The sequence below is a fragment of the Zymomonas mobilis genome, from assembly GCF_006715975.1.
GTDB lineage: Bacteria > Pseudomonadota > Alphaproteobacteria > Sphingomonadales > Sphingomonadaceae > Zymomonas > Zymomonas mobilis_B.
Window position 1 is genome coordinate 10,001 of sequence record NZ_VFOF01000001.1, and the last position, 57,671, is coordinate 67,671.

Genomic DNA, 57,671 nt, shown 5'->3' on the forward strand with positions numbered 1-57,671 from the left:
CTTCAAAAACGCAATCTGGCTGAACAGATTTTAACGCCTCGGTTATCTCTCCGTTAAAAACATGTGCGAAAAAGTTTTTCACAGGATTACCCATCGTTTTTCCTTTTTTATTGCGTGAAGATTTCTCGAGCTGTTTTGCTACGCGCGTTAATTTTGACTGAAACAACCGAGGCTACGGCCAATATATCCTGATGCAGGTTCAAATTATAATTTTAGAACAAGCAAAAAAAAATCCTGCCAGAAAAATATCCAGCAGGATCTTATCATTAAGCAAGAAATAGGCGCTATCAGACTATAACGCTATATTCCCTGATATTAGACGTGAACGGCCACAACATCGACGATAGGTTTCTTCCCTGTCCAATGATGGGCACGCCGCCGGACAGCAAGCCGGACAGCTTCCCGCATCCGTTCTTCGCTTTTATGGCCATCATTAACTGCTTTAATCGCAGCCCGAGAGGCATCTTCGATAAATTCGATACGATCGGCTTCGATCGGCACACCATGCAGGCTGATCGTCGGGTGGCCTTTAAGGTGATTATGCTTATCAACCGCCAAGCTGACCGAGATCAGGCCATTAATCGCCATTTTCCGGCGTTCACCGATCGTTGGGCCATTGGCTGATAAAATAACATCACCATCCAAGAGCAAGCGGCCTGTATTTTCATGGCTAACAAAGACAGGCCCTTTAGGTGCAAGACGAATAAGATCACCATTGCCCTGAACTAGACTACGGGGAATGCCCGTTGCCAAACCAAGGCGCGCTTGTTCTGCCATATGGCGCAATTCACCATGAACAGGGATAAGCATTTCTGGTCGAATCCAGCGATACATTGCCTGCAAATCAGGCCGTCCTGGGTGACCCGAAACATGAATCATTGCCTGACGATCGGTTACCATGCGGATGCCTTTGGCGGCCAAAGCATTCTGAATACGTCCAACAGCGATCTCATTGCCGGGAATCTGACGAGATGAGAAAATAACACTGTCGCCCGCTGATAATTTCAGATGATGGCTATCAAAGGCAATACGAGAAAGCGCTGCGCGGGATTCACCCTGCCCTCCGGTAGCCACGATCATTACCTTTTCAGGCGGTAGCCGCATCGCTTCGTCATAAGAAAGCGTTTTAGGGAAATCCATCAAATATCCCGTACTTTGGGCGATTTTGATAATCTTTTCGATAGATCTACCGGCGACAACCAAATGCCGTCCAACATCTTGAGCAACCTGCCCCAATGTCTGGATGCGCGCGGCATTGGAAGCAAAGGTCGTTACAAGAACGCGACCAGGTGCCTTGCGGATAACTTCATCCAGTCCTTTTCGAACATCGCCTTCGGAACCGGATGTTTTTTCATTAAAAGAATTAGTTGAATCGCACACCAAAGCCAGAACGCCGTTATCACCGACTTTTCTGAGCATTTTCGCATTGGTCGTATTGCCAACCAACGGGTCATCATCCAGTTTCCAATCGCCCGTATGGAAAACATTTCCGTAAGGCGTTTCGATAAGAAGCGCATTTCCTTCAGGAATCGAATGGGCAAGTGGAATGTAATTAAAATGAAATGAACCTAAATTAAACTGGCCATTGTTATCGATAACATGGAGCTTAACCTTATCGGCGATGCGTTCTTCTTGTAACTTGCTGCGGATAAGCCCCGCAGTGAAAGGGGTTGCATAAATAGGCACGCCCAAATCAGCAGCAAGATAAGGAATGGCACCAATATGATCTTCGTGACCATGGGTAATGACAATGCCAAGGAGGTCTTTTGCCCGATCTTCTATAAATTCAATATCCGGTAAAATAACTTCTACGCCCGGATAATTGGCATCACCAAAAGTGATACCAAGATCAACCATTACCCATTTGCCATCACAACCATAGAGGTTGGCATTCATTCCGATTTCGCCTGACCCACCAAGGGCCAGAAAAAGTAGTTCTTTACCTGGTCTTTTCACAGACTATCATTCGCTTTCATCTTAACAGAGTAGTAAAAATCCCCGATTACAGGGGGCTAAAATCTGCAGCAAACCCACCGGAATGCGCAGTGAATTTCGTAGGAGCTCCGCGCTCGTAAAGCAGCGCCATGCCCCGAATAGTTAAATCAGGCTCGATCACGTCAAAAACAGAAGTGTGCACGGCAAAAAGAGAAGCCAAACCGCCGGTGGCTATAACCGTCACAGGATGGCCGATTTCCTGTTTCATTCTCTCTGTTAAGCCTTCTATCATAGCGATATATCCCCAATAGATACCGCTATGCATGCTTTCTTCTGTACTACGCCCGATGACTTTCCCTGTTTTCGGAATCTCGATTGCAATCCGTGGCAAGCGCGCTGCCGTTGCAACCAAAGCATCCAGTGACAGGTTAATACCCGGGGCAATGATCCCTCCTCGATATGCCCCTTTTTCATCTATCCAGTCAAAAGTCGTCGCCGTTCCGAAATCAATCGCTATCTTGTGGCCGGAATGAAGATGATGAGCCCCGATAGCATTCACCAATCGATCTGCGCCGACGGTTTCAGGGCTAACTACATCAATATCCATGCCCCATTCCAGAGGGGGTGTTCCAGCGATTAAAGCTTTTACGCCAAAATATTTCGCCGATAGCACCTCAAGATTATGTAGCGTACGCGGAACAACTGTACAAATAACGACGCTATCAATTTCTTCGCGTGTAAATCCCCCGATAGCCATTAACTGCACCAGCCAAACAGCATATTCGTCTGCTGTTCGCCGACCTTCTGTTGCAATCCGCCATCGCGCTCGAATTTCCCGCCCATCGACCAACGCAAAAACTATATTTGTATTGCCGGCATCAATAGCGAGCAGCATGTATTAATTCCTGAACAAAGAAAACATTTTATGACCTTGCTAACAAAACATCACCGCTATGAAACAGACATATTTGATTAGTATGCAAACGTAACTTTAGAGCCCCGCTAGAATCAAGGCCTGCAAAATATCCGCAAACCAATTCGCCATTTTCCTTATGGATAGTAAGCGGAGTATGAATATTATGTGCTTTTTTCAACCAGTTATCGTGAATAATTTCAATACCTTGTTTACGCCAGATATCTAACCAATCTGAAAAAGAAGCGGCTAATGCTTCGGAAAAAGCCGTTTTTTCTGGTGCTTTATCCGTAAAATCAGCGAGAGCTGCCGTTGGGCGATCTAATTTTGCAGCCTGTTTAAGATTAACACCGAAGCCAAAGATCATAGCATCTTCATGACCTTCAAGCAAAATACCCGCGCATTTCGCCCCTTTCAGCATAAGATCGTTAGGCCATTTTAACGAAAGCAGCTCTGGTTTCACGAAAAGGCTAGCCGCCTGATACAAGGCCAGCGCCGCCACAAAAGCAAGGCCTGACAGGTTGGAATCTGTTTTTTTTAGACGAACCAATGTGCTGATTGCGAGATTACCTTCTGGCAACTGCCATTGCCGCCCTTGCCGTCCACGTCCTTTTGTCTGTGTATCCGCTTTTAACCAGAAGCCTTCGGGAAGACCTTGATCTGCGAGAAGACGCATGTCGTTATTCGTGGATTCTGTTTCTTTTACTGTCCTGATACGGCTATTTTCAGCCCATAAAGCAGTGATGTCGTTTTTTTCTGCAAAGGCCATTTTGTCAGCCTTTATTTTGAAATAAAATTAGAAAGATTGTCTCTATCATCCAAACACTGGCCGTAATTGGAAACCGGGTTTAATTTTTATCTTCATCTCGGCAGGTAATGCCGAAGAATCCACGGCACAATCCTGAAACTTGAAGTCAGAATTATAACATATTCTTATTCCGGTGAGCCAGTTTTTGCGATTAACGGCTATTTTTATAGCATTCGCATTTAAATGATGGTTCGCTTCAAGAAAGGCGTCCTTGACCCGAGCAATAGTTAAATCGGGATCACTGGACAATTTATTCATATCAGGCAGGTGTATTTTCCGAAAAAGTGTCGTTGTTCGCGAAAAATACTCTTCCGGTTTAGGGGCAACACAGACACCATATTTTGCCCATTGCTGCTGTAACAATTGAGCTGATGGCGTAATATCAGCCATTTTATCAACCATTGCCGGTGATAAAGGCGTTGCGTCCTTGCAAGATTGCAGCCGTTTTTGCTGGGCATCTTCTGGCCATAAACCTTCGGAAATAAAACCAAAGAAGCGGCCACTGCCACATTGATAGGCATCGGCGGCCTTGGTCGTTTTTCCGCGGCAATATTCGGGTGACCATTGAAGCGCCAAGACATAGCCAGAAATCGAAATAGTATGATTATTAGATTGTTCGGTAGAGCTGTCAGAATGAGCAGGCAAGGCGCTTTTTTGTGGAGCGCCCCAAACACTGCCGCTGACACAGATGCCTAATAAACAGCCTGTTAAAGCTATTTTTTTGATAAGCCTGTAGGTATTTTTCACTGATTTTTCCTGTAATAGCCGGTCATTGAAACCGGCTATAAAAACTGAAAACCAAAGTGACTAGATACCCAATCATTGGCTGGTGACAATAAAAAATGAGTTATTAAACGGACGGCAATAAGGAAAAATCCAGTCCGATATCAACGGCCGGTGCAGATTGGGTCAATCGACCTACAGAAATATAGGTCACGCCGCTTTCTGCTCTCGCTCGGATATTATCAAGCTGCACACCACCAGATGCCTCGGTCGGCACTTTACCCTTTACTATAGACACCGCTTTTTTGAGGGTGTCCGGCGTCATATTGTCCAACAACAAATGTGTTGCACCTTCATCCAAAGCGGGCTTGATCTGATCAAGATTGTCGATTTCGACAATAATATAAGGAATATGTGCTTCGGTGGCTCTTCTAACCGCCAGTCCGACACTACCAGCAACGGCAATATGATTATCTTTAATCATGGCGCCATCATCAAGCCCCATGCGGTGATTTTGCGCGCCACCCATACGGGTCGCGTATTTTTCAAGCAACCTTAAACCCGGAATGGTTTTGCGCGTATCAAGCAAAATAGTGCCGGTGCCCTCAATTGCATCGACATATTGGCGGGTCATAGTCGCTATGCCAGAAAGATGCTGGCAAAGATTGAGCGCAGAGCGTTCGCATTCTAATAACGCACGCGCTTTGCCTTTGATTTTTAGAAGAATTTGCCCTGCAGGTAAGAAGTCGCCTTCTTTTGCCAAAATTTCAATTTCAGCTTGTGGATCAAGGGCTTTAAAAAATGCCGCAGCCAAAGGTAATCCGACGACAACGATAGGTTCACGTGTCGCCATGACACCCGAAAAAACAGATTCTTCAGGAATAACGGCATTAGCTGTTATATCGCCTGCCTGTCCGAGGTCTTCCGCCAAGGTAGAACGGATAAAGGCTTCCGCATCAAAACCCTCAATATCGAGCACCATTCCTGTCGGAAGGTTGATATTTTTTGCCCATGAAGGTGCTTCGGCATGTTTGTCATTCTGCCAAGGCGTAGAATGATGAAAAGCCGAACGCGGCGGATGGCCAGTGGTAAGCCCCGAATTATCCTGCATTAATTAAAGCCCTTCACATCCGATTATTTGGCAGTAGCTATAGCGCCAAGATCGCCAGTGCCTACCGTTGAAGAGGCCATTTCAAGCATTTTATCCAATGGCTTTTTAGCCGCCAGCCGCGTTTTTTCGTCGAGGGTGACTTCTGGTGCCATATTTTTCAATGCCAGATAGAGCTTTTCCATCGTATTAAGCGCCATATAGGGGCACATATTGCAATTACAGTTGCCGTCCATACCGGGCGCACCGATAAATTTCTTATTCGGAGCCGCCTTTTCCATCTGGTGGATAATATGGGGTTCCGTTGCAACGATAATGGTATCGGACTTTGAACTTAACGCAAATTCCAAAATAGCGCGGGTCGAACCGACTACATCGGCATGATCCAAAATAGCCGCCGGACATTCTGGATGAGCGGCAATCGGGGCATCAGGATAATGCTGCTTTAATTTCAGTAATTCGGTTTCTGAAAAATTTTCGTGAACGATACAAGAACCCGGCCAAAGTAGCATATCGCGCCCTGTTTTCCGGTTCAGCCATGCGCCCAGATTACGATCAGGCGCAAAAATAATCGGCTGATCTTCAGGTATTTGGGATAAAATCTTTTCAGCCGAAGAGGATGTCACGATGACATCAGATAAGGCTTTTACCTCGGCAGAGCAGTTAATATAGGTCAAAGCGATATGATCAGGATGCGCTTTTCGGAAGGCGGCCAGTTCTTCTGGCGGGCAACTGTCTTCAAGCGAGCATCCGGCTTCCATATCGGGAACCAGAACTGTTTTTTCCGGTGACAGGATTTTTGCGACCTCAGCCATAAAGCGGACACCGCAAAAAACGATAACATCAGCATCGGTTGCGGCGGCTTTGCGGGAAAGATCGAGACTGTCACCGATGAAATCGGCAATATCCTGAATTTCAGGCGTTTGGTAGTAATGCGCCAAGATAACAGCATTGCGCTCTTTTTTCAGACGCTTGATTTCTTGTACCCAATCGGTCTGAACCAAATTATTTAACGGCGCATTCATTCCCGATATACTCCTTAACTCCTAAAGCGGACTTCAACATTTGCGGTAAGGCCGGCAGATTTAAGAGGCATCAAAAACGCCCGTTCTACCGCCCGACATGCCGCTTCATTTGCCAGCTTCATTGACAGATTATTCCGAGCCTGTCGTGATAAATCTTCTATAGCAGCTTTTCGGTTGGCTGAATCAAGTTGTTGTTCAGCATCCGTCAACGCCATAAGCATGCCGCCGGAATCATATTCCCGGAGAGAGGCCATATCAACTTCCGGTTGGCTTATTTCTATAGGAGGGAGAGATACGGTCAAAAGATGACGGTCGTTATCCCATTTCAAATCATGCGGTGAAAGCGCAGCCAAATTGACTTCGTACCGCACATTCCCCGGCATAATTAGGGTTTTTCTGGCAGAGAAACCAAAATGCTGTTCGCTTGACGTCGAGACCGCGACATAACGCGCCATAAAAACCGTCAGCCGGTTTTCTTCCCGAATGGATTGCAAACTGCTGCTCGTCACAGTTTCCAGCGAAGGACGGGAATAGAAATCAAGAAAATTTCTGGTTCCCAACCTAATCGCAAAAAGGATAATCAACAGAAAAAGTAGTATGGTTGCAAAAAACCAAAGCCACTTTTTCGATGTCGTTGTCATAGAAATTATATTATCCCCAATTTGTCATTGCCCGTCTTATTTTCGGGCAATATTTTCTTTTTGAGCCAATTCAGCCAGCTCACCATTTTCGAACATTTCCGTAATGATATCGCAGCCGCCGACCAGTTCGCCTTTAATGTAAAGCTGCGGGAAGGTTGGCCAATCGGAATAAACCTTGATCCCCTGTCTGATTTCTGGATCTTGTAAAACATCGACAGAGTCATATTCGATGCCAATATTGTTCAAAATGGCGACGACCTGATTAGAAAATCCGCATTGCGGAAAAAGAGGCGTGCCTTTCATAAATAACACTACCGGACTTTTTTCCAGAATTTCCTTGATCCGGTCGTTGATCGTATCAGCCATAAACAACATTCCCTTTAATAAATTTCAAAAATAAAATGCGCTTTTTCAAGCAGGTTATTCCGCAATCCGGGTCGTCAGCTTTAACGCGTGAAGCTCTTCCCCCATACGTCCGCCAAAGGCATCATAGACAAGGCGATGCTGTGCCAAACGGGATAAGCCTTTAAAAGAAGCCGCCGTCACAACCGCGCTATAATGCTCCCCATCGCCCCCCATATCGGTGACTTCTATTTTCGCATCAGGGACAGCCGTAATAATAAACTGTTCAATCTCTTCGATGGTCATGGCCATACGCTACACAACTCCCAATAATTGGCGCTTGGCTTCAATCGATTTACGATCAAGCATAGCTCGAATCTGGCTTTCTTCTATTTCAACATGCGCTGACAGAATGTCCCCCAACAAACGGGACACAATGCTTTCTTCGTCCATTTCTTCAAAGCCAGCCCCAACAAATCCTTTGGTATAAGGATCGGCCTCTTCAGGGGTCAGATGCATCATCTCGGCTGCCCATGTGGCTAACAGGCGGTTACGTCTTGCTAGGAAACGTAACAACATCGCCTGATCCCGAGAAAAGAGCTCGTCTGCTGTTTTTTGATGGAAAGAAGCTTCATGCGAATCAGAAACATCAGAACTTCTATGACCGGAAGCGTGGATGCCCATATAATCTCCTGCTCTTTTACAAGAATGTAGGAAGCCCGATAAAGCCACACAACAGGCTATTGATAGAAGCCAGACAGAATGGGTAAAATAATCATATAAAAATCGATTTTCTCATGGAAAATATGAATATTTCTGATTGATTATAAATAAAAAACGGCAAATCCTGTTGAAAAAGCAGGCTTTTACGGTTTATCTTGTCTTCAGAATTCGGCTAATTTAATCCGTTTCCATGACATAAGGGTTAAAAACCCTTTCTGTATAAGGCTATTTCCGGCTAAAATATCACAGTGATATTGCCGTTAATATAATTATACAAAACTACTCGTGACAAAAAAAACAGAAACAGGCACATTGTGAGCATGATGGATATGCGACCTGACCCTTCGATGGAAGACATCTTGGCTTCTATCAAACGCATTATTGCGGATGGTGACCGAAAACCCAATGGCCGTTCCTTATCACCAGAAACGGATCATTCCGATGATCTGCGTAAACATGATTCGGATAGTAGTGTCTTGGAATTGACGGATCCCGTTACCTCTAGCCTATCGAAGGATCAGCCGATGAATAACGAGCATCGCGATTATACTGAAAATAATACCCCGTTAAATGGTCACTCTTCAAAATCGCAGGATTCTCTCATGTCAGAAAAAGCAGAACAGGCAAGTCGCCAAGCCTTAAAAAACCTGTCTGCGATGATGGTCAGCCAGACTTCCCATCAGGATTTAACCCTGGAAGACCTCGTTAAAGAAATGCTGCGCCCCATGCTGAAAGACTGGTTAGATTCCAACTTGCCAGCAATCGTCGAAGCTATGGTTTCCCGCGAAATATCCAGAATTACCGGACAGCATCTCTAATATTTCTATTAAGGCGTTGCCGCATTTCAAAGACGGTTGGCTATTTCCTGAAAAATAGACATTTTAGGAAATAGCAAAAAACGCCTTTATTTTGAATGAATGCCCTAAAATCCTTTTTCAAAACCGCCCAATATCATCCCAAGGCTATTTTATTTATGTCTGCTGACATGGGGGATGAGGGTGATTTCAAATATCTTCGGCCATAATTTACCGGTGACAAATAAGCGGTGGTTATCTTTATCCCATGCGATGCCGTTCAAGACATCTATCGGTGAAGGCAAAGGCCCCGCTTGATCCAAAAGACCAGTCAGATCAATAATGCCGGTGACTTTACCGCTTTCGGGATCGATGCGAACAATCTTGTTCGTTTGCCAGACATTGGCGAATATTTCGCCATCGACCCATTCCAGTTCATTTAATTCCGGTAATTCTTCCCCATGCGCTGTCACAGTAATCATACGAAGGGTTGTCAGGCTTTCCGGATCAAGGAAGCGCAGAACAGGTGTGCCGTCACTCATAATCAGATATTGATCGTTATGGGTCAGCCCCCAGCCCTCACCTTCATAGTGAAAGCTTCTGACCTGCCGTAAATTTTTAATATTCCAGACAAAACCCAGCTGGCTTTGCCAAGTCAGCCCAATGATTTTATCTTTCCAGTCGCTGATACCTTCACCGAAATAACTTTTTCCGATGTCTATTTTTTGCAGCGTTTGGCCCGTTTCAATATCGACTTTCCGAATAGACGAATGGCCGTTCAGGCCGGTGCTTTCGTAGAAATAACCGTTCCGGTAAAATAAACCTTCGGTAAAGGCCTTAGTATCATGGGGATAACTATGGACGATTTGATAATCATAGACAGGGATAGCCGGAGTCGCAGCATGTGACGCCACGGAACAGACAAGAATTATCGTGCTGAAAAGCAGAAAAAAACTGATAACTTCGGATATCAACAATATGATGGTAGGCGAAATTGAAAAATCTTTCGATTTTTTTCTAAGCATTATTTCTTCCTGAAATCAGGCTGTCCATTTTCTTTTCAATCAGGCTATACGCCTTCAATCTCAAGAATCCTTCATAAAAAGCGCCTTTAACGTAATATTGCGGCTGGCATCCCCCGAAAGGAGGCGATAGAAACAGCCCTTATGACCATAGATAAGACGTTTGATCCTGCCACGATAGAATCCCGTTGGTATACCCATTGGGAAGAAAAAGGCTTATTCCATCCGGAACGACCGGGAGCTGATCCTTTCACTCTGGTCATTCCCCCGCCCAACGTTACCGGCTCTTTACATATCGGCCATGCGCTGGATGATACCTTGCAAGATATTTTGGTGCGTCATGCCCGATTAAAAGGCAAAGATGCCTTATGGGTTGTCGGAACCGATCATGCTGGTATTGCCACCCAAATGGTTGTGGAACGCAATCTGGCCAAGATCGACCAGAAGCGTACCGATATGAGCCGTGAAGCTTTTGTCGATAAAGTTTGGGAATGGAAAGCTGAATCCGGCGGCACGATTACCCGCCAGCTTCGCCGTTTGGGCGCATCTTGCGACTGGGCGCATGAACGCTTTACTATGGATGAAGGCTTCTCCGAAGCCGTTATCAAAGTCTTCGTCTCTCTTTATAATGAAGGTTTAATCTACCGCGACAAACGGCTGGTTAACTGGGACCCTCATCTGGGAACGGCAATTTCCGATCTCGAAGTCGAAAGCCGTGAAGTTCAAGGCCATTTCTGGCATTTCCGTTATCCATTAGAGGATGGTTCCGGTGAAATCGTGGTGGCTACCACCCGTCCGGAAACCATGTTGGCCGATATGGCGGTTGCGGTTAATCCCGATGATGAACGCTATAAAGCCCTCATCGGCAAAAATATCTGTTTACCGATCACCAACCGTCTAATTCCAATTATTGCCGATATTCATGCTGATCCTGAATTGGGATCAGGCGCCGTGAAAATTACCCCGGGTCACGATTTTAACGATTTCGAAGTCGGAAAACGGGCAGGCATCAAACCGGCTGACATGTTAAACATGCTGGATAGTAGCGCCCGCGTTATCCAGACTGCCGAAAATGATGTTCCAGCAGAACTGGTTGGCCTCGATCGTTTCGAAGCCCGCAAGATCATTGTCGAAAAAATCGAAGCACTCGGTTTCCTTGATAAAATCGAAGACCGTGTCATTCAGACGCCTTATGGTGATCGCTCTGGTGTGCCGATCGAACCTTGGTTGACCGACCAATGGTATGTTGATGCTGAAAAGCTGGCACAGCCGGCTTTGGAAGCGGTACGTTCTGGCAAAATCAAGATCATTCCGGAAAGCTGGACAAAAACCTATTATAACTGGCTGGAAAATATTCAGCCTTGGTGTATTTCACGCCAGCTTTGGTGGGGTCATCAGATACCGGTATGGTATACCGATGATGGTCAGGCTATCGTTGCCGAAAATGAAGATGCCGCCCAAGAAAAAGCAGGTAAAGGCGTCAATCTTCGTCGTGATCCTGATGTGCTGGATACGTGGTTTTCTTCAGCATTATGGCCTTTTGCTACCTTGGGATGGCCGGAAAAAGATCCGAGAGCCTCGGGTCGCTATCCGAATGATGTCCTGATTTCTGGTTTTGACATTCTATTCTTCTGGGATGCCCGCATGATTATGCAGGGTTTGCATTTCATGAAGGATGTGCCTTTTCCGAAGCTTTATTTGCATGGACTTGTTCGGGCGGCTGATGGCTCGAAAATGTCTAAATCAAAAGGCAATACGGTCGACCCCCTTGGGCTGATTGATAAATACGGTGCAGATGCCTTGCGCTTCACGCTTTGCGCGATGGAAAGTCAGGGACGCGATATCAAGCTCGATGAAAAGCGGGTTGAAGGCTATCGCAATTTTGCTACCAAATTGTGGAATGCGGTTCGTTTTGCTCAGAATAATAACTGCGCCGTCAACAAATCGAAACAGCCGCCAGAAGCAAGCTTAACCACCAACCGCTGGATCATTGCCGAAACTGCTCGCGTTGCCCGCTCACTGGATCAGCATATTACCGATATGCGTTACGATGAGTTGGCCAACAGTCTGTATCATTTCGTCTGGAATGATTTCTGCGATTGGTATCTTGAGCTGATTAAGCCGATTCTGATGTCTTCAGAAAATCAGGATCAGGGTGAGCTGCAAGAAACTTTGTCGGTTCTGGGCTGGGTCATTGATCAGATTTTGATCATGCTGCACCCGATCATGCCGTTTATCACAGAAGAATTATGGCATGCCTTGGGTGACCGCGATCATGATCTGATTATCGCTTCATGGCCGGATTATCAGAATTGGACGGTCGATGAGACAGCCCAAAATGATATTGATTGGTTGATCCGCCTTATCACAGCGATCAGAGCAACCCGATCAGAATTGAATGTGCCGCCGGCTCTTAAGGTACCGCTGCATAGCCATGGCATTCCAGAAAAGACCGTAAAAAGTCTGGAACGCTTTGATCCCTTTATTAAAAGATTGGCACGAATCGAGTCGATCCACGAAGAGGCCGCCCCTAAAGGCGCGGCGGCGCAGATCGTTGTTGATGAAGCCACCTTTGTATTGCCTTTGGAAGGCGTCATTGATCTTGATGCTGAAAGAGGTCGCCTGAAAAAAGCGATCGAAGCGGTCGAGAAAGAAAAGACGGCGACAGAGAAACGTCTTGGCAATCCCAATTTTGTCGCACGGGCAAAGCCCGAAGTTGTCGCTGAAAATCGGGAAAGACTTGAAAGTTTTGTGGGCGAAATTTCTAAGTTGAAAGCCGCCCTTGATCGCCTGATGTAAAAGCTTTGCAAGAATTTCGCTTAAAACCCCTGTCGTTCTGTTCATAACGGCAGGGGTTTTTTGTAGATATCTGTAATTCGATAGGATTCTGTCTGGTCATTATAAAAGAGCTGTTTTAATAAATTACTATGTCTTTAGTCCCTACCCAATATCCGGCAACGCGCCTTCGTCGCGTTCGTGCTTCCGCGTGGAGCCGGAGTATGCATTCCGAAAATGTCCTGACCCCTGCCGATTTCATCTGGCCGTTATTTGTAACGGGTGGAAAATCGGTGAAAGAGGCCGTCCAATCTATGCCCGGCGTGTTCCGTTGGTCTGTCGATTTGATTGTCGAACAGGCCAAATTGGCACATAGTCTGGGTATCCCCTGTTTGGCATTGTTCCCGAATACGGACATATCCAAACGGAGCGAAAACGGGAAAGAAGCGTGGAACGCTGACAATCTGATGTGTCAGGCTATCCGCGCCATCAAAGATGCGGTGCCTGATATCGGTTTATTAACCGATGTTGCACTCGACCCATATACCAGCCACGGTCATGATGGCGTTATTGATGATCAGGGTTACGTCTTGAATGACGAAACCAAAGAATTGCTGATCAAGCAGGCGCGCGTTCAAGCCGAAGCCGGTGCAGATATTATTGCGCCGTCCGATATGATGGACGGTCGTGTGGCCGCTATTCGCGAAATGTTGGAAAGTGAAGGACATCGCAACGTCCAGATCATGTCCTATGCCGCAAAATATGCGAGCGTCTTTTATAATCCCTTCCGCGATGCCGTAGGGTCAGCCGGTATTTTTAAAGCCGACAAGAAAACTTACCAGATGGATCCGGCCAATAGCGATGAAGCCTTGCGTGAAGTCGCTATGGATATCGCAGAAGGGGCTGATAGCGTCATGGTCAAGCCCGGCTTACCTTATCTTGACGTTTTATACCGCGTCAAAGAAAGCTTTAAATTGCCGGTCTTCGCCTATCAGGTATCTGGCGAATATGCGATGTTGGAAGCCGCTTTTGCTGCTGGCATGCTCGATAAAGACAAAGCCGTTTTGGAAACGCTCACCTGTTTCAAACGGGCGGGTGCTGCAGGCGTTCTGACCTATCATGCGGTTCATGCTGCAAAGCTTTTGAATGGTTAATCCGCTTCTTTCAAAAAATGTTATCCAGTCAGGCAACTCTTCTAGCAGGCCATTTTATGGCCTGTTAGGAATCGGTTGCTGTTGTCTGGGTTTTGCTTTGTCCGGCTGTAAGGCGGATAAAAGATTCCCGTCTTTGGAACCCCGCCCTTTGGAGCGGCAAGCAATACAAACGCATATTATCGAGGATGTGCAGCCCCAGACGGTTAATTTACCGGATGATCCGGAATTTAATGCCCAACTCGAAAAAATTCTGAACACAGCCGAAAACGGCCATGCTCTTTTTGGGAAACAGGCCAATCAGCTTTCAACACAGATTGCGAAATTGCATTTTTCTTGTAAGGCCTCAGATACGCAATGCCTGATTGCAAAATCCCAAAATGAAAACTGGATTGCGGCACAGCAAAGTCTAACAAGTTTGGCCTCCACTGGAAGAGACCCGATGTTAAATGCGTTGATGCAGCTAGAAGAAAAGCGCGTGACATTGCTCCAGCATAACCCGCCAATCAGCGGCAAAAAGCTGGATGAGATTTCTGATAAGCTGCAAAATATGGATAAAGAAGAAAAAGAAAAAGTGACGCAGCTTGGCGAGCGTTTGCAGAATTAACGCCATGATCTTTATTCGAAGTGGCAGTGTGCAACCTTTTGGATAGAAACCAACGCCTTAATTCTATTTTTGAAATTTTGTTTGTGGGGGGTAGAAAAAAACTGCCCCTTTTTTTTCGAACTTTTTTATGCACGAAAATAAGAACAGGCTTCAAAACTAGGAAAGTCTTATTCAATTTCTCGGAAAGCCTCTTCATAGATAAACTGTCGAAGAAAGACGTTACCGTTTTGACACTCAATTTATGGGATTAGATCTCTCTTGAAATAAAGTCGGTAAGTGTTTTTCAAAAAAAATATTGCTGTCCTTCTGAACTTCATTGAAGCCCTGTCTTATCCTGAAAGTTTCTTTTTTTACAAAAAGATAAAAAACTAAAAATAGCTATCAAGGATATCAAAGCGATCATCTCTTTTTTTAAATTGAGTTAAGCTATTGTTTTTATTTTATTTTTTATGATTTAGGCAATGGGGGCCAGAAAAAGAAATCAACATCCAGAAAAGCTATTCCTATTTTTTTAAAAAAAACAAAGAATCTTAAAAATAAGGCTTGCATAAAGAAAAGAGTTTCTCTAATTGTGCGCTACGGACAGAGACAAAGACGTTAAGTTTTTGATTTGTCATTATAATTGCTTTAAGCATACAGAATGCGCCCGTAGCTCAGCTGGATAGAGCATCAGACTACGAATCTGAGGGTCGGACGTTCGAATCGTTCCGGGCGCACCATTACACAGTTTTTATTTTGTTATTCTCCCCCATAAAATTAATTAAAAAAAAGCTTCGTTTTTAAAGTTGCTTTTGTAAAAATAATGTCACTATTCAAATATTAGTGAACAGTATACTTCCCAGCCTATCATTTTACAAAAAATAAACTTTGTTTTTATTGTTTGATTATAAACAATAAAGCTTATTATATTTTAATCCTATATCAGACTATAGGTGGCTTTCTTCAAACTATTTCCCGATTCGGATGTCTATTGGGGCTTTATTGCCTGTAAGCGGCCTGATATCCGGACTATCATTATAAAACTATAATGATGACGTTTTCCATGTGGCTTTCAGTATTTTAAGCCGCAAATGATGACTAGCATATTGAGATTTGAATGGTGAAATTTCTATGCCCGCCGTCCCGCTGGACATTAAAAAACTGGCCGGTGCTGTGGCAGTGGACGGGACTGATTCTGGCGTCCCTTTTTTTCACCTTACTTTGGAATAGCCTACATATGCCAGCAGCCTTGCTGTTAGGCCCCATGTCAGCGGCGATCATCTTTTCTGTTTTGAATGGCCGTGTCCGGTTATCTAAAAAACCCTTCTCTTTTGCGCAGGGCGTTATCGGTTGCATGGTAGCGCATAACCTATCCTTCCGAATATTGGGCGAAATAATCAAAGATTGGCCTATTTTCTTAGGCGGCGTTTTTTCGGTTATTATTATCAGCAACCTAATCGGATGGCTGATGACTCGATGGAAAATTTTTCCCGGAACGACGGCTTTATGGGGTGCCGCCCCTGGTGCCGCAACGGTTATGACCCTGCTGTCCGAATCCTATGATGCCGATATCCGCCTTGTCGCCTTCATGCAGTATTTCAGAGTTATCTGCGTCGCGGTTATCGCTTCCTTTATTTCTCAAATATGGATGGCATCTGGTAATAGCGGCTATCAGCTGCCTTCGATTGTCTGGTTTCCACTGATCGACTGGATGAGCCTTGCAAAGACGCTCGCACTCATTTTGGTAGCGATGCCGATATCTCGCCTTTTCCATATTCCCAATGGTCGCTTGCTGCTGCCTTTATTCTCAGGGCTGATCTTACAATATTTAGGCTATCTGAATTTAACCCTGCCGCCTTTGTTATTGGCTTTTAGCTATACGATGCTCGGCTGGAATATCGGGATGCGTTTTTCTAGACCCGTTGTAAGCTATGTTGCCCATTCTTTCTTTAAAGTTTTTGTAGCTATTATTGTTTTGATCGTACTCTGTGGGTGCATGGGCGCGTTGTTAGTGCATTTCACACATATTGATCCGCTAACAGCCTATCTCGCAACGAGCCCCGGAGGTTCTGATTCTATTGCCATTATTGCAGCATCTTCCCCAGACAGGGTCGATATGGCTTTTATCATGGCGATGCAAACAGTGCGTTTAATTGCGGTGCTGCTGTCAGTCCCGCTGATAACCTGTCTTTCTCATTATCATACCCAAAATAACAAAAAATCGGCTCAGCAGCGATAGATCAGTATCCCAAAGAACGGTTACAGCCGACGGGTATCATGCCATTTTGGCGGTATAATCTTATATTCTTAGCGATCACCGACGAAGCTGAGACGGGGTTAGTAGTAGCCGCGATATGGGGCAGTACCGTAACACGCGGATGTTCCCAAAAAACATGATCTTCTGGCAACGGTTCGATGCTGAAAACATCGAGCACGGCGTGGCGCATGCGACTTTTATCAAGATATTCAAGAAGATCCGCCTCAATAAGATGCGCTCCCCGTCCCAAATTAACAAGACAAGCATCAGGAGCCAGATACTGGTAAAGATTCCGGCTAAGAATACCCTTGGTCTGATCGGTTAAGGGAAGCAAATTAACCAGAATATCAGCCCGATCAACAGCCTCTCTTAGACCATCTGCCCCTTGATAGGTTTCGATATTTTTCAGTGTTTTCTTTGAGCGACTCCAGCCCTTTACGACAAAGCCTAAAGAAACCAATGAGGCCGCCGATACACGTCCCATTTCGCCTAACCCCAGAACCGTCACCTGACAGTCTCGCGTGGAACGAGAGGGAAGCTGCGCCCATATTTTCTTTTGCTGCTGTGCTTTAAAAATATCGAAATAGCGGTGTACCCCCATGACAGCAGCGACCACCGTTTCAGCCATGGCTTGCGATAAATCAGGATCAATCAAACGACAGATAGGGATATCGGGCAGCGTTTTATCGGCCAGCAGGTTTTCAACGCCTGCCCAAAGACTCTGTATCCACTTCAGATTTGAGAAATGCCCTAAAGCGCCAGCCGGCGGATTGGCAATCAAAGCAATTTCGATAGCTGAAGCATCCTGAACCTGATCCAAGGTTATGATTTTTTCTTCTGGCATCGCAGCTTGCAAATGCTGCAGCCATATTTTTTCTAATGGAGCCGCAAGAGAAGTTGCCAAAAGGATAGGAGAATCATTCATATTCAGACTGCCTTTTCCAGAAAACATAATGCGGGATGTTTTACCCCTACCCTATCTGATTTAAGGCTTAGTCTTTGCCATAGTATTTTCGTGTCTTGATGGTAGGACGACCTTGCGAAAGCCGGTGAGCATTGGCATCTCTCAAGGAATAAGCACAGCCACAATATTCCTGTTGATAGAAATTTTCGCGTTTGCTGACATCCAACATGCGGTTGGTACCGCCTTTTTTCCGCCAGTTAAAATTCCAATAGCTGAGGCCAGCATAACGCGCCGCTGCATGCTGGCCGCAAGCCACAACTTGTTCAAAATTTTTCCAGCGAGAAATCCCCAAAGAACTGCTCATCAATGGGAATCCGTGTTCATGCGCAAAAAGAGCCGCCTGTTCCAAACGGATATCAAAACATAAGCTACAGCGCGTGCCTCTTTCAGGTTCATGCTCCATCCCTTTTGTTCGGAGGAACCAATTATCGCTGTCATAATCCCCATCAACAAAAGGCACGCCTAGCTTATTCGCGAAACGGATATTTTCTTCTTTCCGTAACCGATATTCCGGCTCGGGATGGATATTCGGATTATAAAAGAACACCGTATAATCAATGCTCGCCTCAAAGAGGGTTTCCATGATGCCCCCTGAACAAGGTGCGCAACAGGAATGCAAAAGGAGCTTTTGGGCCTTATCGGGAAGAACGAGAGGAAGTGACATATATCAGCGATCAGAAACCATTTTCGTGAAAAACAGATTTCTAGACATAGGCTATAGCGCTGAAAAAAACAGACTCTTGATTGAGATATGGCTCAATGGGTCACTCATCTAGAAATAAGATTGGCATTTAAAATGGCCTGCCTGCCGACCAAAGCAAACAGGCCATAAATCGCATAACCGTTTCTACTAGCCATCGATAAAAGGATAATCGGTGTAACCTTTGGCACCAGCGGAATACCATGTTTCGATCACATCTTTGGCAAGCGGGGCTTTTTCAAAGAAGCGGCGCGGTAAATCAGGATTGGCGATAAACAAACGGCCAAAGCTGATCGCATCAGCAACGCCAGAATCAAGCGCAGCCTGTGCTTTTTCAAAAGTGTAATCCTGATTAAGCACTAAAGGCGGCTTAAAGACTTTGCGTATTTCCGGTGATAATTTGGGCTGATCGGTCTGACCAAAAGTGCCATCGACAGCCCCTTCCCGCATACCGAGAAAAGCAATATTCAAATCGGATAGCATTTCAGCAGCCGGTATAAATACCTGTTCGGGATGACTATCAACCAAACCTTGTATTTCGCCATTAGGTGATAATCTGACTGCTGTCCGGTCAGCGCCAACCGTCGCAATAACCCGCTCCGTTATCTCTTTCAGAAGACGGATACGATTTTCTGGGGAGCCGCCATAGGCATCACTACGATGATTGGCACCATCCCTTATAAATTCATCAATCAAATAGCCATTGGCGGCATGAATTTGCACACCGTCGAAACCCGCTTTCAACGCATTCTTTGCCGCAACCTCGTAATCATTAAGGAGGCGGGGAATTTCATCCAGACGTAAGGCACGCGCCATATCGTAAGGCTTTTTACCGTCATAGGTATGCGCCAATCCCGGTGCCTGACTGGCAGAAGGCGCGACGGGCTGCATTCCGCTGACACTGGAAGGAACTAATCGTCCCATATGCCAAAGCTGAGCGAAAATAAGGCCGCCAGCATCATGGACAGCCTGCGTAATGGGCTGCCAACTATTTACTTGGGCATCACTCCAAAGGCCGGGGGCGTATGGCCATCCCGAACCTTCTTGAGTAATACCGATAGCTTCAGAAATAATCAGACCAGCACTTGCCCGTTGAGCATAATATTTGGCCATAATATCAGTTGGAACATGCTCACGCGTGGCACGGCCACGGGTTAATGGCGCCATCAAAATTCTATTTTTTGCGGTAACGGCGCCGAAGCGGATGGGATCAAACAAGCTAGGCATCACCGGACTCCCAAAGTATCAGTCTAAAATCTGCTACTCTTTATAGCCATGATTCTACCATATTTCGTCAAGGATAACATCCGCCACAGCATAACATTATAAAAAATATTGTTATTATATTGATATATTATTTTTCGATAAAAGCCTTTTTCAGGTTGGTTTAAGCGCTTGATAATGAAACGCTATTAGCGAGACGCGTTCTTTTCTTTAAGAATCTCTATCTTTTTTCCTACTTAGGTATCGAGCAATCGGTGGAGCCGTCAATAAAACGACCACAAAGCGCACGGTCTGCATACCCATGACGAAAGGCATGTCCACCGGACTTGACGCAGCAACAACCGCAATAGAATCAACACCGCCAGGACTCGCCGCTAAATAGGCAGTTAAAAGATCAACATGGGCAGTTTTGGCCAGAATGACGGCTAAACCACTACAAAGAAGAATAAGCGTCAGAATAGAGCCCAAAACCCGAAAGAAAGAACGCGCCGCATAGAGGACAATCGATCGAGAAAAGCGTAATCCAATACTCCAGCCGACCAAAGTATAGCTGATTGCTAATAACCATGACGGCAACTCGATATCCAACCAGCCAAAATCTTGCAAAATGACGCCGATTCCCAAAGGCAATAGAATACCACCTGCGGGAATTTTAAACCAAGCTGCCAAAGGTATGGTTACCCCGATCAAAGCCAAAGTTTCGATAAAGGGAAGCGGATGGATAGTCGGGAACCATATAATCGACGAAGAGATATGATGGCTGCCAATAGATATTTGGGCAATGGAAGACGCGACCAGGGCCACGCAGACAACCCGCAGATATTGCATAAAGGCAACCAGTCGCACATCAGCCCCATAGGCTTCAGCCATCAAGGTCATGGTTAATGCGGCACCGGGTGAAGATCCCCATAATGCCGTTGTTCCTGGTACGACATGGAAACGCACCAATAACTAACCCAAAAGCGAGCTGACCAGAATAACCGAAACAACACCGGCGAGAAAAAGCGGCCATTGCCGCAGCATCAAATCCAAGATCGGAAGCGGCATGCTATGGGCGATCATGCAACCGATCACCCCTTGTGACAGTATGAAAGGCCAGCGCGGCACAGCTACCGAACCTTCCATAACGGCCACTAAAATTGCGGCGGCCATAGCGCCCAACAACAAAGCGGCGCCCAGATGAAGCATTTCAAATAAGCTGATAAAAAGAACTGAACCCAAGAGCAGGCTCGCCCATTGGATCATGATGTGATGGTTCGCAAAGGAAAACCGGCGGAATACATGGGGGAGCGTAAACATCCGGTTATTTCAGGACTATCTTTTCACTTTGCACAACGCGCGAAAGCCGCGGGAATATCTGTTGAACCGCCATATCATGCAAAGGGCGTGAAAAACTGGTGCAGCCGTCTTCAGCTATGACCAGATCATAACCATGTTCCCATGCCTGCCTTGCCGTAGACTCAACCCCAAAATTGGTGGCAATACCGCTTAAAACAATGGTGGTAATACCACGCCGTCTCAATTGAAGATCGAGTTCGGTGCTATAAAAAGCGCCCCATTGTCTTTTGGTAATCACGAAATCACTCGCCTGTTTTAAACCATCGGCAAACTGATCCCATTCAGGCGAAAAACCACCTTCAGGATAATCGGCAGGTTGATCGACATTCTGGGACGGAACATCTGGAAAGCCGTCAGAAAAAGTTACTCTGACCAAAAAGACTGGAGCACCGGCTTCTCTGAATTTTTCAGCCAAATTTTTACCGACAGACAGCGCCTTTTGGCCATCGTAAGGTTCCAAAGGCAGATTGATAATGCCGTTTTGTAAATCAATCAGGACGAGGGCAGTTGTTTCAGGATTAAGGGAAAGCATAGGACGCGTCATCTCCGTGATTCACTGAACATAGCCAAAGCAGGCGTGCATAACCATACAAACCGGATAAATCGCCATGAAACGATCATCCGATAGAATCCGAAGGAATATAGACCGTGGCCTAAGAAGTGACCAGCGCCTCATCTTTTTGAAAAGATATATCTCATTTTATGGACGCTGAAGATTAAGGCGAATAGATCGTTTATTCTGAAACAGGACAGAAAAGATGCCTTTTGAAATGGGCACAAAAAAAGCACCCTAAAGGTGCTTGTTTTTGTAGAAACTGGAGCGGGCAAAGGGATTCGAACCCTCGACCCCAACCTTGGCAAGGTTGTGCTCTACCCCTGAGCTATGCCCGCTCTGGCATTTCGGTTAACCGTTTCCGGTGCCGTGGGAGGGTCACTAGCATTGCTTTTTTATTTCGGCAAGCTCTATTTCACAAAAAAATGAAAAAAATATCTATTTTCTCAAATTTTTAGCAAAAATGACTGAAAAACTTGATTTTTCAAAGCGATTAACCCGTCAGAGGCACTGGAACACAGTGCCTCTGTTAAAAACAGGATATCCCAAAAGGATGTTTTTTATTGATCGTTTTTCCAACGTGCAAAAATAGCCGTTGGAAGATTGAGGCCGCGTGCTTCTTCTTTGATCGCCATTTCACCGACTTCGACAGATCCGCCCAGATGCTGCGTCGCCTGAGAAAGCAATTCACCAATGGCTAAAGCCGACATTCTGACAGCATACACCGTCAAAACTAGAAATTTTGATTTCTTATCTAGCAGTTTGACGGCTTCGCTTATCAAATCAGATAAATTTTCTTCCAGCCGCCAGACTTCATGGGCAGGGCCTCGCCCGAATTTCGGGGGATCCATCAAAATACCATCATAGCGCCGATTACGACGGGCTTCCCGTGCGGTAAATTTCACAGCATCATCGACAATCCAACGAATAGGTTTGTCTGCCATGCCAGAGAGCTCAGCGTTATTTTTAGCTGAGGCTACTGATTTTTTAGAAGCATCGACATGGGTGACCTTGGCACCCTTTGCCGCAAGGGCAAGACTGCCCACGCCGGTATAGCCAAAAAGATTAAGAATTTCGGCATTTTCGGTAACGCGTTCTCTCATCCATGCCCATTGTGGTGCCATGTCTGGGAAAAATGCCAAATGACGAAATGACGTATTCTGGGCAAGAAAGCAGACATCTTCCCACTGCAAAAGCCAGCCTTCTTTGGGAACATAGGGTTTCAGATGCCAGCGTCCGCCGCCGTCTTCATCAGAAGCGCCGATAAATTCTCCGTCAGCCTGCCAGTTATCTTGAGCAGGACTCCACATCGCCTGTGGTTCGGGACGGATAAAATGATAACGCCCATAACGTTCAAGCTTACGCCCGTGGCCGCTATCGACCAGACCATAATCTTCCCATGCTTCGCCTGTCAGGGTGATCAGGGAATCGATCGCCATTTTTATCCTGCCTTTTATTTTCGTTTTTTATGAAAGAGTAAGCCCATCGCCAACACTGGCAAGGGCTTCGCCTTGGGATATCGCCTGTTGTCCGACATGACGGATATCATCCAATGTAACAGCATCAATCCATCCGACAATTTCTGATGGGTGAACAATTCGGTTATGGATTTGGATTTGCCGTCCCAAATGATCGCAACGGGCAGCAACCCCTTCCAAATTCATCAGAAGCCCTGCCCTCGCCTGTGCTTTAGCGCGTTGCAATTCTTCTTCAGACATTGAACCGACTGAATCGACAACGATCTTACGTATCAATGCCAGAGCTTTGTCAGCGTCTTTTTTATCTGCCGCGCAATATATACCAAAAATACCGGTTTCGAGCCAAGATTGCGACCAGCTATAAACCGAATAGACTAAGCCTTCCTGTTCCCGAAGGGTCTGGAATAATCGGGAGGACATTCCCCCGCCCAAAATAGAAGCAAACAAGGCTAAAGCGTGGGAACGGATATCCTGATAGGAAAAGCCTTGATAGCCCAAAGCTATATGGGTCTGATCACTTTCACGCCGATCAATATGACATCCGCTGGTAAAATGTGCCTTTTCAACTTCGATAGATTGGCCTTTTTCCCAATCACCAAAGCGATCTTCAGCCATTTTCAGAAAAGCATCTTCATCTACTTTGCCAGCGGCAGCTAGAACGAAACCTTCCGGCTGGTAATACTGCCCTACCCATTGGCTTAAGGCATTCCGATCAATAGCATTGATGGTCTTTTCATCGCCCAAAACTGGCCGACCTAAGGCCTGATCTTTGAAAGCGACCGATTGTAAATGGTCATGGATAATATCATCAGGCGTATCATAAGATTCACCTAATTCAGATAAGACCACGCTTTTTTCCCGTTCCAGCTCGTCACTATCCAAAGTCGGATTGCGGACGAGATCGGCTACCAGCTCTAACCCCAAATCCCAATATTCGGAAAGCATTCTGGCCTGAAAAACGGTGTGGTCTCGGGCTGTCCATGCATTGAGCTGGCCGCCACAATTTTCGGCCGCCTCGGCAATCATGCGGGCGTTACGCTCACCCGCACCTTTGAAGACCATATGTTCGACCATATGAGCCAGTCCGCTATAGCGTGCCGGTTCAGAACGGGCGCCCACATTAGAATAAAGACCAACGGCCATCGTCTCGACTCCGGACATCGGTTGAAGAGCGATGGCCAGACCATTAGACAGACGGTGAAGTCTAGGACTCAAAGCTGAAATCCGGCATCGATATAAGCCTGAATTGTCTGACGTGATGCAGGCAATTCAACACAACGTTCTTCGCGGCTGTAAAGATCAGCCAGACGATGCGGTAACGGTGCATTTTTACCCGTGATACGCGCAACAGCATCAGGGAATTTAGCCGGATGCGCGGTTGCCAAGGTAACGACCGGAACATCTTTGGGAAGGGCGGTTTCACGAGCAGCAGCAAGACCGATCGCCGTATGCGGATCGATAACTTGCCCTGCTTTATCAGAAGCCCAGCGCATGGTTGCGGCCATTTCTTCTGGATCAATCCGGTTGCTGCTGAAGATCGTTGCCGCCTGCTGACGCATGGCATCCGAAATCTGGATAGCGCGGCTCTGTTCGAATTTAGCCATGGTAGCGGCCAAAGAAGCTGAATCTCGACCATGCAGATCAAAGAGCAGACGTTCGAAATTGGAACTGATCTGGATATCCATCGAAGGAGCATCGGTTGGCGTCACACTGCCAACAGAATAATCACCCGCAGATAATGCACGATAAAGAATATCGTTGATATTGGTTGCGACAATCAGTCTTTCTACAGGGAGACCCATTTTCTTTGCCGCATAGCCAGCAAAGACATCACCAAAGTTACCCGTCGGGACAGAGAAAGCGACTTTCCGGTCAGGCGCGCCCAGACGGACAGCCGCATAGAAATAATAGACAATCTGCGCCATCAGACGCGCCCAGTTAATCGAGTTGACAGCCCCTAAACGATGACGTTTTCTGAAATCACTGTCGTTGAATATCGCTTTCACAATGGCTTGCGCATCATCAAAGCTGCCATCAATGGCGACATTATGAACATTGTCATCAAGAACCGTCGTCATCTGGCGACGCTGTACTTCGGAAACACGACCATTCGGGTGCAACATAACAATCTGCACACCAGCACGTCCGGCCACAGCCGAAATAGCCGCCGATCCCGTATCACCCGAGGTTGCCCCGACGATCGTCAGATCTTGGCCTTTTTCTTCGGAAAGAAATTTTTCGAATAAATGACCAAGAAGCTGTAAAGCGACATCCTTGAAAGCCAAGGTAGGGCCATGAAACAGTTCAAGCAGAAAATTCCGTTCATCCAGCTGCACCAACGGCGTCACTGCCGCGTGGTTAAACTGGCCATAAGCGGCTTCGCACAGATTTTTTAAAGCCTGATCATCCAGCACGCCGCTGACAAATGGCCGCATAACCGCAACCGCCGTATCGACATAGGATAAGCCAGCCAAAGCGGCGATATCCTCGCGGCTGAAAGAAGGCCAGTTTTCCGGCACATAGAGACCACCGTCCGAGGCAAGCCCCGTTAAGGTAACGCCTTTAAAATCCTGCGCGGCTGCCGCGCCCCTTGTACTGATATAGCGCATGATGCCCGCTCAATTCTGAAATATAACAATATGACCTTTGCCTCAGGCAAAAGACTTGGTGCTTTTCTAACGAGGGGCGACGCTTTCGGCAATCCGTCTGACACGAAAATAGAGCGATAAAGGCCAAAAATCGCAGAAGTTACGAGTATAGAGTTTTTTTATTTCCTATCACGCTATTATCATTTTCTATCATCCGTAAATATCTTATTCGGATAATGCTTTCTGGCGCGGTTTCAGAAGAAGCCTTTTGAGACAGCTATCCTGATTGAAATCATTGCCCTGTAAATCTCTCACATCAATATGACGGACTGTCATCTCTTCATTTTTATGAGGCGGATAGAGATAGGCATCCAAAACACAAATCGAGCTTTGGAATTGCAAACGTCTGACCCAAGGCTCATCAATATCCTGATCGGGTAGACCAAAGAGATCAATAAGATTAGCCGCCGTCATCCCTTGTAATTTCGGCAGACGGGCGGGTGACGGAATCGGAGCAACGGGACGTTTAACAGGTGAAGGCGTCACAACAGGATGGGCTTTTTCTCCACCACATCCCGATAAAAACATAATGGCAGGGAAAAAACTGCCCAAAAGCAATTTTTTCAAAAAAGTTTTGTTGAACAGAATAGCGCCTGTCCACTGTCTACTGCCGGTTTGATCCATAAATAACGTGCTTCCTGATTCGAAAACCGATTCGCCTAAAGAAAATAGGCGTGTTTTATTGAGGCTCCTTATTTTCCAGAAAAGGTGGCTCTGTCTATTGGCTTTCTTTGCCAATAAGCCTGTATCCGCCTCTTTTGATCGCAGTTTACTTTTTTGCAGAAGTTAACGAAGAAGTTTTCTCGTGTTTTCTCGCTTTTATAAAGCCGTTATGGCATCTGAACTTTTAAATTCTCGCTCTGTTTCAGGCATGTTTATTCAGGAAAGGCCGCTATGCCTCATACCCGCTATGATATTGTTGCTATCGGAAACGCCATCGTCGATGTGCTAGCCGCAACCGATGATAGTTTTTTAGATGAAAAAAACATTACCAAAGGCTCTATGCAGCTGATTGATGCTGATTCTGCTGAACAGCTTTATCAGGAAATGAACGCCAGCCATGAAATCAGCGGCGGTTCAGCGGCAAATACCCTCGTAGGTGTAGCTTCTTTGGGTGGGCGCTGTGCTTTTATCGGACAGGTGGCCGATGACCAGCTCGGACAGGTTTTCCAACAGGATATCCGTGCCCAGAATATCCATTTTGATGTTCCCGTCCACGGTACGACAATTCCGACAGGTCGTTGCCTTATTCTGGTATCGCCGGATGGCGAACGCAGCATGAATACCTTCTTAGGTGTTGCCCAGACATTGCATCAAACAGCGATCAAACCGGAAATTATCGAGAATGCAGAAATTCTCTATCTTGAAGGTTACCTTTGGGATCCGGAAGTGCCGCGTTCGGCGATGAAAGAAGCCATCCAGATCGCCAGAAAAGCAGGCCGTAAGGTCGCATTAACGCTGTCTGATATCTTCTGCATTGAGCGCCATCGCGAAGATTTCAAAAAGCTGATCAATGAAGGCTTGATTGATATTCTGTTCGCTAATGAAGGTGAGTTGAAATCACTAGTTGAGCATGATGATCTTGATCAGGGTATTCACGAAGTCGCCACCAAACTTCCTTTGTTAGTTGTGACCAGAGGCCCAGAAGGCGCAATTGCGGTTCAGGATATGACGCGCACGGAAGTCTCTGCAAAGAAAATTGACAAGGTAGTAGATACCACTGGCGCTGGTGATCTTTTTGCGGCTGGCTTCCTTGCCGGTCAGGCAAGAAATCTCTCTATTGCGGCAAGTCTTGAGATGGGCGCTATCGCTGCGGCAGAAGTTATTTCTCATTACGGCGCACGGCCTGAAAATGATATTAAAGCGATGATTGAATCTGCATTGAATATTAGCCTGAATTAGGGCAGGGGAAAATTCTCTTTGTTTGTTTTCTAAAAGACAAAGAGGCAACCTGATCAAAGTAATAAAAAAGGCTCCGAAGAATTTTCGGAGCCTTTTTTGTCAGAAGACATTCTGAATTTATCAGGGTTTTGGCCGAAGATTGAGAAAAATAAGCAAAGAAGATGAGACATAAATCGATGAATATGTCCCGACAATAACCCCGAGAAGCATGGCTGCAGTAAAGCTGCGAACCGCATCTCCACCGAAGACAAGCAAGATACCCAGAACCAGAATCATAGATAGACTGGTCATAACGGTACGAGGCAAGGTTTCATTGACCGAGAGATCAATCAATGAACCGATATCCATCTTCCGGAATTTTCTTAGATTTTCACGAATACGGTCATCAATAACGATTTTATCGTTAATCGAGTAACCGGCAATCGTTAGAATAGCGGCCACAATATTAAGGTCGAATTCCATTCGGGTTAAAGCAAAAAAGCCCAGAATAACCAAAACGTCATGAGCGACAGATATAAAGGTGGAAACAGCAAATTGCCATTCAAAGCGCACCCATGTAAAAATGACGATACCCGCAATGGCGAGCAAGACCGCAATAATACCGCTGCGCAGTAATTCGCCTGAGACCTTACCAGAGACGGTATCGACCCGTTCAAAATGCACATTCGGGAATTTTTGCGTCAAAGAACCCTGAACAATTTTGACCACTTTTTGAGAGGCGGTTTCATCACCCGGTGGCAAAGGCAGCCGGATCGAAACATTATTGTTAGTGCCTATTTGCTGGAGGCTAGCCTCACCGATATTCAGATGGTTGATGTCCCGTCTTAGGGTATCGAGCTCAACCGGTTTTTCAAAATGGGCTTCAATCATCAGACCGCCGACAAAATCGACACCGAGATTGAGGCCTTTTACCCCCAAAAGGACGACAGAAGCTAATGTAAGAATGAAGGTAAGCAGAAATGCTACCCCTCGTAAGCGGACAAAACGGATATTCGTGTTATCCGGGACAATACGAAGCAAAGCCATGGTTATATGTCCCTTCCTAGATCGTCAGTTTGGCTGGACGACGTCTCAGATAGAGAGCCACCAACATACGGGTAAAGGTAACAGCGGTAAAAACCGAAGTGATGATCCCGATTAAAAGAACCACAGCAAAGCCTTTGACGGGGCCTGAACCAAAACAGATCATGATCAATGCAGAAATAGCATGGGTGACATTCGCATCGAAGATAGTCCGACTGGCTTCTTTGTAGCCCATATCCACAGAATGAAGAGGCGTCCGTCCTTTGCTTATTTCTTCACGAATACGTTCGTTAATAAGCACATTGGCATCGACCGCAGCCCCGATAGTCAGAACAAGACCAGCAATACCCGGAAGGGTTAAGGTTGCACCCAAAATTGCCATAACCGCTAGGATCAGGAATAGATTGAGAATAACCGCGCTGGAAGCATAGATTCCAAAGCGGCCATAAACACTGACCATAAAAATAACGATCGCAACAATAGCAATGCTGCAAGCCAGAGTACCTGCCCTGATTGAATCAGCACCAAGACCTGGACCGACAGTTCTTTCTTCCACCACTTTCAAGGCAACGGGCAAGCTACCCGACCGTAAAGCAATTGCCATTTGATTAGCAGAATCAACCGTGAAGCTACCTGTAATAATGGCAGAACCACCTAAAATGGGTTCATTGATCGACGGAGCAGAAAGGATGACATTATCAAGAATAATGGCAAAGCGTTTACCTGAATTTTTCTGGGTAACCTCTGCAAAACGGCGACCACCATCGGCATTAAAACTGATAGAAACAGCCGGTAGGTTATTCTGATCCATCGTCTGGTCAGCGTGAACCAAATCAACACCCGTAACAATTGCCCGTCGTTGCACAGCGACTGGCTGTCCAGATTGGGCAATCATGACTTGGGTTCCGATCGGCACTTTTCCTTGAGCAAGATCGGCCGCTTTGACACTGTCATCGACCAATTTAAATTCAAGTTTCGCTGTCTTACCAATCAAGGCTTTTAGGGCTGCTGGGTTTTGTAATCCCGGCACCTGAACCACGATACGATCATTACCCTGTCTGATAATGATAGGTTCACGCGTACCAAGAGAATCAATCCGTTTACGGACGACTTCAGTTGCTCCTTCCATCGCCTGATTGACAAAAGACTGGATGCCTTCCTTTGTCGGATGCATGACGATGCGATTGCCATCGATAACCCGAACATCCCAATCGCGCTGACCTGTCGCACCGATACCATTTGTTAAGGTTCTGACCGCTTCAACAGCACCATCAAGTTGATGGTTGTCGCGCACCATAAAGCTCAGCTGGTCATTATCGGCGGACATATCGCCAATAGTAATTGCAGGTTGTGTCCGACTGATTTGGGAGCGAACCATTTCTTCCATGGTAACGATACGTTGATGGGCAACATCTGCGGTATCGGCTTCAAGTAGAATATGGCTTCCCCCCGAAAGATCGAGGCCGAAATTAATGCGGGGCAATGCCCCTAAACCAAGTTTCTGGTCGAGGCCCGAAGGTAACAAGCTAGGGATCGCCAAAAAGACCCCCAGCATCAGCACCAAAATAATCGACCAGATTTTCCAACGCGGGAAGTCAAGCATAGCAGATTATTCAACCGTATTGGAATTAGCAGCCGTTAAAGGCTGAACACTTTGTAAAGTCGCTTTGACAACGGATATTTTAATACCCTTTGAAATTTCGATTTCGACTTCACGGTCGCTTACTTTTAAGACTTTACCAATCACGCCGCCTGCGGTGATGACGGTATCGCCTTTCTGGACAGCCTCAATAGAGCGACGCTGTTCTTTAAAGCGCTTTTGCTGCGGACGGATCAGCATCAGGTAAATAATGACGAAAACAATAAGAAAAGGCAGCATAGCAGGCAGCTGGCTGAGAATACCACTCAGGCCAGCGTTATTACCAGCTGTCTGAGCAAAGGCAGGAGTTGAAAACATCGGAGAACTATATCCTGAAAAGGGAAAGAAAAGCCTGAGTTTATAGTGTTTGATAAACCTCAGACGATTAGTTTATAATTATCACGATAAAAGCGATAGCCGCAACCGATCATTCTCTTTTATCATCGGATATCATTCGGATGTGACCGGATTATTTTAGTATACTGCGAAAAAATTTATAAAAACATGTAATCTTTACTTGCGCATATAGAATAATTCCCCTAGATTTTGCCACCTCGGTCGGGGCGTAGCGCAGCCTGGTAGCGCATCACACTGGGGGTGTGGGGGTCGCTGGTTCGAATCCAGTCGCCCCGACCAGTTAATCTAAAATAATTTTTCTTCCCAAAATTGGTATCTGACAGTGTTGTTCTTTAACGATGCCGTGTTGCATTTTATAATGCCGAGTAAAAAGCCCGTTAGCTTTCTTCCTTATCTGCTTTTACAAAGAAGCCTGTATCCAAGCACGGCAGACAATTTCAAAAATATATAATCATCGCTTCAAAGCAGAATGCCGAATATTCATATCGGCAGCCTTTTTGAAAAAGTAAAAGGTATTCCAATAGGATAAATGTTTTTGACATTTATCGCGGTAATAGACTGGGAGTTGTTTGGGCAAACAGTTGATAAAAAAACAGGCTATCCCCTTTTCAGGGTATAGCCGACCAAACAGATTCAAAATAAAACAGGGGTAATTATTAGAAGCGGATAACAGCCGCACCCCATGTAAAACCACCGCCCATAGCTTCCAAGACAACAAGGTCACCGGATTTGATACGACCATCCTGCACGGCTGCATCCAAAGCCAAAGGAACAGAAGCCGCAGCCGTATTAGCGTGATAATCTACGGTGACGACCACTTGTTCAGAAGGAATGCCTAATTTTTGAGCAGTAGCCGTCAAAATACGGGCATTCGCCTGATGAGGAACGACCCAGTCAACCTGTGAAGCGGAAAAACCAGAGGCTTCGAGAGCTTCTTCTGTGACAGAAACCAAATTGGTAACAGCGTGACGAAAGACCTCACGTCCCTTCATCAATAATTTTCCAACTGTTCCAGTTGTCGAGACACCGCCATCGCTGCACAATAAATCTTTGTAACGGCCATCAGCATGTAATTTGACTGTCTGGATACCTTTTTCGGTATCGTCTGTCTGGCGCAAGACAACGGCACCAGCCCCATCACCAAATAAAACGCAGGTGGTGCGATCTTCCCAGTTCAAAAGACGGGTAAAAGTCTCAGCACCGATGACGAGAGCAACTTTAGCGCTATTGGTTTGAAGCATGCTATCTGCAACTGACAGAGCATAAAGAAAACCAGAGCAAACCGCCTGAACATCGAAGGCAACACAGTCACCAACGCCCAAAGCAGCCTGAACACTCATGGCTGTTGCGGGTAAGGTATAATCGGGTGTCGTTGTTGCAACGATAATCAGCCCGACTTCGTCAGGTGAGACCCCTGCATTCTCAAGCGCACGACGAGCGGCTTCTGTTGCCAGCGTTCCGGTTGTTTCATCAGCGCCCGCGATATGGCGGTAATGAATACCTGTCCGCTCAACAATCCAAGCATCCGAGGTATCAATATGGTAGGTCTGCGCTAATTCGTCATTTGAAAGACGTTTTTTTGGCAAAACCGAGCCAGTTCCGATGATTGCTGACCGCCGCATAGTCATGCCTGCAATTCCTTATTGCTCGCCTTAGAAAAAAACATATCCAGATCAGCGGCGATACAATTGACCAGATTGGAACGGACAAGTTTGGCTGTTAAATGAACAGCTTGCGCTACGCCGGATACGTTAGCATTCCCGTGACTTTTAACAACAATACCATTGAGGCCAAGAAAAATTGCCCCGTTATGGTTATTAGGATCAAGATAAACCCTGAATAACCGAAAAGCTGGTTTTGCAAGCAAAAAGCCCAGTTTGGAGCGTAACGAACTTGAGAAAGCACGCCGAAGAAGATTGGTGATAAAGCGCGCCGTACCCTCGATCGTTTTCAAGGCAATATTGCCAGAAAAACCATCGGTTACAATAACGTCAGCATCGCCCTGCCCAATCCTGTCCGATTCAATAAAGCCGGTATATTGGAAAGCGGTTTGCTCTGTCTGACGTAAGAGGGCAGCGGCAGCCCTTAAATCTTCGGTACCTTTCATTTCTTCGGTACCGATATTGAGTAAGGATAAGCGCGGACGCGGGATGCCCATAGCTGACTGTGCATAGACAGCCCCCATTACCGCAAATTGCACCAAATTACGCATGCCACATTCGGTGTTAGCACCGAGATCCAGCATCACGACTCCGTTTTTGCCCAATGTTGGCAAAATACTTGTCAAAGCCGGTCGTTCAATGCCCTGCATCATCCGCAAGTAGAATTTTGCAATAGCCATTAGCGCACCCGTATTTCCTGCGGAAAGGGCAGCATCTGCTTCGCCCGATTTCACAGCAGAAATAGCCATACCCATAGAACTATTACGGGCGCGGCGCAGGGCAAGAGACGGCTTTTCCTCACCGGAGATTACATCCGGTGCAGGACATATTGTACAGGCCGGTGCAAGCTCAGGAAACAAATCCATCTGCGCACGCACAAGCGCTTCGTCACCATATACGCGGAAACGCAAATCCGGATCAGTCGATAGCGCAAGTGCCAAAGCTGCAATGACAACTCTCGGACCACCGTCCCCGCCCATGGCATCGACAGCGATCAGAGCTTGATCCTTACTCATCATTAATTAGACGGATCAGGCTTCTACAGCGATGATCTCGCGCCCATTATAGTGACCACAAGCTGGGCACATATGATGCGGACGCTTTAATTCGCCGCAGTTTGGGCATTCCTGATAAGCTTCTACCGTCAAAGCATGGTGACTACGACGCATATTCCGCCGTGAAGGGGTAGTTTTTCTCTTAGGAACAGCCATGTCGGAACCTTAAAATTATTTAAAATGAAGCGATAAAAAATTTAGCGACGATATGAGGCTTATGTCATAAACCAGCAAAGGAATAAGTATAATTCGCTGATTTATGCAGCCAGAATCGTCGCGCATCAAAGCGCGTATAACGAATTTCGCCTGAGTTACAAGCCCCAAGCGACAATTTGCTTGAAATACGCCCCAAGATTGGCGCTAAACCAACTATATTTATCCCTGATGATTATCGGATGTCCTTGCAGGGTGTTTTTCACCCTCGCCAAGCGAATCAACATTTTTATCAGGAGCAGGACTATCGACACCAGGGTGATCGGGCGAGAGAAGAGCCGAAGTTTCGAGAATATCCAGTGCATTTCTTGCTAACGCATACCGCTTTGCAGCGACTAACCAATTTTGGGCATAGCGAGCCCCCGGCAATTTTGTAATATCAGCAATGGCACCATCAACATTACCATTATTCAAAAAGCGGATAGCTTCTTCTAGCTGTTCAGAAGGCATTGTCGAGATTTCACCCCGACGGTGAATGACAAACAGATTAGAAAAGAATTGACGGAAATAGCTCAACCAACCTTGCTGTTTATCAGGCTTAAGCAAATCCGTTTTCAATGTAGCGAGACCAGCGACCAATTGTTCTAGCGTAACCGGTTGGCGTGAGGCATTTAAAATAACCGAAACAGCCTGCTGCTGACTATTCCCAAATCGGGATTGGAGCAGACCTTCAAGATAGCCCAATGGTTGTCCACGGTTAAGCGCCCGTCTAGCGGCAAAAGCGACCAGCAAACTTTCAGCCCGCCCAGCGTCACCAATGGCCGCTTTGGCATCTTTACTGACATCATCGATCCGGTTCTCGAGGCGATCAACTCGACCATTCAAGGCATCAATAGAAGCTGTCAGATTAGGCGCTGGAGCTTCAGTTTGAGGAAGGGGCAAGCTACCATTTTGATTTTGGTTATTTCCGGACAGGGGAAGCTGTGGTGGTAGTTGCGCTACTTTTTCAGAGGCTTGTTGGTTATTTGAAGCAGGCGCGGGTGCAATCAGCATTTGGGCAGGCTGCCAGTGGGACAGTAAATAGACAGTAACCCCGACTCCACCAAGAAAGGCTGCACAGGAGAAAAACAGTTTTGACTGCCATGGCCGTTTTTTAGAAGACTGGGAGGCATTCATTAAAGGATCATTCGAAGCGTTCGGTTCTTTATTTCCGGCATAATTATGAATACCGTTGTTATCTGTCATGCGTCTGTCCCTGAATATTTGCCTCTGATTCCATTAAGAATCCGCCTTTACTTAATCGATCATGCTATCTGAACTTTATTTCAAGCTAGCTGCAGCCTTCAACAAATACATGTCATCAGGATGTTCAGCTATTGCCACTGCTCGCCAATCTTTTCCAACCTGCTCTGCTACTGTTGGGCTAATAACAGCAATCTGAACTTCATCTGGATTGATATCCGTTTTTGCGAGCAAAAGACGAAATTGCTGTGCAAAACGAGAGGAGTGTAACAAGACTATGGCATTTTCTACTAATGCCTGACAGGCTTCTGTGGGTAAACAGGCAATATTTTGCATTCTATAAAGAATTTTTATCAAAAATTGTCGATTTTCTTCTCTAGAATTTTTTTCAGCGGTGTAATCTTTATATATTTCACCACAAAGTCTTAATATCCGCATGCGTTTATCACGTTTAAGATACTGAAGCACGGATTCGCCATTTCCTTCAGCGGTTATAATAGACTGGAATCCGGCGAGACCCGCCGCCTTAGCCGTTGCTTTACCCACCGCGTAGAGAGGATAGTCTTTTATCTTATCCAGTTCTGTGCCGCCGTGATAAATAGCCTGCGCACTTGTGACCATAACAGCATCAAACAATAGATTTTTCTCTATCGCCCAAGGGACGGAAACAGCCTTTGCAAGAGGTGTTGTTGCGACGAGCCATCCTTCTTTTTGAGCCAGCTCGGTTGTAGTTGTTGCCCCCGGTTCCGGTCGCAAAACTAATAAGCGTCTTGGACAATGATTGTTTAGCAGCACGCTACTCGGCATACAGAACTCTTTTTGAAAAAAAGACTCCAATCAACGGACAGAAGAAGTTTCAATCTGAAAAAGGTTACGTAATTCTGGTGCGGCCTGATTCAATAGCAGACTGCCGATTTCAAAAGCATCTGAAGGCTGGCTGATATTTTTATCAATAGAAGTCGAAGATTGACCATCTTCTGTATAAAGGCACGCGCGAAGACGAATACCGTTTTCTGTGATTTGGGCATAAGCGGCGATCGGAGAATGACAATCCGCATTGAGGCGCATCAACAGTTGTCTTTCAGACTGAACCGCCAGATGGGTCGGACGATGGTCAATCGCGGACAGTTTTTTCCAAGCCAAAGAATTAGCCAATGCCTCTATACCAATCGCCCCCTGCCCTGCGGCTGGTAACATATGGTCTAGCGGCACATCAGACCCAAGCGTTTTACGACCGAGTCGGATAAGACCGGCTGCGGCAAGAAGGGTCGCATCGAATTGCTTACTCGCCAATTTTTCAAGACGAGTATCAATATTCCCTCGCAAAAGCTGTATTTCAATATCAGGTCTGACACGCCTTATTTGAGCGGCACGCCGAGGAGAAGCTGTCCCTACACATCCTGAAATAGGAAGAGACTCCAAAGAAATTGCGCCTATCAAGCGGTCATGCACGTCTTCTCTTGGGAGCATTGCCGCAATAGAAATATGAGGTGGACGAAAGGTTTCGACGTCCTTCATAGAATGTACCGCCGCATCAATTTCGCCCGCAGTCAGGGCAATATCGAGCTCTTTTGTCCAAAGCGCTTTGCCTCCGATATCGGCCAAGGCCTGATGACGGTTTTTATCACCTGATGTGCGGATAGGCACAATCACAACGGTATCCTCTGGCCAGCCATGGGTAGCACATAAAGTGGCTGCTACCGAACGTGCCTGAATAAGGGCTAAAGGAGAACCACGAGATCCGAGACGAAAAGGAAGTTGCATGATAGTTGCTCTACCGTCCCTTATGGTGGCAGAAAAGCCCCCTATGGCATTAGTTTTAGGTCTTGAGTCGAGTTGCGACGAAACAGCGGTCGCATTGGTTGATAATGATGGTAATATTATTGCCCATCATTTGGCAACACAAGAAATTTTACATCGCCCATACGGTGGCGTTGTTCCAGAAATTGCGGCAAGGGCGCATGTTGAGCGTTTAGAGCCGTTAATCAGAAAGGTTTTGGACGAATCAGGAAAAAATCTGTCAGATGTGGATGCCATTGCGGCAACAGCCGGTCCCGGGCTGATTGGCGGCGTTATGGTTGGATTAGTCACTGGCAAGGCATTATCCCTTGCTTGCAATAAACCATTAATTGCAATCAATCATCTTGAAGGCCATGCGTTAACGCCTCGCTTGGCTGATCAATCGTTATCTTTCCCATATTTATTATTGCTTATCTCTGGCGGCCATTGTCAAATTTTGTTGGTTAAAAATGTTGGCGAATACCGCCGTTTAGCGACCACCATTGACGATGCCGGAGGAGAGGCTTTTGACAAAACTGCCAAAATTTTAGGCTTGGGATTTCCAGGAGGACCTGCGGTTGAGCAGGAAGCTTTAAAGGGTGATCCCACGGCAGTACCTCTTCCGAGACCACTCGTAAGAAGCAAGGAACCACATTTTTCATTTGCAGGTTTAAAGACCGCTGTTTTGAGAGCGCATCAATCTGGGCTTTATAAAAGAGAAGATATTGCGGCATCTTTCCAGCAGGCGGTTATTGATTGCTTGGTCAATCGCAGCGAAAAAGCACTCAGAAAAATCGAAAGCGAAAATACTGCTATAAATGCTTTTGTTATTGCTGGAGGAATGGCGGCTAATCAGGCTATTCGCCCTGCTCTTACAGCTTTAGCAGAGGCGCATAATTTACCCTTCGTTACTCCAGCACCTTGGCTATGCACGGATAATGGCGCTATGATTGCATGGGCTGGAATTGAACGGTTCCGCCTCGGAATGATTGATACGCTTGATAGTCCAGCAAGGGCTAGATGGCCGTTAGATCCTCATGCTGAAAAAGCACGTGGTGCCGGAGTAAAAGCGTAAATGTCTGTTATAACAGAAAAAAATCCGACAGATGATTTTCATCATATAGGCGTGTTGGGCGCTGGTGCTTGGGGGACGGCCTTGGCAGCAGTCGCCAGTTATAACGGTGCGGTCACTTTATGGGGTCGCAAGAAAGAAGTCATTGACGCCATTAACAGCGCGCATATCAATCCTGATTATTTACCAGATATTGTCCTGCCATCGTCGATTCATGCGACAGATAATCTTGATGATCTAGCCACCGCGGCGGCTCTGTTAGTCGCTATCCCCGCCCAAAGAATGCGGTCGGTTTTAAAACGGCTTCCTGATGACAGCCGACCATTGATTTTATGCGCCAAAGGAATCGAAGCGGAGTCGGGATTACTCATGTCCCAATTGGCAGCCGAGATTTTTCCCAATCGTCCAATCTCTGTTTTATCAGGTCCGACTTTTGCGAGTGAAGTGGCGCAGCATTTGCCAACAGCCGTAACTTTGGCAGCGAAGGAACATTCAATACGAAGTGCCTTGATGCGCCGTTTGGCGATTCCGACATTCCGTCCTTATGCTTCATCAGATGTTATTGGTGCCGATGTTGGTGGTGCCGTCAAAAATGTGCTGGCAATTGCTTGTGGTGTTGTTGCGGGTGCTCGACTGGGACATAATGCCCGTGCTGCCGTTATCAGTCGCGGCTTTGCTGAAATGAATCGCTTTGGTATTGCTTTAGGCGCCAAGGAAGAAACCTTAACGGGACTATCTGGTTTGGGTGATTTAGTGCTGACCTGCTCATCTGAATTATCCCGCAATTTTACCTTCGGGAAAAAATTGGGTGAAGGGTATAGTTACGAGGAACAGCAGAAAACAAAAGCGGTCACGACAGAAGGAGTCTTTACGGCGCCCGTTTTACAGAGAGTCGCAGTAGCATTGAAAGTAGAGATGCCACTGGTTTCAGCCATATGCGATTTGATTGACGGTGAATCTGTTAACTCAGTTTTAGGAAAACTGTTATCTCGCCCATTAAAGGGGGAATACCGACTATCTGAATAGTGTCGTATTATGCCTTCATATCAGCATAATCAGGATAGGCGTTTTTAAAAATAAGATTCGGTAGATGAGTAGCGCGTGACGCGGCATTATGCCGCGTCATCGCTGGATGGTATTACTTCGGAGCCACAACCATCAACATCTGACGTCCTTCCATGCGAGGATGTTGCTCTACCTTTGCAACTTCCTGAGTATCAGCCTGAACACGCTGCATTACCTGCATACCAAGCTGACCATGCGCCATTTCACGACCACGGAAACGTAAAGTAACCTTGACCTTGTCACCTTCTTCGAGAAATTGGATAACCTTTTTCATCTTGGTGTCGTAGTCATGCTGGTCGATATTTGGACGCAGCTTGATTTCTTTAATTTCCTGTGTTTTCTGGGTCTTTCTGGCAAGATTGGCCTTTTTCTGGGCTTCATACTTGTATTTGCCAACATCCAGAAATTTGGCAACAGGCGGATCAGCATTCGGAGAAACTTCGACCAAATCAAGGCCTACTTCCTGCGCTTGCTCCATCGCCTGACGCGTGTACATGACGCCAATATTTTCACCAGTTTCATCAATGACACGGACACGGGGACTTTGTATGAACTCATTATAGCGTGGGCCACTCATCGGCATAGCTGCCTGGCCATGAGGGCGCCTCATCATCGGCGGACGTATAGCGGATTCTCCTGTTATTATTATGACGCTTTAAGCTTCAAACTCCTCTCACTTATTCCAAAAAATTATCAAGAAAAAGCCAGAGAATATATTTTTCTTTTACATCACCTTATCCTTCGCTGCCAGTTCTTTCAGCCGATAGATAACATCCAACGCCTGGCGAGGGGTAAGCGCATCAGCGTCCAGTTCTAAAACAGCGTCGTAAAGAGGATCTTTTTCGGGCAAAGCCGGTTGATAGGCCTGCATTCCGAAAAGAGGCAGATCAGCGAAACTAGCGGAGAAATCGCCGGTTTTATCGGTGGAATTTTCTAGTTGAGCCAACACTTCGCTTGCCCGTTTCAAGACAACAGGTGGCAGTCCAGCTAAGCGAGCGACTTCGATACCATAGCTTCTATCTGCGGGACCTTCAGCCATCTGATGAAGCAAGACCAGATCGCCTTGCCATTCCTTGGCGCGAACATGGTGAAGGGATAAAGCAGGAAGCCGATCAGACAATTGAGTCAATTCATGATAGTGAGTCGCGAATAGACAGCGAGACATATTGATATCATGCACAGCTTCGACCACCGCCCAAGCAATGGCGAGCCCATCATAAGTCGAAGTACCACGACCAACTTCATCAAGAATAACAAAACTGCGTTTAGTTGCTTGTGATAAGATGGCGGCCGTTTCGACCATTTCAACCATGAAGGTCGATCGACCACGTGCCAGATTATCAGAGGCGCCGACACGACTAAATAAACGATCAACAAGACCGATGCGGGCTTTTTCAGCGGGAACAAAACTTCCGGCCTGTGCCAAGACAGCTAATAAAGCATTTTGTCGTAGAAAGGTTGATTTACCGCCCATATTAGGACCGGTTACCAACCACAAACGATTTTCGGGATTTAAGTTAGTATCATTGGCAACAAAGCGTTCACCGGTTTTTGCCAAAGCTGTTTCGACGACAGGATGTCGTCCTTGAACGATATCAAAACTACAGGAATCGTCAACATCTGGTCTTATCCAGTTTTTCTGGACAGCACAATCTGCCAATCCGGCAGCGACATCAAGGCGAGCCAAAGCATCCGCACAAGCCGCGATGATATCACGCTGTTCCAAGGCAGATTGGATCAGAAATTCTAGATGCTTGCTTTCGGTTGCGATCGCCTGAACACCGGCCTGTGTTGCTCTGATAGCTTGCTCGTGCAGCTCTGTTGCATTGAAACGAACAACACCCGCTAATGTCTGGCGATGAGTGAATCCTGAATCTGATTGCATCAAGGCATCGGCATGACGCGAAGGCACTTCGATATGATAGCCTAAAACATTGTTATGCCGAATTTTTAAGGCATTGATTCCCGTTTTTTCACGATAAGCCGCTTCCAATGCTGCGATAGCGCGGCGACTTTCCCCACCCATTTCTCGCAATTCATCTAAAGCGTGGTCATACCCTTTGGCGATAAAGCCACCTTGTGAGGCATCAATTGACGGTTGCTCGATAAGCGCCCGTTCTAAAAGATCAACGAGATTGCCGTGCCCGCGAAAGCTGGGAAGGATTTGATCTAATAATTCTGGACGACTTTCGAGGGTAATCAGTTTTTCGTAAAGTTTGAAGGCTTGCTTTAAGCCATCGCGTAACAAGCTTAAATCACGGGGTGTTCCTCGACTTGCGACTAACCGCCCGAGCACTCTTGCAAGATCAGGAGATCCCTTTAAATCATCGCGGACGTCATCCCGAAAAAGCGTATCGTTGAAAAAAAATTCAACCAAGTCTAACCGTTGATGGATCAAACCAATATCCATCAAAGGCGCACTGATATCTGCGGTAAGAAGACGCGCGCCGGCACCAGTAACCATATGATCAACAGAAGCCGACAAGCTACCATCGCGGCGGCCTTCTGTGGATAAGGTTAATTCAAGACTGGCACGGGTCGCTGCATCTATCAGCATATGATCCGCATAAGCACGCCGGACAGGTTGCTGTAAAAATGGTAATTTGCCCTGCCCTGCGCGATCAAGCCATGCCAACAAACCATCAGCAGCAGCGAGTTCTGCACGAGAAAAAACGCCAAAACCATCAAGGGTAGAAACCTTGAAGATATCCTTCAGTCTCGCCTCACCATGACGGCTATTAAAATGATCGTTGCCTAGTGCGACAGATTGCGGAATGCGATTTTCATAGTTTTTTTGCTGAAGCAGAGATTCAGGTGCAATAATTTCGGCAGCAGATAAACGTGCTAATTCAGAATCGAGGCGGCCTTCCGAAAGGGCTATGGTTTCGAAACGCCCCGTCGAGATATCAGCAGCAGCTAGGCCAAAATCATCACCGGCTTGAGCAATCGCGACTAGCCAGTTCGCAGCGCGAGAATCTAACAAAGCTTCTTCTGTAAGCGTGCCGGCTGTAACAACTCGAATAATAGCTCTTTTGACTAGGGTTTTGGCACCGCCGCGCTTTTTGGCTTCGGCAGGTGTTTCTACCTGCTCAGCGATCGCGACCCGACAACCTGCCCGTATCAGACGAGCTAAATAAGATTCGGCGGCATGAATAGGAACGCCACACATCGGAATAGATTCTTCAATATGAGTTCCGCGACTGGTAAGGGCTATATCAAGAATAGCTGATGCTTTTTTTGCATCATCAAAAAATAGCTCGAAAAAGTCGCCCATACGATAAAAAAGCAGGCAGTCTTCTGCCTGCGCTTTTAACTCGTAATACTGTTCCATCATCGGCGTCACACCGCGCGTTTTTGATGCAGAAACACGCTTGGTGGCTTTGGTCTTTTTGACAGTCACGATTACCAGATCAAATTAAGAAAATTATAGATATAGAAAAGCCGGAAAGAATTCTGACCTCTAAGGCGTAGTACCACCAGGTCCAGCCCCAACAGGAGTCATACCAGCCATACCGCCAACTGCCGCAACGTTATTAAACAGTTCAGCAAAGAAGCCACGATGCATACTTAGTGTAGCGGTTTGATCTCTGATCGGACGGATATGGGAAACATGTTCAAGCCCCATCGTTTCGACACGGGCAACATTGCCTCTGGGATCGAAATAGATAGCCAAAACATTTTGCTTGTAGGCTTTGGGCAGAGAGAAAACGAGCTGTTTTGTATCGGTGCTAATATAATACCAAACGTTAGGATCGAATTCGCCCTCAAACGTGGGGCGGCCTAAAGTCTTTTCAACGGATTGCCGATTATCCACACTGGGAGAAACAGACTGAACCATGGCTTTATCGACCATGTAACCCCTATGGTCACGTATTCTTGTGCACCCGACAGACAAGCCGGCCAGCATAAGAAGAATGCCTGCTTTGCCTTTTTTTCCCAACCGGTTAATGGTCATATTGAGATATGTACTCCGTATGCCTTTGTCTGGAACAAAGGCTATCCGCAAAATGTATGAAAAATTCAACTGCTCCCCTTAATGGGGTGATATATTGAACTATATTACAGACAACAGCCACATTCTGTCTGATTAGAGTGTTTTTTCGATTTGGACAAACCGAAAAAAAGTTTAATTCAACAGATCCTTCATTCCTTTTTTTCGGGAGAGACCCGATGGATACATCCGTATCTCCAGAATTTTCACGTATTTTTAGCTTAAATCATATTAGCGAGCAAGCGCAGCATACTAGCTTGCAAGCAAATGACATAGAAAAGTTGGCACTCGCCAAACGATTTTCTCTGAAAGCGATAGATTCGCTAGAAGCCGATCTCGATTTCTATCGTGAAGGGACAACCGTTATTGCCCATGGACAAATTCGGGCATCGGTCATCCAGAACTGTTCTGCGACTGGCCTGCCTCTGCCTATTACGGTTGACGAGGATTTTTCCTTGCATTTCAAACCAGAAGGAAACGACCAGACGACAGAAGAAGAAATTGAGTTATCGCCAGACGACTGCGATACACTCTTTTATAATAATAACCGGATTGATTTTGGCGAAGCAATTGCAGAAACCTTGCTTCTTGTTTTACCGGCTTTTCCCCGTCATCCTGATGCAGATCAAATTTTAAAGCAGGCTGGGGTTATTCCAGAAGAAAAAGCATCACCTTTTTCTATCTTGAAAAAGCTACAAGAAAAAACGGCAAACAAGTAAAGTCGCATCAAGGCAAAAAAACCTTAAAAATCGAGATAATGATGCATAAAACAGCCGTTTTCTTTGGATAGCGACTTGCCCGAAAGAGTGTCGTCCTTTATGAGCTGCTTCCTGTAGGCCGATCATCCCTGGAGGCGGCTTACCTTTTTTAATTTAAATTTTGGAGACTGACATGAGCGAAGCGCTCAACCTGTTGGCTGAAAAGCGCGACCGGGCTGGTAAGGGAGCCTCCCGCGCTATCCGTCGCGAAGGCCTTGTTCCTGCTGTTATTTATGGCGACAAGACGCCTGCCTTGGCTATTACCGTTGATCATATTGCCCTGTTTAAAATGTTAAACACCGGCCATTTCATGAACTCCATCGTCACTGTCACGGTTGATGGTAAGAAACTGCCGACCATCCCGAAAGATGTCCAGTTTCATCCGGTGACCGATCGGGTTTTACATGTAGATTTCCTTCGCGTCAGCGCAAACAGCCTGATCGAAGTTGCTATCCCAGTTTCCTATGTTGACGAAGAAAAATCTCCTGGCATGAAGCTGGGTGGTGTTCTCAACATTATTCATCACGAATTGAAACTGAAGGTCAAAGCAACCGCGATTCCGGAAGAAATCGTTGTTTCTGTTGCTGGCCTTGAAGTCGGCGATTCTATCCATCTGAATCAGATCAAGCTGCCGGAAGGCGCTGAACTGGCTCATGGTGAACATGAATCAACTGCTGCTACTGTTATTGCCCCATCAGGCATGAAGAGCACGGCAGATGAAGAAGCTGATGCAGCCCTTGCGGCAGCCGCTTCTGCAGCTTCTGCTGAAAAGAAAGAAGCTGAAAAGTCTGAATAAGAGTGCTCCGCCTGCCGAAAGGCAGGCGGGCCTTTATTCCATACTATTAGGCCATTGATTTTTAGGTGGAGCAGAATGCAGATTTGGGCGGGTCTTGGTAACCCCGGGACATCTTATGCACTTAATCGGCATAATGTAGGCTTTATGACTGCGGATGTTATCGCCAGTGAAAAACATTTTGCTCCGTGGAAGAAAGCTTTTCAAGGTCAAGCATCCCTGGGCCAAATTGATCAAGAACGTATCCTTCTTTTAAAACCGGCTACTTTTATGAATGAAAGTGGTCGTGCGATCGGAGAGGCTATGCGTTTTTACAAATTGACGCCTGAAGATGTCACTGTTTTTCACGATGAATTAGATATTGCCCCAATGCGGGTAAAAGTAAAAAGAGGCGGGGGCGCTGCCGGTCATAATGGTCTTCGATCAACGATCGCCCATATCGGAGAAAATTTCCGTCGGGTAAGATTAGGTATCGGACATCCCGGAGAAAAATCTCGCGTCCACGGTTATGTGCTTGGTAATTATGCCAAAAGCGAAACGGATGCCCTTGCCCATATGTTGAGCGCTATCAATCATGCGTCTCCATGGTTGGCAAACGGTGATGATGCCCGTTTTATGAGTGAAATCGCTTTATCTCGTCAGTCCTGACACGGCCTTGTGCCTATTAAACGGGTTTTAAAATAGAAGGATAAAATAATGGGTTTTCGTTGCGGTATTGTGGGTTTGCCTAATGTCGGTAAATCGACCCTCTTCAATGCGCTGACAGAAACCGCCGCGGCGCAGGCTGCCAATTATCCGTTCTGCACCATTGAACCTAATGTCGGCCAGGTTGCGGTTCCTGATCCTCGTTTGGACCAGATTGCTAAAATTGCCAATTCTCAACGTGTCGTCGAAACGCAGCTAGGCTTTGTTGATATTGCAGGTCTGGTTCGCGGAGCATCAAAGGGTGAAGGTTTAGGCAATCAATTTTTAGGGCATATCCGTGAAGTTGATGCTATCGTTCATGTTTTACGTTGTTTTGAAGACGACGATATCACGCATGTCGAAGGTAAAGTCGATCCAGTCGCCGATGCAGAAATTATCGAGACTGAATTGCTGTTAGCGGATCTTGAAAGCTTAGAAAAAAGAGTTCCCAATCTTCAGAAAAAAGCCAACGGCGGGGACAAAGAAGCCCAAGCGGCAGCAAGCGTTTTAGGACAAGCGCTTGAATTGTTACGGGATGGAAAGCCCGCACGTCTGACAAAGCCTAAAGATGTTGATGAAGAACGCCACTTCGCTCAGGCTCAGCTAATTACGGCTAAACCGATCTTATATGTCTGCAATGTTGATGAAGCCTCTGCTGCAGAAGGCAACGAATTTTCAGCCAAAATTTTTGAGCGCGCCAAAGCAGAGGGCTCACGAGCCGTTATCGTATCAGCCGCTATTGAATCTGAAATCGCGACCATGGAGCTCGAAGATCGGGCGGTATTCTTGTCTGATCTGGGGTTGAAAGAAACGGGGTTGGGAAGAATTATCCGTGCAGGTTATGATTTGCTGGATTTGATCACCTTTTTCACAGTTGGCCCGAAAGAAGCGCGTGCATGGACAGTGACTAAAGGTTCTAAAGCACCGCAAGCCGCAGGTGTTATCCATACGGATTTTGAACGCGGCTTCATTCGTGCGGAAACCATTGGCTTTGATGACTACATCGCTTGCGGTGGCGAAGGAGGTGCACGTGAAGCTGGTAAGTTACGTCAGGAAGGCAAAGAATATGTCGTCAATGACGGTGATATCATGCTGTTCCGCTTTAACGTCTAAAACCTCATAAGATAAAATTTGATATTAATGCTCTTGAGAAGGCCATTATTTTTATGGCTTTCTCAGGGGAATATGGCTCTTTTGCTCAAAGATCCTCCAAAGATTTTTTATTCATTTTTGTGACTGCAGCAGCAATATATCCTGTATTTCATCTAAAAATAGAAAATATTCTTCAAAATAGGCTTTTTTACGAAAAACTATCAGAGAAGGTATCAAGACCACCGCCTCTAAAGAATTAGAATTTTCGACTTAATAGCTTGAAATGACTGAAGCAGAGAGGCACTTCTGAATAAGAAAATGTATTTTGGGAGATATTACGGTGAATCTTAGAGTCGCGGTTCAAATGGACCCTTTAGAATCGGTTAAGATTGCCGGTGATTCTTCCTTTGCTCTTATGCTGGCAGCCCAAAAACGGGGTTATAAGCTGTGGCATTATCTGGCCTCGGATCTTAGCTATAAAGAAGGTCGCGTTATTGCGAAAGCGCATCCGGTTCAGGTGAATGCGGTTCAAGATTCTCATTTTATAGCCGGTGCAGCAGAAGAGATTGATTTAGAAAACGACATCGATGTTGTTTTGATGCGGCAAGACCCCCCTTTTGACCTGGCTTATATTACCGCGACCCATTTGCTGGAGCGGATTACTAAAAACACTTTGGTCGTCAATAATCCCGCCGCAGTACGGAACGCCCCCGAGAAATTATACGTTCTTGACTTTGCCCAGTTCATGCCGCCGACACTGATTACACGTGATGTTGAACAGTTACGTGCATTTCATAAAAAGCATCATCAGATTGTCGTAAAGCCGCTCTATGGCAATGCGGGATCTGCTGTCTTTTATATCGGGCAGGATGGCAAAAATATTGGAGCCTTATCTGAACTGTTTGGGGAAGTCTGGCGCGAACCTTATATGGCACAAGCCTTTATCCCAGATGTCAGCAAGGGTGACAAACGGATTATCATCGTCGATGGTGAGGTAGCTGGTGCTATTAACCGCGTCCCACGCCAAGGTGAAATTCGATCCAATCTAGGTGTTGGTGGAACAGCAGAAGCCGCAGTTTTAACCGAAAAAGAAAAAGAAATTTGCCATATTTTGGGCCCTGAATTGGCTAAACAAGGACTGCTCTTTGTTGGCATTGATGTCATCGCCGGTTATCTGACCGAAATAAATGTCACCTCGCCGACAGGTATTGTCGCCATGGATCGATTTGATGGCAGCGATATTGCAGGCATGATCTGGGACAAGATCGAAAATAAATTGAAATAGCCCCAAGGAATAAGGCTTTCTATTTATTCTCGGCGCGGGGATGAGCTGCCCGATAGACATCAAGCAAATGGGCGGCATCGACAGCAGTATATATCTGCGTAGAAGAAAGGCTGGCATGGCCTAGCAATTCTTGGAGACTCCGGAGATCAACCCCGCGCCCTAATAGGTGGGATGCGAAGCTGTGACGAAGCGCATGCGGGGTTGCTTTGTTATCGAGTCCGAGATGATAGCGTGCTTTACGCACCGTCCGCCGGATAACATCGGGAGAGAGAGCCCCACCTTTGGCGCCTCTAAAAAAGAGGCTTTTATCTGAAAAAGGAAAAGGACAAAGCCGAACATATTCTTCCATGGCTTTTTTGACTTTTTCCAGTAGCGGCACAATCCGGATTTTAGAGCGCTTCCCCATTACCCTTAAAGTTGGTTGAAGCGGTAATATCTCAGCGGTCAGGCTTAAGGCTTCACTAATTCGAAGACCTGAGCCGTAAAGAAGCAGAAGCAAGGATAGATCACGTGCTTCTATCCAGTCTTCAGAGGCTTCTTCACTTACTTCTCTGGCTAAGGCGACGGCATCTTGTGGGGATAGAGGCCGAGGCACACTTTTCTTTACTCTTGCGCCTTTTATCGTAGGAACAGGATCGACACCGGCAAAACGCAAGAATGCGCGCATTCCAGAAATTTCGCGCGCAACAGAGCTATTCGCTAAACCAGATTGGCGGCGATCGGCTAAAAAAGCACGAATTTCTGCAATATCGACTTTATGAAGCGCATCTCGATCAATGCGTTCTCCCCGATGAGAACCTAAAAAACCGATAAAGCGATGAGCTGTTGCCATATAAGCCCGAACACTATGCAGTGAACGCCGTAAGGAGAATTGCAAATGCTGTTCCCATTCTGCAGCAATTCGCCGTGCGGGATGTCCGTCCTCTGTTACGACTTCATTCATAACCCAATCGCCTATGATAAGCTTTTTTGTAAGACTTAGATAATATCATCAAAAGCGGGCATTTCGCTGGCAATAGCGGCAACCTGCTCAGGATCTATCCTATCAAGTAAGGGAATTTCTGCGAGTACCCTTATTTTACCGTAATTTTCGATTGCCTGTCTGTTCTCATAATTTGTAGCGCCACTTAAAATAACGCCTGCAATAGGGATCTTTCTAAGACGGAGTGCTTCCAGACTAAGAAGCGTATGATTGATGGTGCCTAATCCACTCCTTGCCACCAGAATAACCGGCAACTTGCAATCTTGAATGAAGTCGATCATCATTTTTTCAGCCGTTATCGGCACCATTAAGCCGCCGGCGCCTTCTACTACAAGAGGAGCAGAGGAAAAAAGCGGAGGAAAAGAAAGATCATTTTCGGTTATTACGCGATTTTCCTGTCTCGCGGCGGCTTCGGGCGACAATGGTGCTGACAAGGTTATTGCCGGTAGGATTATCCGATCAGAAGATAAATTAGCCAGTCGTGTGACCGTTGCACTATCCCCTTCCTCTTCGGCTAACCCTGTTTGTAAGGGTTTCCAATAATCGCCATTCCAAGCTTTAATGAGGCAAGCAGAGACCAAGGTTTTTCCGATACCTGTGTCTGTACCAGTAACGAACACACCTTTTCGAGGCATCTTTTCAAAAGAGCCATAGCCTATATGGTAGGTGATTTTTTTATTCCCCTGATCAAAAAGCTTTAAAAGTGTCTTGAGATTAGGTGCAGATAATGAGGCAACGGAATCTTGAGGTAAAGAGGCCCCTATCTTTTTTAAATGTCGAAGAAAGTCTAAGCCGTTTTCGGGACAGTCAATAATTTTTTCAGCCACCCATTCTCCATGCCCACAAACAGGCCAATCTGATTTTAGCTGGCTGACTTCGGCACAGGCTAAAATAGGACAAGCCCATTCTTTTAAATTATAAAGACGCCGCCACTCATGAAAGCTTTGATCACATAGGGTTGAAACCCAGAGCCAGCCATTGGGATTGAGCTGTTTTACCAGACGGGAAAGACTCTCTCTGCGATTGGTAAACCATTGCATACTAAGGCTGGAACAGATCAAATCATAAAAGGAATCCTCGGGAGGATTCTCTGCATCCATTATTTCAAAAGTAAGAGAGGCTGTATTTGTTTGAGCCTTGCCGAATTTTGCTTTTGCTCGGCCAAGCATATCAGCAGAAATATCCGATACTGTGATATCTGCTTTTGGAAAAAGATGAATTAGCTCTTCTGTTAAAAAGCCAGTGCCGCAGCCAAATTCTAATATTTTAATTGGTCGAACAGAATGGTCAGGAAAAGATGTTTTTATCTTGTCCGCTAATCTTTTCGCGACAACCCTTTGAATAGATGCCGCTTGATCATAACCGGAGGCCTGACTGAAGCGCTCTATAATTTTGATTTTACGGTCTGGATTGATCATTCTGTATATAGTGCCACATCACGGATAAAACGGGCGCACATATCCGGTTCTGTTAATGGAAGCAAATGTCCGCCACCCTTTTGCCATTGAATAGAGATGGGATCAGGGAAACAGGCTTCGGTTAGAGAAACAGGCACAATTGGATCATTATCACTGGCAAGAACGGATATTTTTGAAGCCATTTCTTGGCTGATATGCCGGTTATCCAGTGTCATCAACCATTCAAGCCCTTTATTCAAGGCCATGAAATCGTAAATTCTTTCAGCGTTATCTGTAGGGAAGCCCAGTCTATTATAAAATTGAGAAACCGTTTTCTTTGCATCCCTGTGAAGAGTTGTCTGCATTCTCTCTGTTAACCGTTTAGGGATGCCTATAGGCCAGTTTTGATCTGCAGAAAAACGAGAGAAACCATTGATTGAAACTAGTCGCGAGCAAGCTGCTAGGGGTTGGTTTAATAACCATAATAGGCCAAGAGAATGGCCTACAGCAATAAATGGCTCTGACCAGTCATAATCTAAATCAGCCTGACCAAAATAGCCAAAATCAAGACTGTGGCCTTCATGGTTTCCCATCGCTCGACGTAGTGATGTCCAGAAATTCCGATCAAATCCCCAGCCATGCACAAAAAGAAAGCGAGATGTCTTCATTTCGCCCGCCTAGCCAATATAGAAGGTGCTAATGTTCCCATAACCTGACACAAATGCCCTAACATGCTTTCGTCATGAAGAGCGGTTAAAGCAAAGCGAAGGCGGCCAGAATGAGACGGAACAGTTGGTGGGCGAATTGCAATAGCCAAAACGCCTTGGCTTTTTAAATATTCTGCAGCAGACAAAGTCGTTTCGTTATCGCCTGTGATCACGGGAATAATATGGGTAGAAGACAAGCCCGTATCTAAGCCCATAGATTGGAACATGTTCCGTATCAGGTCAGATTTTGCAGCTAATTGGCGACGACTTTCTGATAAAGTTGGCACGATATCTAAGGCCGCATCCATTGCGCCGAGCATTGAAGGGGGAATAGCCGTACTATAGATAAAACCGGAACAGCTATTCAAAAGCCAGTCGCATAGAAGTTTTGACCCTGCAATATAAGCGCCAAAACAACCGAGCGCTTTACTAAATGTACCCATGACAAGATCAGCACCATGGTTACCACCAGCTAATCCCTGTCCATTTGTACCAAGAATACCAGTGGCATGGGCTTCATCGACGTAAAGAAAAGCATCATACTGATCAGCAACCTGCCTTAAACGCCTTATATCGGCCTGATCGCCATCCATACTAAAAACGCTTTCTGTTATAATAAAGCGTAGACCTGATGCCTGTTTTTGTTTTTCAAGCAATGCTGCTAAATGGGAAAGATCGTTATGACGGAAACGAATTTGCCGAACACCTGCAGCTGCGCAACCATGATGCAAGCTAGCGTGATTTAACCTGTCGGTAAAAACAAGAGCCTTATGGCCTGTCTGTTCAAAAGAAAGCCTAAATAAAGCGGGCAATACGGAGGCATTGGCCTGCCAACCAGATGGGAACAATAAGGCCGCTTCTTTATTTTTGAAATTGGCAACTTTACTTTCGACTTGAAAATGAGCCGGTAGGGTTCCAGAAACCAGACGTGAAGAACGAGCCCCTGCTCCAAATTGAGCAGTCAATAATTGCGATCGCTCTTTTAAAAGAGGGTGGGCAGAAAGCCCTAGATAGTCATTTGAAGAAAAATCGCATAAGAGTTTGCTATCGGAAACATGGTTAACCATCGCTCCATCTTCGGGCTTGATACTATGGAGTGCCCGTCTTAACTTTTGTTGGGAGAGGCCAAGAAGAGCCTGATGGAAATAATGATCAAAGCGCGTCATGAAAGCCCATTTCAGTTAATCGACCCCTTATACAATTTTGAAGATTAAAAGTTTAGCAAGGCAGCAACTATGCAGAATCCCGATTGGCTTACAGAAGGGCTTTCCCACATTTGGTTACCTTATACCCAAATGCAAACAATGACAGCGCCTGTTCCTGCGGTTGCGACAGAAAAAAGCAGCATTTATCTAGCCAATGGACGAGAGCTAGTAGACGGGATCGCATCATGGTGGACAGCATGCCATGGCTATAACCATCCTTATATCCGAAAACAGGCTGAAGAGCAGCTTCGAAAGATGCCTCATATCATGTTTGGGGGTATTGTTCATGAACAGGCTTTACGATTGGCAAGTCGGTTATCAGATATGCTGCCAGGAAATCTCAACCATGTCTTTTTCAGTGATTCTGGATCAGTTGCGGTAGAAGTTGCCTTAAAGATGGCCATGCAATATTGGCTAAACAAAGGCGAGAAGAAGCGAAAGAAACTGCTGGCTTTTCGGGGTGGTTACCATGGTGATACCATGGCGACAATGGCGATTTGCGACCCAGAAGAGGGTATGCATAGTCTTTTTACGGGTATCTTACCAGAACATTACATTGTTGATTTGCCCAAAAATGAGGAAAAGACAGCAAATCTTGAGCTGTTTTTACAGCAGCATCATCGCGAGATTGCCGCGATTATTGTCGAGCCATTGATACAAGGTGCAGGTGGAATGCTGTTCCATTCGCCAGAAGTATTAAAAAAACTCCGCTATTTCGCAAATAAGTATAATTTATTACTTATTTTTGATGAAATTTTTACTGGATTTGGACGGACGGGCACAATGTTCGCCTGTGAGCAAGCTGGTGTAACACCTGATATCATTACGCTTTCAAAGGCATTAACCGGTGGCACTATGGCCTTAGCCGCAACCGTAGCCACAACATCGATATTTAAAACATTCCTGTCAGATAATCCCGTTCATGCATTAATGCATGGCCCAACATTCATGGCCAACCCTCTAGCATGCGCCTGTGCTAATGCCTCTCTTGATCTATTTGAGAAAGAAAACAGGCTGGATCAGGTTGCTCAGATTTCTCAACAAATGTTAGAAGAGCTTGCGCCCTGCCGAGCGCTATCCTGCGTAAAAGATGTAAGAGTTATGGGTGCTGTTGGGGTCGTCGAATTAAAAGAAACAACAGACATAAATCAGCTAAAAAGCCGACTATTGCAACAAGACGTCTGGATACGCCCCTTCCTTAATATCGTTTACCTCACCCCAGCCTTTACGATTACCCCCAAAGAATTAAACAGCCTGACAACCGCTATTTATAATGTGCTGTCGCAAAACAAGGATGTCTAGCGCACCCATTGCGCTAGCCAGTCGGCTATAGCCTGTGGTGTCATGGAACGGGCATCGGCTAAAGCTGTAACATGACCTCCATTTAAAAGCTTGTCTGTTCTTGGATCAACAACCAATAATGTCGGTGCGCCTTTCAGCCGGTCAGTCAGACCATAATGAGCAGGGATAGACAGATTTTTATCAAAACGGCCAACATCAATAGTGACGATTTCATAATATTTGTCCATGAACCGCTTTAAATCTGGCTGGTCGAACATACCTCCTAGGATACGGCAGTCAGGACACCAGTTACCGCCCAAATCAATTAAGAGCAATTTATGCATCTTTTTTGCTTTGGTACGAGCCGCAGCCACAGCTTTTTCCGCGTTAAGCTGTTCATTATAAGGCATTGGCAATGGATGAGCCAATTGATCAAAATTTGTTATTGTTATTTTAGGTGCAGGCAACGCATTCGCTGGCGAGATGGCCAACAACATAAAAAGAGATGCAGTAAGTAGACGGCTCATATTGCGACACCTCAAACCAATAGGAATTAGGATAATATTACTTAATGTTATAATAAAAACTATTAAAAACAAGGATAGTTCGACAAAAAAAGAAGATAAAAAGTTAAAATATATCAAAAGTTAAAAAGAGATATATTTTTAGTTGAATTACGAATGAACGGAACATTCTAAGCCCATTCACATATTATATTATATAATGTGTTTAATCAGAACAAAGCTCGTGATTATGCCATTCCGGTCTTTGTTCAGACACAGATTTTGTTCTGGAAAAGAGGCAGTAATGATAAAAAACTTTTGGCGATTACTTGTAACAGCTGTTGCAGCATCATCATTGGCAGTGACCGTTGTTTCTCCGGCTTTGGCACATCATCATGGTGGAGGTCCAGGTGGCCCAGGTGGGCCCGGCGGACGCGGAGGCTGGGGGCAAGGCCCTGGCGGTTGGGGTGGTCCCCGTGGTGGTTGGGATGGTCCAAGACATAATCGAGGCGGCTGGGGACCGGGCGCAGCTTTCGGTATGGGAGCATTAGGCCTGATGACAGGCGCGCTCATTGCTAACGGTTCCTATAATCGCGGTTATTATGATGGCGGTGCAGGTTACTACGGTGGTGGCGGTTACGGCGGCGGTTACTATGCAGCTTGTAATACCCGGATGCAGTGGGATCCTTACATCGGCGATTACGTATCCATGAGATCATGCTACTAAAAATGTTATACTGACAGGCAGGCTTTCCAGCCTGCCTATTTTTTTGAGAAGAGAAGCCTTTGCATGCGAGCATAGCAATCGAGTATAAAAAACTTTGGATAATTTATTATAGCGGATACAATTTTACGTGAAGCGTCGCATTTCTGTTCTGACGACCAATCCTACTTTAGGAATTCTGACATACAGCCTTCCAGAAGAAGAAGCCGTTTCATTAGGTCATATTGTACGCATTCCTCTAGGGCCACGGCAGATACTGGGAATGGTCTGGGAAGACAGAGCGCTCAATCAAAACGAAATCGCAGATAATCGGCTACGTCCGGTTAGCAAAATTTATAATTTTCCGGCGGCAAGTTCATCTTACAGGAAACTGATACGGTGGGTATCTTCGTATTATATGGCTCCATTGGGCGCTGTCCTTCGCATGGGATTACCGCTTTCCCCCGCAGCTATAGAAACTAAACAAACTAAAAATTACTATGTGCTTAAGCAAATTTCCCCAAAGTTAACCCCTTTACGGCAAAAAGCTTTAGAAAAACTGGCAGATGAAAAAGGATCTGTCAGCAGACTTGCTGAAAAAGCAGACGTATCAGCGGCCGTTATTCGGTCGCTAATAAAATTGGGCTACCTAGCCGAGAGTAAAAGCGATTCAGGAATAGAATTACCTTTACCTGACCCTGATTTTGATCCGCCGATTCTTTCGAAACAGCAGAGCCATGCAGCAGAGCTGCTAAAAACCTCTATAAAGAAGGCAACATTTAAAACATTTTTATTGGATGGAGTAACAGGTTCTGGAAAAACAGAAGTCTACTTTGAGGCTATTGCCCAAGCTTTAAGAGAGAGAAAACAGTCTCTTATACTGTTGCCCGAGATTGCATTAACAGAACCTTTTTTAAATCGCTTTCAAGCTCGCTTTGGCTGTGAGCCAGTCGTCTGGCACTCAGATTTGTCGCAAGCCCGTCGAAGGAAAAACTGGCAAGCTATTTTAACGGAGGAAGCAAAAGTCGTTATTGGTGCAAGATCAGCCTTATTTCTGCCTTTTAAATCCATGGGGCTGATCATTGTAGATGAAGCACATGAAACCAGTTTCAAACAGGAAGATGGCGTATGTTATCAAGCGCGAGATGTCGCGGTCATGCGAGCAAAATTTGATAATATTACTGTTATTCTAGCATCGGCAACACCTGCACTGGAAAGCGTGATGCAGGTCCGATTGGGGCATTATCAAGAAATTCGACTGCCAGAGAGGCACGGCTCGGCGGGATTACCGACGATCCATGCTATTAATATGGCCGAATATCCGCTGCCGAAAGGGCGCTGGCTGGCACCACCTTTGATTAAAGCGCTAACTGAAGCGATAGAACGCCATGAGCAAGGACTTCTTTTTTTAAATCGCCGAGGTTATGCACCTCTGACACTCTGTCGGAATTGTGGCCATCGTATTCAATGCCCTCACTGCACAGCATGGATGGTCGAACATCGCCACCAAGGGCAAATGATATGCCATCATTGCGGGTTTACAATGCCAGTGCCAGACAAATGCCCTGAATGCCAAAAGACAGATAGTCTTGTTGCATGCGGTCCAGGTGTCGAACGAATTGCAGAGGAAGCCACATTGCTTTTTCCAGATGCTCGAATTGAGACCATCACATCAGATACATTAGCGACACCCAAGCAGGCCGCCGAATTTATCGAAAAGATGGATCAGGGGGCTATTGATATAATTATTGGCACTCAACTTATTACCAAAGGATATCACTTTCCGCGGCTAACCGTTGTTGGGGTTGTCGATGCCGATATTGCTTTGCAAGGAGGCGACTTAAGAGCGTCCGAGCATAGCTTTCAGCAAATCGCTCAAGTCGCCGGACGAGCGGGTAGAAGTAAGCTGGATGGGCATGTTTTTATTCAGACTTATGAACCGGACATGCCTGTTATTCAGGCTCTAGTCTCAGGTGATCGCGAACAATTTTATCAAACAGAACTGGAAATTAGAGAAATAACCGAAGCGCCTCCCTTTGGAAGGTATGTGGCTTTGGTTATTTCTTCAGAAAAACAGGAAATAGTCGAAGCGTTGGGTCATAAATTAGGGCAGATAAAACCAGAAGTAGAGGGAGTTGAAATTTTTGGCCCCGCCCCTGCCCCATTATTACAGCTGCGGGGACGCTATCGTTATCGATTTTTGATCCAAGCCAAGCGGACAGCTCCGGTACAAAAAGTTATTCAAAAGTGGCTCGCTTCTCTTTCTATACCGCCCTCTATACGTATTACAGTTGACGTTGACCCCTATAGTTTTTTTTAAATTTATGACCGTTTGAAAGCGATGTTTCGCTGATCAACTGCCGTATTTATGCGTTTTGAAGAGGATGCACGTGACGGGGTAGCAAAAGAAGATAAATCCCGAACAAGCCCTGGCTCGATCGGACAAGCTGATTGCAACCTAGTCAGAACGCCTTTCATCACTTTTTCTAAGGCTTCTTCGGAAAAGAAGCCGCCAGCGACAAGACAGCGTTCAATTAGAACCCGTCGAAAAGCTTCGAAAATTTCCTGATCAGGCTTACCAGGATTTGCCCAGAAATCGTCGAGATTTCCCTGATAAGTGACACCTTCGATGTCATAGACCGCATGCCCCAGCGTAATAACTGGAACATTACAGTTTAAAGCCAAAGTACCGCAGGTACTGTTGATAGTAACCAAAGCCTGCGCTTTTTGGGTCACTAGCGCAATATCGCCCCGTTCCATGTAATCAATGCGACCTGTTATTCCGAGCCGATCAGCAATTATCTGTATCTCAGCCCACCAGTCTCGAACGCCGTTATCAAGAGGATGTTCTTTGATAACTAATCTGAGGTGCTTGGGTGCATGAAGTGCAAATGAACCAAGAACCAATTCGATAGCCTCTAACATACCGTTAAAGGGGGAATGTAATCTAACCTGAGAATCACCATCTAGCTGCAAGGGAAATAACACATAATCTGTCTGTTCTTGCTCAAGCCGATTAAGCAAAAGATCAGTGCGTGCTTGCGCCTTTTTACGGCGACATAAACGTCTCAACCAACCAACCCCTTCAACAAGCGGAGGCCAAGGCCGATAATCTTTCCAATGAGGATAGTGCCATTTTAACGCTGCTGTGGCGAGACTATAAGCAACGCCTTCATATGCCCGTCGAACAAAAGAAGACGGGACTGGCTGATGTTCTGGGATGGGAGGAAGCTTTGCGGCCTCAGCTTTATACCACTCGGGATCTTTTGGTAAGGAAGAGTGACCATTGACTCCACCCAACTCAAGCGTGACCCAATCTGGCCGCATGTAACCTTCTTCAAAGACATGCACAGGAATATGAAGTTTGCGGCAGACGTCAATAGCTGCCCGGTGAAGCGCCCGACAATCACCAAACAGAACAACGTCGGTAATATTTCGTTTTTTTAAGGTCTCTTCAAAGAAGATGGGCCAATCTTCTTCATTCCCGCAGAAATCGATACCATTGGGTAAGCGCCAAAAGAAACGGTCTCCACCGTTAAAATTGATCTTATAAACGGTATAACCGTGTTTGGTTAAAGCCTGCCCAAGACGCCGAAATAAAGGGCCCATCAAGCCTTGTAATAATAAGAGATTC

At 46.0% G+C, this 57,671-nt stretch carries 54 protein-coding genes, 3 tRNA genes and 1 pseudogene (2 of these 58 running past the window's edge); 18 read left to right on the forward strand and 40 right to left on the reverse strand.

Annotated elements, in window-relative coordinates; genetic code table 11:
- The 11 genes from FBY58_RS00045 to FBY58_RS00095 form a co-directional block, all read right to left on the reverse strand.
- On the reverse strand, positions 1-94 hold the beginning of the coding sequence (locus tag FBY58_RS00045; protein ID WP_141918742.1) for a nuclear transport factor 2 family protein. 290 nt of this gene lie to the left of the window's left edge; the window shows 94 of its 384 coding nt (coding positions 1-94); the start codon lies at positions 92-94; its stop codon lies beyond the left edge, outside the window.
- A 221-nt stretch (positions 95-315) separates the two neighbouring features.
- Positions 316-1,956 carry a ribonuclease J gene (locus tag FBY58_RS00050; RefSeq protein WP_141918744.1) on the reverse strand — a complete coding sequence of 547 codons (1,641 nt, stop codon included), beginning with the start codon at positions 1,954-1,956 and terminating at the stop codon, positions 316-318.
- 46 nt (positions 1,957-2,002) lie between these two features.
- Positions 2,003-2,830, reverse strand: coding sequence for a type III pantothenate kinase (locus FBY58_RS00055; RefSeq protein WP_141918746.1), 828 nt, complete (start codon positions 2,828-2,830; stop codon positions 2,003-2,005).
- 28 nt (positions 2,831-2,858) lie between these two features.
- On the reverse strand, positions 2,859-3,617 hold the full coding sequence (locus FBY58_RS00060; protein WP_141918748.1) for a biotin--[acetyl-CoA-carboxylase] ligase: 759 nt from the start codon (positions 3,615-3,617) through the stop codon (positions 2,859-2,861).
- Positions 3,618-3,662: 45 nt separating this feature from the next.
- Positions 3,663-4,403, reverse strand: coding sequence for a ribonuclease T2 family protein (locus tag FBY58_RS00065; protein WP_141918750.1), 741 nt, complete (start codon positions 4,401-4,403; stop codon positions 3,663-3,665).
- Between the two features lie 103 nt (positions 4,404-4,506).
- The gene (gene nadC / locus FBY58_RS00070) at positions 4,507-5,490 is read right to left on the reverse strand and encodes a carboxylating nicotinate-nucleotide diphosphorylase (protein WP_141918752.1); all 984 of its coding nucleotides are present in this window, start codon (positions 5,488-5,490) and stop codon (positions 4,507-4,509) included.
- Between the two features lie 23 nt (positions 5,491-5,513).
- Positions 5,514-6,512 carry a quinolinate synthase NadA gene (nadA, locus tag FBY58_RS00075; RefSeq protein WP_141918754.1) on the reverse strand — a complete coding sequence of 333 codons (999 nt, stop codon included), beginning with the start codon at positions 6,510-6,512 and terminating at the stop codon, positions 5,514-5,516.
- A 14-nt stretch (positions 6,513-6,526) separates the two neighbouring features.
- Positions 6,527-7,153, reverse strand: coding sequence for a DUF4230 domain-containing protein (locus tag FBY58_RS00080; protein ID WP_141918756.1), 627 nt, complete (start codon positions 7,151-7,153; stop codon positions 6,527-6,529).
- A 36-nt stretch (positions 7,154-7,189) separates the two neighbouring features.
- On the reverse strand, positions 7,190-7,519 hold the full coding sequence (grxD, locus tag FBY58_RS00085; protein WP_141918758.1) for a Grx4 family monothiol glutaredoxin: 330 nt from the start codon (positions 7,517-7,519) through the stop codon (positions 7,190-7,192).
- A 54-nt stretch (positions 7,520-7,573) separates the two neighbouring features.
- A complete protein-coding gene (locus FBY58_RS00090; protein ID WP_141918760.1) occupies positions 7,574-7,807 on the reverse strand; it encodes a BolA/IbaG family iron-sulfur metabolism protein in 234 nt (77 codons plus the stop codon).
- 3 nt (positions 7,808-7,810) lie between these two features.
- Entirely contained in the window at positions 7,811-8,179 is a 369-nt protein-coding gene (locus FBY58_RS00095) for a DUF1476 domain-containing protein (RefSeq protein WP_141918762.1), read from the reverse strand.
- Between the two features lie 359 nt (positions 8,180-8,538).
- On the opposite strand from FBY58_RS00095, the gene FBY58_RS00100 reads away from it, so the two are divergent.
- Positions 8,539-9,036 (forward strand): DUF2497 domain-containing protein, encoded by a 498-nt coding sequence (locus tag FBY58_RS00100; protein ID WP_260431976.1) that lies wholly within the window; start codon positions 8,539-8,541, stop codon positions 9,034-9,036.
- Positions 9,037-9,185: 149 nt separating this feature from the next.
- Here FBY58_RS00100 and FBY58_RS00105 read toward each other — a convergent pair whose 3' ends face one another.
- Positions 9,186-10,037: a glutaminyl-peptide cyclotransferase gene (locus FBY58_RS00105; RefSeq protein ID WP_141918763.1), complete on the reverse strand. Its 852-nt coding sequence runs from the start codon at positions 10,035-10,037 to the stop codon at positions 9,186-9,188.
- Positions 10,038-10,178: 141 nt separating this feature from the next.
- On the opposite strand from FBY58_RS00105, the gene FBY58_RS00110 reads away from it, so the two are divergent.
- From FBY58_RS00110 to FBY58_RS00130, 5 genes are all read left to right on the forward strand, one after another.
- Entirely contained in the window at positions 10,179-12,833 is a 2,655-nt protein-coding gene (locus FBY58_RS00110; protein WP_141918764.1) for a valine--tRNA ligase, read from the forward strand.
- A gap of 128 nt (positions 12,834-12,961) precedes the next feature.
- On the forward strand, positions 12,962-13,963 hold the full coding sequence (gene hemB / locus FBY58_RS00115; protein ID WP_141918766.1) for a porphobilinogen synthase: 1,002 nt from the start codon (positions 12,962-12,964) through the stop codon (positions 13,961-13,963).
- The gene (locus FBY58_RS00120) at positions 13,956-14,567 is read left to right on the forward strand and encodes a hypothetical protein (protein WP_141918768.1); all 612 of its coding nucleotides are present in this window, start codon (positions 13,956-13,958) and stop codon (positions 14,565-14,567) included. The genes hemB and FBY58_RS00120 overlap by 8 nt, the downstream gene beginning before the upstream one ends.
- A gap of 642 nt (positions 14,568-15,209) precedes the next feature.
- Positions 15,210-15,286: transfer RNA gene (locus tag FBY58_RS00125), tRNA-Arg, on the forward strand.
- Between the two features lie 377 nt (positions 15,287-15,663).
- Positions 15,664-16,785 carry an AbrB family transcriptional regulator gene (locus FBY58_RS00130; protein WP_141918770.1) on the forward strand — a complete coding sequence of 374 codons (1,122 nt, stop codon included), beginning with the start codon at positions 15,664-15,666 and terminating at the stop codon, positions 16,783-16,785.
- 1 nt (position 16,786) lies between these two features.
- Here the strand turns inward: FBY58_RS00130 and FBY58_RS00135 are convergent, their stop codons facing one another.
- From FBY58_RS00135 to FBY58_RS00180, 10 genes and pseudogenes are all read right to left on the reverse strand, one after another.
- Positions 16,787-17,728, reverse strand: a complete 942-nt coding sequence (locus FBY58_RS00135) for a glyoxylate/hydroxypyruvate reductase A (protein ID WP_141918772.1) — start codon at positions 17,726-17,728, stop codon at positions 16,787-16,789.
- 67 nt (positions 17,729-17,795) lie between these two features.
- Entirely contained in the window at positions 17,796-18,431 is a 636-nt protein-coding gene (locus FBY58_RS00140; RefSeq protein ID WP_141918774.1) for an epoxyqueuosine reductase QueH, read from the reverse strand.
- 186 nt (positions 18,432-18,617) lie between these two features.
- Positions 18,618-19,694: an alkene reductase gene (locus tag FBY58_RS00145; RefSeq protein ID WP_141918776.1), complete on the reverse strand. Its 1,077-nt coding sequence runs from the start codon at positions 19,692-19,694 to the stop codon at positions 18,618-18,620.
- 207 nt (positions 19,695-19,901) lie between these two features.
- A pseudogene (locus FBY58_RS00150) lies at positions 19,902-20,990 on the reverse strand (AbrB family transcriptional regulator).
- A gap of 4 nt (positions 20,991-20,994) precedes the next feature.
- Positions 20,995-21,561 (reverse strand): hydrolase, encoded by a 567-nt coding sequence (locus tag FBY58_RS00155; protein ID WP_141920566.1) that lies wholly within the window; start codon positions 21,559-21,561, stop codon positions 20,995-20,997.
- 284 nt (positions 21,562-21,845) lie between these two features.
- Positions 21,846-21,920, reverse strand: a tRNA-Gly gene (locus tag FBY58_RS00160).
- 222 nt (positions 21,921-22,142) lie between these two features.
- Positions 22,143-23,021 (reverse strand): class I SAM-dependent methyltransferase, encoded by an 879-nt coding sequence (locus tag FBY58_RS00165; RefSeq protein WP_141918778.1) that lies wholly within the window; start codon positions 23,019-23,021, stop codon positions 22,143-22,145.
- 27 nt (positions 23,022-23,048) lie between these two features.
- Positions 23,049-24,275 carry a pitrilysin family protein gene (locus tag FBY58_RS00170; RefSeq protein ID WP_141918780.1) on the reverse strand — a complete coding sequence of 409 codons (1,227 nt, stop codon included), beginning with the start codon at positions 24,273-24,275 and terminating at the stop codon, positions 23,049-23,051.
- Positions 24,272-25,669: a threonine synthase gene (gene thrC / locus FBY58_RS00175; RefSeq protein WP_141918782.1), complete on the reverse strand. Its 1,398-nt coding sequence runs from the start codon at positions 25,667-25,669 to the stop codon at positions 24,272-24,274. The genes FBY58_RS00170 and thrC overlap by 4 nt, the downstream gene beginning before the upstream one ends.
- Before the next feature lie 204 nt (positions 25,670-25,873).
- Positions 25,874-26,332 carry a hypothetical protein gene (locus FBY58_RS00180; protein WP_141918783.1) on the reverse strand — a complete coding sequence of 153 codons (459 nt, stop codon included), beginning with the start codon at positions 26,330-26,332 and terminating at the stop codon, positions 25,874-25,876.
- A 270-nt stretch (positions 26,333-26,602) separates the two neighbouring features.
- Here FBY58_RS00180 and FBY58_RS00185 point away from each other — a divergent pair, with 270 nt between their 5' ends.
- Complete coding sequence (locus FBY58_RS00185; protein ID WP_141918785.1) at positions 26,603-27,610, forward strand: adenosine kinase; 1,008 nt, start codon at positions 26,603-26,605, stop codon at positions 27,608-27,610.
- A gap of 120 nt (positions 27,611-27,730) precedes the next feature.
- Here the strand turns inward: FBY58_RS00185 and secF are convergent, their stop codons facing one another.
- The 3 genes from secF to yajC are packed head-to-tail and all read right to left on the reverse strand — an operon-like array spanning position 27,731 to position 30,590.
- Positions 27,731-28,636, reverse strand: a complete 906-nt coding sequence (secF, locus tag FBY58_RS00190; protein WP_141918787.1) for a protein translocase subunit SecF — start codon at positions 28,634-28,636, stop codon at positions 27,731-27,733.
- A 16-nt stretch (positions 28,637-28,652) separates the two neighbouring features.
- Positions 28,653-30,236: a protein translocase subunit SecD gene (gene secD, locus FBY58_RS00195; RefSeq protein WP_141918788.1), complete on the reverse strand. Its 1,584-nt coding sequence runs from the start codon at positions 30,234-30,236 to the stop codon at positions 28,653-28,655.
- 6 nt (positions 30,237-30,242) lie between these two features.
- Positions 30,243-30,590, reverse strand: coding sequence for a preprotein translocase subunit YajC (yajC, locus tag FBY58_RS00200; RefSeq protein ID WP_141918790.1), 348 nt, complete (start codon positions 30,588-30,590; stop codon positions 30,243-30,245).
- Positions 30,591-30,831: 241 nt separating this feature from the next.
- Between yajC and FBY58_RS00205 the strand changes: the two genes are divergently transcribed.
- Positions 30,832-30,908 (forward strand) — tRNA-Pro (locus tag FBY58_RS00205).
- A 377-nt stretch (positions 30,909-31,285) separates the two neighbouring features.
- Here FBY58_RS00205 and FBY58_RS00210 read toward each other — a convergent pair.
- From FBY58_RS00210 to hemC, 6 genes are all read right to left on the reverse strand, one after another.
- Positions 31,286-32,257 carry a beta-ketoacyl-ACP synthase III gene (locus tag FBY58_RS00210; protein ID WP_141918792.1) on the reverse strand — a complete coding sequence of 324 codons (972 nt, stop codon included), beginning with the start codon at positions 32,255-32,257 and terminating at the stop codon, positions 31,286-31,288.
- Positions 32,254-33,309 carry a phosphate acyltransferase PlsX gene (gene plsX / locus FBY58_RS00215; protein WP_141918794.1) on the reverse strand — a complete coding sequence of 352 codons (1,056 nt, stop codon included), beginning with the start codon at positions 33,307-33,309 and terminating at the stop codon, positions 32,254-32,256. The genes FBY58_RS00210 and plsX overlap by 4 nt, the downstream gene beginning before the upstream one ends.
- A 12-nt stretch (positions 33,310-33,321) precedes the next feature.
- A complete protein-coding gene (rpmF, locus tag FBY58_RS00220) occupies positions 33,322-33,501 on the reverse strand; it encodes a 50S ribosomal protein L32 (RefSeq protein ID WP_011241625.1) in 180 nt (59 codons plus the stop codon).
- A 219-nt stretch (positions 33,502-33,720) separates the two neighbouring features.
- Positions 33,721-34,743: a hypothetical protein gene (locus tag FBY58_RS00225; RefSeq protein WP_141918796.1), complete on the reverse strand. Its 1,023-nt coding sequence runs from the start codon at positions 34,741-34,743 to the stop codon at positions 33,721-33,723.
- A gap of 75 nt (positions 34,744-34,818) precedes the next feature.
- Positions 34,819-35,547: a uroporphyrinogen-III synthase gene (locus tag FBY58_RS00230; protein WP_141918798.1), complete on the reverse strand. Its 729-nt coding sequence runs from the start codon at positions 35,545-35,547 to the stop codon at positions 34,819-34,821.
- 30 nt (positions 35,548-35,577) lie between these two features.
- Entirely contained in the window at positions 35,578-36,504 is a 927-nt protein-coding gene (hemC, locus tag FBY58_RS00235) for a hydroxymethylbilane synthase (RefSeq protein ID WP_141918800.1), read from the reverse strand.
- On the opposite strand from hemC, the gene tsaD reads away from it, so the two are divergent.
- Positions 36,503-37,594 carry a tRNA (adenosine(37)-N6)-threonylcarbamoyltransferase complex transferase subunit TsaD gene (tsaD, locus tag FBY58_RS00240; RefSeq protein WP_185738156.1) on the forward strand — a complete coding sequence of 364 codons (1,092 nt, stop codon included), beginning with the start codon at positions 36,503-36,505 and terminating at the stop codon, positions 37,592-37,594. The two genes, hemC and tsaD, sit on opposite strands and share 2 nt — an antisense overlap.
- The gene (locus FBY58_RS00245) at positions 37,595-38,617 is read left to right on the forward strand and encodes an NAD(P)H-dependent glycerol-3-phosphate dehydrogenase (RefSeq protein ID WP_141918801.1); all 1,023 of its coding nucleotides are present in this window, start codon (positions 37,595-37,597) and stop codon (positions 38,615-38,617) included.
- A 112-nt stretch (positions 38,618-38,729) separates the two neighbouring features.
- Here FBY58_RS00245 and infC read toward each other — a convergent pair whose 3' ends face one another.
- The 3 genes from infC to FBY58_RS00260 form a co-directional block, all read right to left on the reverse strand.
- Positions 38,730-39,239: a translation initiation factor IF-3 gene (infC, locus tag FBY58_RS00250; RefSeq protein ID WP_221624815.1), complete on the reverse strand. Its 510-nt coding sequence runs from the start codon at positions 39,237-39,239 to the stop codon at positions 38,730-38,732.
- Between the two features lie 141 nt (positions 39,240-39,380).
- Positions 39,381-41,990, reverse strand: coding sequence for a DNA mismatch repair protein MutS (gene mutS, locus FBY58_RS00255; protein WP_141920568.1), 2,610 nt, complete (start codon positions 41,988-41,990; stop codon positions 39,381-39,383).
- 126 nt (positions 41,991-42,116) lie between these two features.
- Complete coding sequence (locus FBY58_RS00260; protein ID WP_141918805.1) at positions 42,117-42,611, reverse strand: outer membrane protein assembly factor BamE; 495 nt, start codon at positions 42,609-42,611, stop codon at positions 42,117-42,119.
- Between the two features lie 215 nt (positions 42,612-42,826).
- Between FBY58_RS00260 and FBY58_RS00265 the strand changes: the two genes are divergently transcribed.
- The 5 genes from FBY58_RS00265 to gshB all read left to right on the forward strand — a co-directional run bounded on the left by FBY58_RS00265 (position 42,827) and on the right by gshB (position 47,259).
- Positions 42,827-43,366, forward strand: coding sequence for a DUF177 domain-containing protein (locus FBY58_RS00265; RefSeq protein ID WP_141918806.1), 540 nt, complete (start codon positions 42,827-42,829; stop codon positions 43,364-43,366).
- A 172-nt stretch (positions 43,367-43,538) separates the two neighbouring features.
- Entirely contained in the window at positions 43,539-44,201 is a 663-nt protein-coding gene (locus FBY58_RS00270; RefSeq protein WP_141918808.1) for a 50S ribosomal protein L25/general stress protein Ctc, read from the forward strand.
- Positions 44,202-44,276: 75 nt separating this feature from the next.
- Positions 44,277-44,846, forward strand: coding sequence for an aminoacyl-tRNA hydrolase (pth, locus tag FBY58_RS00275; protein ID WP_141918810.1), 570 nt, complete (start codon positions 44,277-44,279; stop codon positions 44,844-44,846).
- Between the two features lie 48 nt (positions 44,847-44,894).
- Positions 44,895-45,995 (forward strand): redox-regulated ATPase YchF, encoded by a 1,101-nt coding sequence (ychF, locus tag FBY58_RS00280; RefSeq protein ID WP_141918811.1) that lies wholly within the window; start codon positions 44,895-44,897, stop codon positions 45,993-45,995.
- Between the two features lie 319 nt (positions 45,996-46,314).
- The gene (gshB, locus tag FBY58_RS00285) at positions 46,315-47,259 is read left to right on the forward strand and encodes a glutathione synthase (protein WP_141918813.1); all 945 of its coding nucleotides are present in this window, start codon (positions 46,315-46,317) and stop codon (positions 47,257-47,259) included.
- Positions 47,260-47,278: 19 nt separating this feature from the next.
- On the opposite strand, the gene FBY58_RS00290 is transcribed toward gshB, so the two are convergent.
- From FBY58_RS00290 to FBY58_RS00305, 4 genes are read right to left on the reverse strand one after another with little or no spacing between them, the layout of a single operon-like run.
- A complete protein-coding gene (locus FBY58_RS00290; protein ID WP_141918815.1) occupies positions 47,279-48,202 on the reverse strand; it encodes a tyrosine recombinase XerC in 924 nt (307 codons plus the stop codon).
- Between the two features lie 35 nt (positions 48,203-48,237).
- On the reverse strand, positions 48,238-49,659 hold the full coding sequence (gene bioD / locus FBY58_RS00295) for a dethiobiotin synthase (protein WP_141918817.1): 1,422 nt from the start codon (positions 49,657-49,659) through the stop codon (positions 48,238-48,240).
- Positions 49,656-50,306: an alpha/beta fold hydrolase gene (locus tag FBY58_RS00300; protein ID WP_141918819.1), complete on the reverse strand. Its 651-nt coding sequence runs from the start codon at positions 50,304-50,306 to the stop codon at positions 49,656-49,658. Before FBY58_RS00300 ends, bioD begins: the two co-directional genes overlap by 4 nt.
- The gene (locus tag FBY58_RS00305; protein ID WP_141918821.1) at positions 50,303-51,511 is read right to left on the reverse strand and encodes an aminotransferase class I/II-fold pyridoxal phosphate-dependent enzyme; all 1,209 of its coding nucleotides are present in this window, start codon (positions 51,509-51,511) and stop codon (positions 50,303-50,305) included. The genes FBY58_RS00300 and FBY58_RS00305 overlap by 4 nt, the downstream gene beginning before the upstream one ends.
- A gap of 69 nt (positions 51,512-51,580) precedes the next feature.
- Here FBY58_RS00305 and FBY58_RS00310 point away from each other — a divergent pair, with 69 nt between their 5' ends.
- Positions 51,581-52,852: an adenosylmethionine--8-amino-7-oxononanoate transaminase gene (locus FBY58_RS00310; protein WP_141918823.1), complete on the forward strand. Its 1,272-nt coding sequence runs from the start codon at positions 51,581-51,583 to the stop codon at positions 52,850-52,852.
- Here the strand turns inward: FBY58_RS00310 and FBY58_RS00315 are convergent.
- Positions 52,849-53,358 (reverse strand): thioredoxin family protein, encoded by a 510-nt coding sequence (locus FBY58_RS00315; protein ID WP_141918825.1) that lies wholly within the window; start codon positions 53,356-53,358, stop codon positions 52,849-52,851. The two genes, FBY58_RS00310 and FBY58_RS00315, sit on opposite strands and share 4 nt — an antisense overlap.
- 280 nt (positions 53,359-53,638) lie before the next feature.
- Between FBY58_RS00315 and FBY58_RS09300 the strand changes: the two genes are divergently transcribed.
- Both FBY58_RS09300 and FBY58_RS00325 read left to right on the forward strand, forming a co-directional pair.
- Positions 53,639-54,061 carry a hypothetical protein gene (locus tag FBY58_RS09300; protein WP_185738157.1) on the forward strand — a complete coding sequence of 141 codons (423 nt, stop codon included), beginning with the start codon at positions 53,639-53,641 and terminating at the stop codon, positions 54,059-54,061.
- 127 nt (positions 54,062-54,188) lie between these two features.
- On the forward strand, positions 54,189-56,357 hold the full coding sequence (locus FBY58_RS00325) for a primosomal protein N' (RefSeq protein WP_141918828.1): 2,169 nt from the start codon (positions 54,189-54,191) through the stop codon (positions 56,355-56,357).
- 2 nt (positions 56,358-56,359) lie between these two features.
- On the opposite strand, the gene FBY58_RS00330 is transcribed toward FBY58_RS00325, so the two are convergent.
- Positions 56,360-57,671: the 3' portion of a capsule biosynthesis protein gene (locus tag FBY58_RS00330; protein ID WP_141918830.1), read on the reverse strand. Its footprint extends 86 nt past the window's final position; the window shows 1,312 of its 1,398 coding nt (coding positions 87-1,398); its start codon lies off the right edge, out of view; the stop codon is at positions 56,360-56,362.

What these genes read in the sequence shown, in the direction of transcription:
- FBY58_RS00055 (WP_141918746.1), bottom strand. Translation starts at nt 2,830, where the DNA reads ATGCTGCTCGCTATTGATGCCGGCAATACAAATATAGTTTTTGCGTTG.
- FBY58_RS00060 (WP_141918748.1), bottom strand. Translation starts at nt 3,617, where the DNA reads ATGGCCTTTGCAGAAAAAAACGACATCACTGCTTTATGGGCTGAAAAT.
- nadC (WP_141918752.1), bottom strand. Translation starts at nt 5,490, where the DNA reads ATGCAGGATAATTCGGGGCTTACCACTGGCCATCCGCCGCGTTCGGCT.
- nadA (WP_141918754.1), bottom strand. Translation starts at nt 6,512, where the DNA reads ATGAATGCGCCGTTAAATAATTTGGTTCAGACCGATTGGGTACAAGAA.
- FBY58_RS00080 (WP_141918756.1), bottom strand. Translation starts at nt 7,153, where the DNA reads ATGACAACGACATCGAAAAAGTGGCTTTGGTTTTTTGCAACCATACTA.
- grxD (WP_141918758.1), bottom strand. Translation starts at nt 7,519, where the DNA reads ATGGCTGATACGATCAACGACCGGATCAAGGAAATTCTGGAAAAAAGT.
- FBY58_RS00090 (WP_141918760.1), bottom strand. Translation starts at nt 7,807, where the DNA reads ATGGCCATGACCATCGAAGAGATTGAACAGTTTATTATTACGGCTGTC.
- FBY58_RS00095 (WP_141918762.1), bottom strand. Translation starts at nt 8,179, where the DNA reads ATGGGCATCCACGCTTCCGGTCATAGAAGTTCTGATGTTTCTGATTCG.
- FBY58_RS00100 (WP_260431976.1), top strand. Translation starts at nt 8,539, where the DNA reads ATGATGGATATGCGACCTGACCCTTCGATGGAAGACATCTTGGCTTCT.
- FBY58_RS00105 (WP_141918763.1), bottom strand. Translation starts at nt 10,037, where the DNA reads ATGCTTAGAAAAAAATCGAAAGATTTTTCAATTTCGCCTACCATCATA.
- FBY58_RS00110 (WP_141918764.1), top strand. Translation starts at nt 10,179, where the DNA reads ATGACCATAGATAAGACGTTTGATCCTGCCACGATAGAATCCCGTTGG.
- hemB (WP_141918766.1), top strand. Translation starts at nt 12,962, where the DNA reads ATGTCTTTAGTCCCTACCCAATATCCGGCAACGCGCCTTCGTCGCGTT.
- FBY58_RS00120 (WP_141918768.1), top strand. Translation starts at nt 13,956, where the DNA reads ATGGTTAATCCGCTTCTTTCAAAAAATGTTATCCAGTCAGGCAACTCT.
- FBY58_RS00130 (WP_141918770.1), top strand. Translation starts at nt 15,664, where the DNA reads ATGGTGAAATTTCTATGCCCGCCGTCCCGCTGGACATTAAAAAACTGG.
- FBY58_RS00135 (WP_141918772.1), bottom strand. Translation starts at nt 17,728, where the DNA reads ATGAATGATTCTCCTATCCTTTTGGCAACTTCTCTTGCGGCTCCATTA.
- FBY58_RS00140 (WP_141918774.1), bottom strand. Translation starts at nt 18,431, where the DNA reads ATGTCACTTCCTCTCGTTCTTCCCGATAAGGCCCAAAAGCTCCTTTTG.
- FBY58_RS00145 (WP_141918776.1), bottom strand. Translation starts at nt 19,694, where the DNA reads ATGCCTAGCTTGTTTGATCCCATCCGCTTCGGCGCCGTTACCGCAAAA.
- FBY58_RS00155 (WP_141920566.1), bottom strand. Translation starts at nt 21,561, where the DNA reads ATGCTTTCCCTTAATCCTGAAACAACTGCCCTCGTCCTGATTGATTTA.
- FBY58_RS00165 (WP_141918778.1), bottom strand. Translation starts at nt 23,021, where the DNA reads ATGGCGATCGATTCCCTGATCACCCTGACAGGCGAAGCATGGGAAGAT.
- thrC (WP_141918782.1), bottom strand. Translation starts at nt 25,669, where the DNA reads ATGCGCTATATCAGTACAAGGGGCGCGGCAGCCGCGCAGGATTTTAAA.
- FBY58_RS00180 (WP_141918783.1), bottom strand. Translation starts at nt 26,332, where the DNA reads ATGGATCAAACCGGCAGTAGACAGTGGACAGGCGCTATTCTGTTCAAC.
- FBY58_RS00185 (WP_141918785.1), top strand. Translation starts at nt 26,603, where the DNA reads ATGCCTCATACCCGCTATGATATTGTTGCTATCGGAAACGCCATCGTC.
- secF (WP_141918787.1), bottom strand. Translation starts at nt 28,636, where the DNA reads ATGGCTTTGCTTCGTATTGTCCCGGATAACACGAATATCCGTTTTGTC.
- secD (WP_141918788.1), bottom strand. Translation starts at nt 30,236, where the DNA reads ATGCTTGACTTCCCGCGTTGGAAAATCTGGTCGATTATTTTGGTGCTG.
- yajC (WP_141918790.1), bottom strand. Translation starts at nt 30,590, where the DNA reads ATGTTTTCAACTCCTGCCTTTGCTCAGACAGCTGGTAATAACGCTGGC.
- FBY58_RS00210 (WP_141918792.1), bottom strand. Translation starts at nt 32,257, where the DNA reads ATGACTATGCGGCGGTCAGCAATCATCGGAACTGGCTCGGTTTTGCCA.
- plsX (WP_141918794.1), bottom strand. Translation starts at nt 33,309, where the DNA reads ATGATGAGTAAGGATCAAGCTCTGATCGCTGTCGATGCCATGGGCGGG.
- rpmF (WP_011241625.1), bottom strand. Translation starts at nt 33,501, where the DNA reads ATGGCTGTTCCTAAGAGAAAAACTACCCCTTCACGGCGGAATATGCGT.
- FBY58_RS00225 (WP_141918796.1), bottom strand. Translation starts at nt 34,743, where the DNA reads ATGACAGATAACAACGGTATTCATAATTATGCCGGAAATAAAGAACCG.
- FBY58_RS00230 (WP_141918798.1), bottom strand. Translation starts at nt 35,547, where the DNA reads ATGCCGAGTAGCGTGCTGCTAAACAATCATTGTCCAAGACGCTTATTA.
- tsaD (WP_185738156.1), top strand. Translation starts at nt 36,503, where the DNA reads ATGATAGTTGCTCTACCGTCCCTTATGGTGGCAGAAAAGCCCCCTATG.
- hemC (WP_141918800.1), bottom strand. Translation starts at nt 36,504, where the DNA reads ATGCAACTTCCTTTTCGTCTCGGATCTCGTGGTTCTCCTTTAGCCCTT.
- FBY58_RS00245 (WP_141918801.1), top strand. Translation starts at nt 37,595, where the DNA reads ATGTCTGTTATAACAGAAAAAAATCCGACAGATGATTTTCATCATATA.
- infC (WP_221624815.1), bottom strand. Translation starts at nt 39,239, where the DNA reads ATGCCGATGAGTGGCCCACGCTATAATGAGTTCATACAAAGTCCCCGT.
- mutS (WP_141920568.1), bottom strand. Translation starts at nt 41,990, where the DNA reads ATGATGGAACAGTATTACGAGTTAAAAGCGCAGGCAGAAGACTGCCTG.
- FBY58_RS00260 (WP_141918805.1), bottom strand. Translation starts at nt 42,611, where the DNA reads ATGACCATTAACCGGTTGGGAAAAAAAGGCAAAGCAGGCATTCTTCTT.
- FBY58_RS00265 (WP_141918806.1), top strand. Translation starts at nt 42,827, where the DNA reads ATGGATACATCCGTATCTCCAGAATTTTCACGTATTTTTAGCTTAAAT.
- FBY58_RS00270 (WP_141918808.1), top strand. Translation starts at nt 43,539, where the DNA reads ATGAGCGAAGCGCTCAACCTGTTGGCTGAAAAGCGCGACCGGGCTGGT.
- pth (WP_141918810.1), top strand. Translation starts at nt 44,277, where the DNA reads ATGCAGATTTGGGCGGGTCTTGGTAACCCCGGGACATCTTATGCACTT.
- ychF (WP_141918811.1), top strand. Translation starts at nt 44,895, where the DNA reads ATGGGTTTTCGTTGCGGTATTGTGGGTTTGCCTAATGTCGGTAAATCG.
- FBY58_RS00290 (WP_141918815.1), bottom strand. Translation starts at nt 48,202, where the DNA reads ATGAATGAAGTCGTAACAGAGGACGGACATCCCGCACGGCGAATTGCT.
- bioD (WP_141918817.1), bottom strand. Translation starts at nt 49,659, where the DNA reads ATGATCAATCCAGACCGTAAAATCAAAATTATAGAGCGCTTCAGTCAG.
- FBY58_RS00300 (WP_141918819.1), bottom strand. Translation starts at nt 50,306, where the DNA reads ATGAAGACATCTCGCTTTCTTTTTGTGCATGGCTGGGGATTTGATCGG.
- FBY58_RS00305 (WP_141918821.1), bottom strand. Translation starts at nt 51,511, where the DNA reads ATGACGCGCTTTGATCATTATTTCCATCAGGCTCTTCTTGGCCTCTCC.
- FBY58_RS00310 (WP_141918823.1), top strand. Translation starts at nt 51,581, where the DNA reads ATGCAGAATCCCGATTGGCTTACAGAAGGGCTTTCCCACATTTGGTTA.
- FBY58_RS00315 (WP_141918825.1), bottom strand. Translation starts at nt 53,358, where the DNA reads ATGAGCCGTCTACTTACTGCATCTCTTTTTATGTTGTTGGCCATCTCG.
- FBY58_RS09300 (WP_185738157.1), top strand. Translation starts at nt 53,639, where the DNA reads ATGATAAAAAACTTTTGGCGATTACTTGTAACAGCTGTTGCAGCATCA.